Origin of the sequence: Sphingomonas faeni, assembly GCF_023195535.1 — a bacterium.
Classification (GTDB): Bacteria; Pseudomonadota; Alphaproteobacteria; order Sphingomonadales; family Sphingomonadaceae; genus Sphingomonas; species Sphingomonas faeni_B.
In genome coordinates this window covers 1-54,875 of record NZ_JALPNF010000010.1, presented here as the reverse complement: position 1 = coordinate 54,875, position 54,875 = coordinate 1, and the positions used below count along the sequence as shown (strand labels likewise).

Here is a 54,875-nt window from a genome sequence, read left to right as displayed (position 1 = left end):
AATCCTAATTTTGAGGATAGGAGGCGACGATGGGGAAGCCCAATTTCAGCGATGAGTTCAAGCGTGACGCGGTGGGTGCAGATCATGGAGCGGGGTTACCCGGTAGCGGAGGTTTCGCAGCGCCTCGGCGTCAGCCCGCACTCGCTGTATGCGTGGAAGAAGCAGTTTGCGAAGGTGGCGTCGGGCGATGCCAATAAGGACGCCGAGATTCGCCAGTTGAAGCGCGAGTTGGCTCGGGTGACCGAGGAGCGAGACATCTTAAAAAAAGCCACCGCGTATTTCGCCAGGGATGCCAAGTGAGATACGCCTTTGTCGCGGAGCATCAGAACCAGTTTGGCGTCCGCGCGATGTGCCGGTGCCTGGCGATCCAGCCCAGCGGTTTCTATGCCTGGCGCAAAGCGCCGCTGAGCCGGCGAGCGCAAGAAGATGCTCGGCAGATTGCATTGATCCGGCAGGCCTGGAGCGACAGCGGCAAGGTCTATGGGTATCGCAAGTTGCACGACGATCTGCTCGATCAGGGCGAGACCTGTTGTCCCAATCGCGTTGCCCGCCTGACCAACCTTGCAGGCATCAAGGCGCAGATCGGCTACAAGCGGCGTCCAGGCAGCTCAGGCGGAAGGCCTTCGGCCGTTGCTGCGAACACTTTGGATCGCCAGTTCGACGTGCCGCAGGCTAATCGCGCCTGGGTGACGGACATCACTTATATCCGCACGATGGAAGGCTTCGCCTATCTGGCGGTCGTGCTCGACCTCTACTCCCGTCGCGTGGTGGGCTGGTCGCTGCAAAGCCGTCAGACAACCGATGTGGTTTTGCAGGCCCTGCACATGGCGGTCTGGCGGCGTAAGCCGAGAAACCGCGTGCTGATCCATTCGGATCAGGGTTCGCAGTTCACCAGTATGGACTGGTCTGCCTTCACCAGGGCTCACAATCTGGAGCACTCCATGAGCCGGCGGGGAAACTGCCACGATAACGCCGTCGCCGAGAGCTTCTTCAATCTCCTCAAGCGTGAGCGCATCCGGCGACGCACCTATAAAACGCGCGAAGAAGCGCGGCAGGACGTGTTCGATTACATCGAGATGTTCTACAACCCGATCCGCAAGCATGTCAGGAACGGGATGCTCTCGCCCGTCGAGTTCGAACGGCAGCAGGCTTTGATGGCTCAAGGCGTCTAGAAAACTAGGGGCTATTCACCTTCGACGGCAAACGGTTCCTTATCCTTGCAACATTGCCCGTCCGGTTAGGAGCTATTTCAAAACTGTCCGACCTTCATTCTCAAGCCTATTTTCTAGGTGTTTAGTCCCGGCATCTGGTGGATCGGATCGACAATGAACCTGTCCGGCTCTGACGTCCAGATCTTGGCGATGTATTCGTAGGGTGTGAGTCCGCTGAGCGTCTTGAGCCGGCGGGCAAAGTTATAGGCAGCCATGAAGTCGGCGAGGTGCGTCCGTAGGTGTTTGATCCCACGGTTTGATGGTGCGATCCTTTCGTTGGAATGGAAGGAAGCGGTATGGGACAGGTACGTCACGGGAGCGCCACGACCACGCACGCCGTCAGAGCAGCAATACAGCGATCGCAAGCTTCGCTCTCGACGCTGAGCCGGGAGCTTGGGATCAACCCGAAGACGGTGGCGAAGTGGCGTAAGCGGGCGACGGTCGAGGATTTAAAGACCGGGCCGAAGGCCCCTCATTCCACAACCCTTACCGAAGCCGAAGAGGCGGCGGTCGTTGCATTCCGGCGTCTCACATTACTGCCGCTCGACGATTGCCTCTACGCGTTGCAGCCGTCGATCCCGCATCTGACACGGTCGGCGCTGCACCGCTGCCTGCAGCGGCACGGCATATCCCGTCTGCCGGACATCGAGGGGGACAAGCCGAAGCGACAGCGCTTCCAGCGCTACCCGATCGGCTTCTTCCACGTGGATATTGCCGAGGTTCAGACTGCCGAAGGCAAGCTTTACCTGTTCGTCGGCATCGACCGAACCAGCAAGTTTGCGGTCACCCAGCTCGTCGACAAGGCTGACAGGCGGACGGCTTGGGAGTTCCTCGAACTTCTGCTGAAAGCGGTGCCCTACCGCATTCACACGATCCTGACCGACAACGGCATCCAGTTCGCCGAGCAACCGCGCAACCGTAACACCGCCTGGTCGCGTCAGATGCGCTTCGACATGATCTGCGAAGCGAACGATATCGAGCACCGGCTCACCAAGCCGAACCACCCTTGGACCAACGGTCAGGTCGAGCGGATGAACCGCACCATCAAGGAGGCGACCGTCAAGCGCTTCCATTACGAGAGCCATGACCAGCTACGGACGCACCTCGCCGACTTCATGGCTGCCTATAACTTTGCCCGCCGGCTCAAGACGCTCAGCGGACTCACACCCTACGAATACATCGCCAAGATCTGGACGTCAGAGCCGGACAGGTTCATTGTCGATCCGATCCACCAGATGCCGGGACTAAACACCTAGACGATTACACCGCAGCCGGCCATCGATCGAGTGCCATTTCGGCGATGGAGAGAAGTTCGTTGATCGTAGCGCCGTCGCGCGCTTGAACGGACATGCCTTCCATGACCGTATTGATGAATTTGCCTAGGACGGCCGGATCAGTATCGGCCGCAAGCTCGCCCTGCGCGGCGCCCCGATGTAAACGCTCGATCAGGAGGGCCTCCGCCGCGATACGCTTGTCGCGCAGCAGGCATTCGATGGCGGCGGACGCGGGCGACACGGCTGCCGCTGCCGAATACATGAAGCAGCCGGCCGGCGTTTCAGGTTCCGAGAACGATGACGCCGCTCGTTCCAGCAGGCCTTTGACGGCCTCGAAGGTGGACAACGCCGGATCGTTGATGGGTTCATAGAGGTGGACGCTGAACGTCGCGGCGTAGCGCTCGATCACCGCCGCGAACAGCCCCGCCTTGTTGTCAAACGCCGCATAGAGACTGGCGGCGGCGACGCCAGTCTCTGCCACCAGATCGGCCATCGACGTCGCCTCGTAGCCGCGCTGCCAGAACAGCCGTACCGCCTTGTCGAGCGCAGCGTCAGTGTTGAACTCTCGAGGGCGGCCTGCGCCACGACGAGCTTTCGTGTCTGTCATGTCTGATGCCCGATATGGAATGATCGATAAATAATAGCTTGAACCTCGTCGCTGACATCGATACAGAACGATCGTTCAATAATCAAGGAATGGTCCATGAGCCGCATCGTTCGGATCCACGAATATGGCGACGCCAGCGTCCTCAAGATTGAAGATGTGGCAGTGCCCGCGCCCGCGGCCGACGAGGTGCAGATCGCTGTCAAGGCGATAGGCATAAACCGCGCCGAAGTGATGTTCCGCAACCATGCCTACCTTCAGGAAGCCGAGTTCCCGAGCCGCCTCGGCTACGAGGCTGCCGGTATTGTCGGCACGGTCGGCGCGGACGTGACCGGGTTTGCGGAAGGCGAAGCCGTCAGCCTCATCCCCCCGCTCGATATCGCGCGCTGGGGCACCTATGGCGAGGTCGCCAACGTGCCCGCCCGCCTCGTCGTCAAGCATCCGGCGGCGCTTTCGTTCGAGGAAGCGGCGGCCGTGTGGATGCAGTATGTCACCGCTTGGGGTGCGCTGGTGGAGCAGGCCAAGCTCGGCGAGGGCGATTTCGTCATCGTCACCGCTGCTTCCAGCAGCGTCGGTCTTGCTGCCTTCCAAATTGCGCGGATGGTCGGCGCGACGGTGATCGCGACGACGCGTACCGGCGCCAAGCGCCAGGCCCTGCTTGATGCCGGTGCACATCATGTCGTCGCGACCGGGGAAGAGGATCTGGTAGCGAAGGTGATGGAGATAACCGATGGTGCAGGTGCGCGCGTGGTGCTCGACCCGGTCGGAGGCCCGTCGTTCGAGCCGCTGACCGCGAGCATGGCGCGCGGCGGCATCCTGCTTGAATATGGCGCGCTCAGCGGCGAGCCGACGCCGTTCCCGTTGTTCTCCGTGCTGGGCAAGAGCCTCACGCTCAAGGGTTATCTCTACAGCGAGATCGTCTCGGACGACGCCGCCCTCGATCGCGCCAAGGCGTTCATTGTGGCGGGACTGGAATCGGGCGCGCTCAAGCCGCGGATCGCGCGCACCTTCTCGCTCGACGCCATCCAAGACGCACACCGCTTCCTCGAATCGAATGACCAGATCGGCAAGGTCGTCGTTACGGTCTGACCGGCAAACCTGGGGGAGCGAGCGATGGCTCCCCCTCCCGGACACAGGATCGGACCCTCAGCGCCCATGCCGTCGTTGCTGTGGCGCAGGCTTGAAAGCATGACCGCTCCTCCTCCGCGTGCCAGACCTGTCTCAGGGTAACATGGCGGCTATGCCTGCCCGATCGGAGGGGGCGAATTTTGAAAATGGCCGGGCAACCTCGCCTGATTACAGAAGCGCCAGTCTATGGACAGGATTGAAACTCCCCCCCTGTATAGTATGCTTCAGCGATTTCTTGGGAAAGCGCGATGCCACATTCACCAGAGGACAAGAAGCGAGCCATCACACGCTTGCGGCGTATCAAGGGCCAGGCGGACGCTTTGGAACGCGCGATCGAAGCCGGGGCCGATTGCACTCCCCTGCTGCAGCAGATTGTCGCCATGCGAGGCGCGACAAATGGATTGATGGCAGAAGTGATGGAGAGTCACCTTAGGGAAACATTCGGTGCCGGTGCAGATCCGGCCGTCAAAAGCGAGAACGGCGATCACGATGACAAGGTGGAGGGCGTAATGAAGATTCTGCGTACATATCTTAAGTAACGACTTCAGCGATCTTCTTCTTGCCCCTGCTTTTCCGCAGGTAGAGCGAAAGCCTCGTGTCCTGCCACTCAGTGCCGTTCACCAGAGTGCAGCCTTTTGGCGTTCCGGCCCTCGATTTTGTTGTCGGCGTAGCGAGCACGAGCGTCTTCTCTGGCGTTTTTCAGGGCGTCAGGATCGATGGACCCTTCAAGATTGATGGGCGGGTCGCAGGCTGTGGGCGACACAGAGGTGGAGGCCTGCGAAGCGAAGCCACCCCCACATGCCTTCTCTGGTTTGACATCCTCACTCGGACACCTCTTGAATACTGGCAGGGAGTATCGTAAAGATACTCCCTGACAGTATGAGAGCGTCGACGAATTTCCGATGGCGCAACGGCCTCGCACCGGCAATCGGTTTCAATCAACGAGGGTATCCCAACATGAAATCTCGCGCCGCTGTAGCCTTCGAGGCGGGCAAGCCACTCGAAATCGTCGAGATTGATGTCGCCCCACCCCGGAAGGGCGAATTGCTCATCCGGGTGACGCACACCGGCGTGTGCCACACCGATGCGTACACGCTGGCGGGTAACGATCCGGAGGGCGTTTTCCCGGTGGTTCTAGGCCACGAGGGCGCGGGCATCGTTGTCGAGGTCGGTGAGGGCGTCACCAGCGTCAGGCCGGGCGATCACGTGATTCCGCTCTACACCGCCGAGTGCGGCAAGTGCGATTTCTGCGCGTCGGGCAAGACCAACCTGTGCGTCGCTGTCCGCGAAACGCAGGGCAAGGGCTTGATGCCCGACGGGACCACCCGCTTTTCGTACAATGGCCAGCCCCTCTATCATTACATGGGCTGTTCAACATTCAGTGAATATACTGTCGTCGCCGAAGTCTCGCTCGCCAAGATCAATCCCGAGGCAAACCCCGAACATGTCTGCCTGCTCGGCTGCGGCGTCACGACCGGAATCGGCGCAGTCCACAATACCGCCAAGGTCCAGCCCGGAGACTCGGTCGCCGTGTTCGGCCTGGGCGGCATCGGCCTCGCGGCGATTCAGGGTGCGCGCCAGGCGAAGGCGGGTCGCATCATCGCCATCGACACCAATCCGTCCAAGTTCGAGCTGGCACGCCAGTTCGGTGCGACCGAGTGCATCAACCCCAAGGACCATGACAAGCCCATCCAGCAAGTGCTGATCGAGATGACGGGCTGGGGCATCGATCATACCTTCGAGTGCATCGGCAACGTCCACGTCATGCGCGCCGCGCTTGAATCAGCGCACCGTGGCTGGGGTCAGTCGATCGTGATTGGCGTTGCTGGCGCGGGCGAAGAAATCTCCACCCGTCCATTCCAGCTCGTTACGGGCCGAGTCTGGAAGGGGTCCGCTTTCGGCGGCGTCAAGGGACGTACACAGCTCCCCGGCATGGTCGAGGACGCCATGAGAGGCGATATCGATCTGGCCCCGTTCGTTACCCACACCATGGGTTTGGAGGAGATCAACGAGGCGTTCGAACTGATGCACGAAGGCAAGTCGATCCGCACGGTTATCCACTACTGACCCGCCGATCCAAGCCGACCCAGAACGCCTTCGTCGAGAGCTTCAACGGCCGCCTGCGCGACGAATGCCTCAACGATACGCTGTTCACCTCGCTGGCTTACGCCGAGGCCGTGCTGGCTGCCTGGCGGCAGGACTACAACACCGTCAGGCCGGCCTCACAACTCGGCGGGTGTACCCACACCCAGATCGCCGGCCAACTTGGTCCGGCATGCCCCGGACCAAGTTGGCATGTCCTCAACCACCAGCCATGAACCATGTGGACTCTACGTCTGAGCGGTAACAACGGGGAGCACGCCATCAGCAGCAGCATCAAAAGCGGGATAAAACGCAAAAGACAGGCCATCCATTATGGCGGATGGCCTGTCGTGTTCTTCTGATTGAAGTCCAAAGCCGGCCCGTTCATTCCGAATGGCAGACGTATTTCACCGTTCAGCCAAGCCCGACGAAACGGTGTCGAGCACTTTGCTATTTCGCGGCCAGCAGGGTGAACTTATGAATCTGCGGCGGTTCAGAAAACAGTTCGTCCGCCCTCTCCATCAGTGCGGCGGCAACCTTGCCGTCAAGATGGGCCTGCCGATCCTCCTCCGTGTCGAACGTATCGAAGATCGCGTACGCACCGGGACCTTCCTCGATCGCATACCAGGTCAGAGTGCCCGGTTCAGCTTGAACGAGCGGCAATGCCGAGGTGAGGAAATCGGCGACATCGCGCTCTTTTCCGGGCTTGGCCTTCAGGGGTACATACAGGGCAAGTTTGGGCATAGATCGCTCCTCAAGTGAAACGGACAGATATTGTTCGGCAAAATAACGGACGAGCGGGCCGGTACGTTCCCCATGAGGCGGAGCACACGCGGCCCCGCCTCCTCGTCGAAATCAGAACTGCTGTGCGGTCGGCCGGATGACGATCGCGTTGATGTCGACGTCATCAGGCTGTTCGACAGCGAACGCGATAGCACGCGCCACCGACGCCGCAGGGATGGCCTGTTTATAGAAGTCGAGTACCGTCTCGGCAGCCGTGCCCGACGTCGTGAACTTCAAGTCGCTTTCGACGGCTCCGGGCTCGATAGACGTGACACGGACCTTTTCGCCCACCTCCTGGCGAAGGCCCTCGCTGATCGCGCTGACGGCGAACTTGGTGCCGGAGTAGACCGTGCCGCCTGGTGCGAAGACCTTGATGCCCGCAACCGAGCTCAGGTTGATGATGTGGCCGCTGCCCTGCTCGAGAAAGCCGGGAAGAGCCGCCGCGATGCCGTAAAGCGTACCCTTCAGATTGACGTCGATCATCTGGTCCCACTCGTCGGTGTTGACCTCGGCCATCGGACGGATCGGCATCAGCCCGGCGTTGTTGATCAGCACGTCGAGGCGACCGAAGTCGGCGATGATCGCGGCGACGACGGACTGGACCGCCGACTTGTCGGTGACGTCGAGCGCGTAGCTACGTGCCGTGCCGCCGCTTGAGGCGATGTCCGCGACAACCTCGTCGAGCCTGTCCTTGCGACGGGCGGCGATGGCCACCTTGGCGCCGCCTTCAGCGAGAAGCCGCGCGGTTTCCGCGCCGATACCGGTGCTGCCGCCGGTGATGAGAACAACCTTGCCTTCGATACCTTTGGTCATGACTGTGTGTCCTTGATTTCAGATGTTGATTTTCCGCTGGATCGCGGCCCCGCGCCAGCGGTAGCCGCCGCGTGGATAAACGAGGCCAATAAGGCCCAGGCGAAGCGCAAGTGCCAACAGGCCGATCATCCGCAGCTCCTCTACGTAGAACGGTTGTGCCAGCAGCGCCGACCCCACCCATTCTTGAAGCTTGCCCATGGCAGCACCCTCAGGTCGCGGAGACGGGGTTGAGGACGAACGCGCCGCGCTCGGCCAGATCGCCGATCTGAGAGAGGTAGTTCTGGAAGTGGGGCGTCGCGCGGTGGGCGGCAACCGCATCCGAGTCCGCGTACAGCTCGTCGAGGACGAAGCGGTTCGGATCGCTCTGGTCCTGCCAGAGATCGTAGCGCAAATTGCCCGGCTCCGCACGGCTCGGCTTTAACATGGCGTCGAGCAGAGCGTGCAGGCGGTCGACGGTATCCGCACGGGCGGTGAGCACGGCGACGATCTTCACGTTGGCTGTCATGGCACCGTTCCTTGTCATGGTTATATGCGAAGCGGGGCGCATCCTGAGCGCCCCGCCCGTCATCCTGGTACTCACGCAGCGGCGCGATCGAGGGCTTCGATCAAAGCGTCGGCCATGGCCTGGTCCGACGCCGGATTCTGACCCGTGATCAGCTCCCGGTCCACGACGACATTCGAAGCGAAGTTCTTGTCAGTGACCGAGACGTCGCCACCGGCCGAGCGCCGCGCCTTTTCCATGTCGAAGAAGAGCTCGCCCTTCAGCACTTGCTCCTCGGCGATCTTCTCCTCGCTCGCCGAGAAGACAGTCATGCGGTAGCCCGAGTAGATCCAGTCTCGCGCCAGGTCGGCCGCCCCGGCGTCATCGCCTTCCTCCAGCGCCTTGCGGAAGGCCGGAGCATCGTCGAGCGTAGCGACAACGGCTACCGGTCCGTGGCAGAGAAGCGCGGTCGGCTTGGCCGCCGTGTGGAAGTGACGGAGGATCGTGCCCGCGTCGTGGTCCTGCATCAGGTCGACGACGGGAGCGTGGCCGCCCGGCACGAACACTCCGACAAAGCCGTCCAGGCCGCCCTCGACGACAGAGCGCAAGCTGCGGACGTCGTTCATCGCCGGGTGGCTGGCAAAAAAGTCCTTGGCGCGCTGGAATGCCGTCTGATCGCCGCCAAAATGATCAACCGAAACGGAGACGGCGTCGATGTGCGGCTTGGCCCCATTGGGCGTGGCGAGAACAATGTCATAGCCGGCGTCGAGCAGAGCCAGCGCGGGGACCGCCGTCTCGTTGAGATACTGACCGACCGTCGCGGTACCGCCGCCACGAAGACCGATCTGCGTCGCGTTCGATCCAAGAACGAGAACCTGTCCCTTGCTCATCTGAACCTCCATGTTCGCGGCGTCCGTCGCCGATGGATGGGAAATGGGCCTCGTTGACATATTTCAGAAGTTTATCTTTCTGATTTCAGATATAACGCTAACAGGATGACTGCATGCGCTACGATCTGAACCTGCTGCCGATCTTCGTCGCGTTGATGGAGGAGCGCAGCGTCACGCGGGCCGCCGAGCGCATGGGCATGACGCAGCCCGCCCTGTCTAACGCCCTATCGCGTCTACGACTGATGCTTCAGGACCAGCTGTTCGTCCGCGAGCGCTACGGCATCCAGCCGACCCCGATCGCGCTTGAACTCTCACCGCTGATCGCCGAGGCACTCGCGCAGCTCGACAACGCGGTCCTCGGTCAGCAGGCCTTCGACCCCGTACAGGCCAAACGGCTCTTCACCATCGCGCCGAACGGCTATGTCGAGTTCGCCCTCGTCCCCGCTGTCGTGGCGCGCCTGGAGAAGGTCGCTCCCGGCATAAAGCTTCGTCTGACGCCCTACGGCAACGATCTTGTGGAGACAGGCGTCGTATCGGGCACGACGGCGCTCGTACTGGGCCGCATCGTCGATCCGCCCGACAATCTCGTCGTCCAGCACCTGATGGACGAAGGGCTCGCCTGCGCCGTCCGCGCCGACCATCCGGGCGTCGGCGATGCCATGACGCGCGAGCAGTTCGAGGCGATGAAGCACGTTAACATCGTGCCGCCCGGACGGATGCGCGCCGGGCTGTTCCAGGCGCTGGCGCAGCAGCAGCTGAAGCGTGACGTCGCAATCTCCGTGACAAACTTCTTCGCGGTAGCCGAGATGGTGGCGGTGACCGACTATTGCGCCACCTTGCCCTCGCTCATCTGCAGGCGGCTGATGCACGACCCCCGGCTGAAGATCCTGCCGGCTCCGGTCGACCTTGGCAGCTTTCCCGTGGAAATGGCTTGGCACGTCCGCTATCGGCATGATCCCGCACACCGCTGGCTACGGGCGCTGATCGGCGCGGTCATCACCGACCTCACGGGGAAGACGGCAGCGGCAGCCACGCCGTCGCCAGCCTGAGGACGATGCCGAACCGCGACGTCGCTTGTGCGTATCCCGTACACGACAAAGTTCGCTATACAGCCCCTGACAATAGGATTTATCATGCGCGCAATCGGCTACCAGCAGCCCGGAACGATCGATCGCACGGAAGCTCTCGTCGATATCGAACTTCCCGATCCCAACGCTACCGGCCGTGATCTCCTCGTCGAGGTCAAGGCTGTCTCGGTAAACCCGGTTGACACGAAGGTGCGCGCTGGCTCGGGTTCGATCCACGGTGATTGGCGTGTCCTGGGTTGGGATGCCGCCGGTGTCGTTCGCGCTGTTGGCCCTGAAGTGCGCGGCTTCGAACCGGGCGACGAGGTGTTCTACGCCGGCAGCATCGGCCGTGATGGGACCAACGCCGAGTTGCACTTGGTCGACGAGCGCATTGTCGGGAAGAAGCCGGCCAGCCTCGATTGGGCAGAGGCAGCGGCGTTGCCGCTGACGGCGATCACCGCGTGGGAGGCCCTCTTCGAGCGATTGTCCGTGCGTACTCCTGTAGCCGGTGCAGCACATGCGCTGTTGATTGTCGGGGGTGCCGGCGGGGTAGGCTCGATGGCAATCCAGCTTGCTCGCCAAGTACCCGAGCTGATCGTCATTGCGACGGCCTCGCGCCCTGAAACGCAGGCCTGGGTGGGTGAGCTCGGTGCGCACCATGTCATCGATCATCGCCAGCCGCTGGCTCGGCAAGTGGCGAATTTGGGCATTGGTGCGCCGGCTTTCGTCTTCTCGACCACGCACACCGACGAGCATATCGAGCAGATCGCCGAGCTGATCGCCCCGCAGGGACGTTTTGCGCTCATCGACGACCCCAAGACGCTCGATGTCGTACCGTTCAAACGCAAGTCGGTGTCGACCCACTGGGAGTTTATGTTCACCAGGTCCATGTTCGAGACCGCTGATATGGAAACGCAGGGTCAGACCCTGTCGGCCATCGCCAGCCTCGTGGACGCCGGGGAGGTGCGCACCACCCTCACCGAACGGTTCTCCCCCATCAACGCCGCGAACCTCAAGCGCGCGCACCAGGCGCTTGAGAGGACTACCGCACGCGGCAAGATCGTCATCGAGGGTTGGCAGTGATGCGGTTCACGCTCACCCGCAACGTCCGCCGCGCCCGCGGCCCCCGCTGCACCAACTGAAAGGGACCAAGCCTCGGCGTTATCGATGCCAGCCATGTGCGGTTGTGGGCGTCGCTTTCGCTGGGTCACTGATATCTACAATCATAAAAGACCATGATGTTTTGAGATAGCAGACGCGGTCCTCGGGTGAAAACTCGGGACGTCTGCTAGCTCGGCCTCTCACCAATCGGTGCCAAGAGCGGGGAGTGCTTCGGCTAAGAAGTCAATCCACGCCCGCGTCTTGGCGGCGGGGCGCCGCGTCGGGTGTGTGATGGCATATGCCGCTCCCAGCATCATAGGCGGCTCGTCCAGCTCAAGCTCGCTCAATTGGCCGGCGCGAAGCGCCTCTGCCGCAATAAAGCGTGGCCCATAAACCAGCCCTTGGCCCGCGATGGCAGCGCGAACCAAGGCCTCGCCATTGTCGGAACACATCGATCCTGAGATCGGCACTTTGATCGTCCCGTCTTTGCCGAACGCCCACGATGTCGTTCCTGCAAGCGACGCGTTGGTGTGGCCGAGGCAATCGTGATCGCCAAGATCGACCAGGCGGGTGGGCGTTCCGCGCCGCTCCAGGTAGGCGGGGGCGGCACACAGCACGATGCGCATCGCCACGAGCTTGCGGGCAACAAGCGCACTGTCGGCAAGGCGCCCGATCCTCACGGCCACATCCCATCGCTCTTCCAGCAGGTCGACGTAGCGATCGTTGAAGCCCAGTTCGATCGTCACCTCGGGATGACGCGCGGAGAACGTAGGGACGAGCGAGGCAAGGTGCAGGACGCCAAAGGTGGCGGGCGCACTGACGCGCAGCAGTCCCCGCGCGGTGATCGATCGCGACGATGCCTCCGCCTCGGCTTCACCGATCTCCATCAGGATACGTTCGGCCTTTTCGAGATAGTCGGTGCCTGCCTCGGTCAGCGACAGCCGACGCGTCGAGCGCTGGACCAGCGTTGTGCCAAGCCGCGCTTCGAGGGCGTCTAGGTGCTTGGCCGCCATCGCAGGCGACATGTGCAGATCACGGGCGGCAGCAGAGATGCCACCGAGCCTGATCGCCCGCACGAACACGTCCATACCCGTCAACCGATCCGCCATGACTTCCTACCCGTGGTTGAAGCTGATCCTTCTACGCGAGCGATTATCATTGCGCGATAGCGGGCACATATTCTGGCCATCAGATCGATGATCCAGGCCGCCTCCGTGGCGCCTGCACCGGAGTGTATGACCATGAGCGTCCAGCCCACCTACTTCATCCCGCATGGCGGCGGCCCCTGCTTCTTCATGGACGATCCGCGCGGCGTGTGGACCGGTATGGAAGCGTTCCTGCGCAACCTGCCGATCACGCTCGCCGAGAAGCCCAAGGCCATCCTCGTCGTCTCGGGACATTGGGAGACGGACGGCTTCGCCTTCACCGGCGCCGAACGGCCCGAACTGATCTACGACTATTACAACTTCCCGCCCCATACCTATCAGCTGCGCTACGACGTGCCGGGCGCACCCGCGCTCGCCGCTCGTGCCGCGGCCCTGCTCAAGGACGCGGGCATCCCCTCGACTGTCGACGCGAAGCGGGGCCTGGATCACGGCGTGTTCGTCCCCCTCAAAGTGGCTTTTCCGGATGCGGACATTCCGCTGATCGAAATGTCCGTCGAGCGGGGGCTGGATCCGGCCCTCCATGTCGCTGCGGGCCGCGCCCTTGCGCCGCTGCGTGAGGAGGGCGTGCTGATCCTCGGCTCGGGCATGAGCTTTCACAACATGCGCGCCTATGGCGACCCGCGCTCGACGCCCGGCTCGCAAGCGTTCGACCAGTGGCTGGCCGAAAGCATGGAACTCGACGGCCCGCAGCGGGCCGAGCGCCTGGCGCGCTGGGCCGATGCGCCCTCGGCACGGTTCGCCCATCCCCCGGCCAAGGAGGAGCATCTGCTGCCCCTGATGGTCGCGGCCGGCGCGGCCGAAGGCCAAGGCGCCCGGGTCTATGCCGAGGAAGTGCTGTCGACCGCCATCTCCGGCTTCCGTTTCAACTGATCTCACCGCGTCACCGAAGGAGAATTGTCATGACTATCGCCGTCACCGGCGCGACCGGCCAGCTTGGCCGCCTCGTCATCGAAAGCCTGAAGCGCAAATTGACCGGCGAGCCGATCGTGGCGCTGGTGCGCTCGCCCGAAAAGGCCAGCGATCTGGGCGTGGAGGCACGCGCTTTCGATTACGCGCAGCCCGAGACGCTCGCTCCGGCGCTGGCCGGGGTCGACACGCTGCTCCTGATCTCATCGAGCGAGGTCGGGCAGCGCGAGCCGCAGCACCGCAACGTCATCGAGGCCGCCAAGCAGGCAAGCATCAAGCGTATCGTCTATACCAGCCTGCTGCATGCCGACCGCTCGCCGATCAGTCTGGGCGAGGAGCATCGCGCGACCGAAGCGCTGCTGGCGTCCTCCGGTATCCCAACGACCCTCCTGCGCAATGGCTGGTACACCGAGAACTACACCGGCTCGATTCCCGCAGCCCTGGAGAATGGCGCGCTCGTCGGCAGCGCTGGCGAGGGACGCCTGTCGCTTGCGACCCGCGCCGATTATGCCGAGGCCGCAGCCGTCGTGCTGACCAGCGACGCCCATGAGGGTAAGACGTATGAGCTGGCCGGTGACGACGCGGTGACGCTTGCCGACCTTGCCGCCGAGATCTCGCGCCAGACCGGTCGCGACATCCCGTACCGCCATCTATCGCAGGCCGAATACGCTGCAATCCTGAAGCAGGTCGGCCTGCCCGAGGGCTTCGCCGAGGGGCTTGCGGCGTGGGACGTCGATGCCTCAAACGGTGCGCTGTTCGATGACGGTCATCAGCTCGCGAAGCTGATCGGACGTCCGACGATGCCGCTGGCCGATGCCGTGCGGGCGCAACTCGCCGTGCAGGGCTGACGTTACGGACAACCCCGACCGATAACGACCATCCCTGGAGATAGCGCATGAACATCGACCTTTCCGGCAAGACGGCGCTCGTGACCGGCTCGACCGCCGGCATCGGCTTTGCGATCGCGAAGGGGTTGGCGGCAGCCGGGGCGATCGTCTTCCTGAACGGGCGCGACGAGAGCCGCACTCAGGCGGCGGTGGCCAGGCTGAAGCGTGAGGTTGAGCATGCCGATGTGCGCGGTGTGGCCGGAAACGTCGGAACGGAAGCCGGATGCGATGCCATCGTATCCGCGCTTCCGGCGGTCGATATCCTGGTGAACAATGCCGCCATCTTCGGCCCGCAAGACTTTTTCGAAACGCCTGACGAAGAGTGGGAGCGCTTCTTTCGGGTCAACGTGATGTCAGGCGTACGCCTCTCCCGGGCATACCTGCCGGGCATGCGGGACAAGGGCTGGGGCCGCGTGCTGTTCCTGTCCTCGGAATCCGGCCTAAATATCCCGGCGGACATGATCCACTATGGCGTGACCAAGACGGCCGACCTTGCACTGTCGCGTGGGCTGGCCAAGCGCATGGCGGGCGCGGTCGCATCGGGCAAATCGTTGGAAGAGGCCCGGCGCCGATTTCGTCAAGGCGCACCGACCGTCCTCGATTATTCGGCGTGCTGCCACGGTCGGAGAAGTCGCCAACCTGTGTGTCTATATCGCCTCTCCGCAGGCGTCCGCGACCACCGGTGCGGCGCTACGCGTTGACGGCGGTGTGGTGGATACAATCGCCTGACTTTCAATTTGTCCTATCCCGATTGGGAAGGGCGGCCGGCGCTACCAATGCGCGATGGATTTTGCCATAGCGACGCTTCCTCAACATCGGAAAACCCGTTGCGAAAACCACCAGCACATTGCAGGGTGGTGGATATCTTTTCTGGCGGGGTCATGATGCTCAGCGGATTGAGGTGGTCCCGCCTTCTTGGACAGTTTGGCGGCTGAGTTAAGCTAGGTGTTTAGTCCCGGCATATGGTGGATCGGATCGACGATGAACCTGTCCGGCTCTGACGTCCAGATCTTGGCGATGTATTCGTAGGGTGTGAGGCCGCTGAGCGTCTTCAGTCGGCGGGCAAAATTATACGCAGCCATGAAGTCGGCAAGGTGCGTCCAAGGTGCGTCCAAGGTGCGTCCGTAGCTGCTCGTGGCTCTCGTAGTGGAAGCGTTTGACGGTGGCTTCCTTGATGGTGCGGTTCATCCGCTCAACCTGACCATTGGTCCAAGGGTGGTTCGGCTTGGTAAGCCGGTGCTCGATGTCATTGGCTTCGCAGATCATGTCGAAGCGCATCTGCCGCGACCAGGCGGTGTTGCGGTTGCGCGGCTGCTCGGCGAACTGGATGCCGTTGTCGGTCAGGATCGTGTGGATTGGGTACGGCACCGCTTTCAGCAGGTGTTCCAGAAATTCCCAAGCCGTCCGCCTGTCAGCCTTGTCGACCAACTGCGTCACCGCGAACTTACTCGTGCGGTCGACGCCTACGAACAGATAAAGCTTGCCTTCGGCGGTCTGCACCTCGGCAATATCCACGTGGAAGAAGCCGATAGGGTAGCGTTTGAAGCGCTGCCGCTTTGGCTTGTCGCCTTCGATGTCCGGCAGACGGGAGATGCCATGGCGTTGCAGGCAGCGGTGCAGTGCTGACCGGCTCAGGTGCGGGATCGACGGCTGCAATGCGTAGAGGCAGTCGTCCAGCGGCAGCAACGTGTGACGCCGGAATGCGACGACCGCTGCCTCCTCGGCTTCGGTTAGGGTCGTGGAGTGAGGGGCCTTCGGCCCGGTATTCAAATCCTCGACCGTCGTTCGCTTACGCCACTTCGCCACCGTCTTCGGGTTTATCCCAAGCTCCCGGCTCAGCGTCGAGAGCGAAGCTTGCGATCGCTGTATTGCTGCTCTGATGGCGTGCGTGGTCGTGGCGCTCCCGTGACGTACCTGTCCCATATGGCTTCCTTCCATTCCAACGAAAGGATCGCACCATCAAACCGTGGGATCAAACACCTAGTTCAATATGCTCCTTCTTGTTCGGCGGCGCGCGACGACTAGGATCGGGCCATGTCGATTGAAACTCGCCTACGTCAGCCACTAACGCTCGCTGCGCTGTGTTCCATTGCGCTGTTGGTATCACTGGCAGCGTTGGCGACGGCGTTCATCCTAAGCCTTGCGAGTGCGGGACGGAACTTTGACCGCGCCGGAATCGCGCAGGCGCAGCTTGCGGCCGTGTCGCGGATCGAAACGCTGGCAAACACCGGGGACGCTGCGGCGCTGCGCCCGCATCTCCACGCCTATGCACGATTGATCCGCACCGAGACGGCGCTGTTACCTACCGCTTCCGCCGAACACGCAGCGCAGGTGCGTGAGGCGGTGGATGCGGACCATCTCGCTGTGCTGGCCGGCGATCCGAAGCGGCGCGGCGAACTCGCGGACCTGGTCTCCCGCATCGTCGCACGGGAACGCACAGAAGCCGCGCGGATCGGCGCGGACATGATCCGGCTGCGGGCGCGAACGACGATCCTGGCCGTGCTACTCGTGCTGGTGGCAGGCGGATCAGCGTTGCTGGGAGCGTTGGGGTTGATCGCAGCCAATCGCCAGCTCGCCAATGAAGTTTCGGAGAAGACGGCGGAACTTGCCATGATCGATCAATCGCGTCGGCTGTTCTTTGCAAAAGCCAGCCATGAAATGCGGACTCCGATCACCGTGATGCGGGGAGAAGCGGAAGTAGCGCTGGCCGATTTCGCTGCCGAGCCACGTGCACTGCGCGAGGCGCTCGGGCACGTCGTCGCTAATGCCGAGTTTCTCGAACACCGGATCGCTGAATTGCTAGCCTTGGCGCGCGCGGATGACGGTCAGCTTCAACTCGCGCGCGAGCTGATCGATCTGGCGACGCTGGTAGAGGGGGCGGGCGACGCCGCACGTGGTTATGCGCGCTCGGCCGAGGTAGCGCTGGCGGTCGAGACTATGGTGCCGCCGCTGACTGTGCGGGGCGACGCGCGGTGGCTGCAACAGGCGGTGCTTGCAATCGTCGATAACGCGGTAAAGTTTTCGCCATTCGGGGGAACCGTTACCGTACGGCTCACGACCAATGATGATGCGGCGCGGATCGATGTGGTGGATCAGGGATCGGGCGTGGCGGACGAGGCTTTGCCGCGGATCTTCGACGCCTATTACCAGGGGGATGCGGGGCGATCGCGGGGCGGCACCGGGCTCGGCCTGTCACTCGCGCGGTGGGTCGTCGAGCAGCATGACGGATCGATCCATGCCGCCAACGCGCTCGCCAATGGCCTGAGCGTCGGCTGTACCGTGACGATCGACCTTCCCTTGGTACCAGTATGAAGATCCTGTTGGTCGAGGACGATGCCGGCATCGGCCGTTTCGTCAGCCGCGGACTGACCGCGCGCGGGTATGAGGTTGCCTGGGAACGCGCGGCGCGGGAGGTGCCGACGATGCTGCGAACCGGCGGATTTGCCGCCGCACTGCTCGACGTGGGCCTTCCCGACCGTGACGGGATGGACCTTTGCCGGGCCCTGCGTGAAGACGGGATCCGGGTGCCGATCCTGATGTTGACGGCGCGAGGAACGTTACAGGACCGGCTCGACGGGTTCGACAGCGGGGCGGACGATTATCTCCCCAAGCCGTTCGCATTCGAAGAACTCGTCGCGCGACTGGCGGCGATCGTCCGTCGGGGAGCGGACGCCGCACCGCCGCCAATGCGCTACGCCAATCTCGCGCTCGACCCGATTTCGCGGCATGCGCTGGTCGACGACCGCCCGCTCGCGCTAAGCCGGCGTGAGTTCGACCTGCTGCAGCGGCTCGTCGCGGCCAATGGCGGCACTGCGACACGAGTGGCGCTGGCCGCTGCTGTCTGGGGCGCAGATGCCGGGATCAGCGACAACGCGCTCGACGTCTATATCGGCTATCTTCGCCGCCGACTGAGCGAACTTCGCGGAGCGCCGGCGATCGAGACACTGCGCGGTCGTGGCTTCCGGCTAGTGCCATCGACCAAGGTATGACGTAACCTGAGACCGATCTCAGGCAAGTGTCGATCAGCCAAGTTATCGTTTCCTCAGCGACGCAGATCGCAGGCGTTGGGGGGATGCAGCATGAAGACCCGTTTCCGTTGGCTGGCCGGTGTCGCCCTGATTGTCATGCCGGCCGCTGGCCACGCGCAGCCGCAAACGCAGACAGGCCTCTCCCCCGAAATCATCGTGACTGCGACCCCGCTGTCCGACGTCGGCGAAGGGACGCTGCCCTTCCCCGCACAGACCACCAGCGACGAGGAGATCGAGGCCGCGCACGCGACCGACATCACCGACTATTTGAAGCGGATGGCGGGCGGCGTGTTCGTCAACGACATCCAGAACAACCCGTTGCAGCCCGATATAAACTATCGCGGCTTCACCGCATCGCCGCTGCTCGGCACGCCGCAGGGGCTGTCGGTCTATGTCGACGGCGTCCGCGTCAACCAACCGTTCGGCGACGTCGTCAGTTGGGACCTTATCCCCAAATCCGCAATCCGTTCGATGACTCTGGTGCCAGGATCAAACCCGCTGTTCGGGCGTAATTCGCTGGGTGGTGCGATCTCTGTCCGGACCAAGGATGGCAAATCCGACCCCGGTGTCGAGATCGAGGCGAGCTATGGATCATTCGATCGCCGTACCGTCGAGGTGCAGGCCGGCGGCAATGCCGACAGCGGTTTCAACTGGTTCCTGAGTAGCGATTATTTTGCCGAGGACGGCTGGCGCGATGTCTCGCGGTCGGAGGCGGGGCAGGCATTCGGCAAGCTTGGCTGGTCTGATACGAAAACCAACGTCGCGCTGTCGGGAAGCTATGCGAAGACCGACCTCAACGGCAACGGGCTACAGGACCAGCGCCTGCTCGAACGTGATCGGTCCAGCGTCTACACCTATCCCGACACTACCCGGAACACCGCGTACCTGATCAACCTCACGGGCGACCACCGGTTTTCCGACGTTCTCTCCTTTGCCGGCAACGCATTTTTCCGCAGCATCAGGACGCGCACGTTCAACGGCGACATCAACGACGATGCACTCGGCGAGAACCTGTATCAACCCAGCGCCGCCGAGCGCGCCGCACTGACCGTGGCCGGATATAGCGGCTTCCCGGTCGCGGGCGAGACGCAGGCCAACACCCCCTTCCCCAGATGGCGCTGCATCGCCAACGTGCTGCTGAACAGCGAGCCGAACGAGAAGTGCAACGGGCTCGCCAACCGTTCGAACACACGACAGCGCGAGTTCGGCGCGACCGGTGAGCTGACGCTGAAGACGCCAGTCGGGGGCGGTTTCAACGCGCTGACGGTAGGCGCGAGCTACGTCAACGGTCGCTCGGTGTTCGTCCAATCGTCGCAATTCGGCTATCTCACGCCCGACCGCGGCATCGTCCCGGTTATCGGCGCGGGCGCGTTCGCAGATGGGACGCAGGACTCCGAACACGCATTCGATGCGCGCGTCGACCTGACCGGCCGCACGACCACGCTCAGCGCCTATGCGCTCGATGCGTTCGACGTCAGCCGGACGCTGCATGTCGACCTGTCCGCGCGCTATGACCACACCGTCGTCCATAACCGCGATGGGCTTCAACCCGGTGGCGGTACCGGATCGCTCGACGGCGACCACAAGTTCGACCGCGTGAACCCGGCGATCGCGCTGCGCTGGAGTCCGACCGAGACCTTCGCGATCGATGCGGCGCTCGCCCAGACCAGCCGTGCGCCATCGGCGATCGAACTTGGCTGCGCGGACCCCGAGAGCCCCTGCCGCCTGCCCAACGCCTTGGCGGGCGATCCGCCGCTCGACCAGGTCGTTGCGCGCACCGTCGAGACGGGCATCAACGCCGACCTCCACGGTATCGCGCTGCGTCTCGGCGCATTCCGCACTGTCAGTCGGAACGACATCCTGTTCGTTGCCGACGATACCGCGGGCTTCGGCTATTTTCGCAATTTCGGGAAAACTCGCCGCCAGGGTATCGACGTCGATCTCGCCGGCGATGTCGGCCCGGTTCACCTGACCGGCCACTACACGCTGCTCGACGCGACCTATCGCAATGGCGAGACCGTCGACGGCTCGGGCAACAGTTCGAGCGAGCACGTCGCGCCCGGATTCGAAGGCGAGATCGACATCGAGAAGGGTGATCGCGTCCCACTGATCCCGCGACACATCTTGAAGGCCGGCGCACGCTGGAAACCGGTAGAGATGCTATCGCTCAGTGCCGACATGATTGCGATTTCGGGCGTGTATGCGCGCGGCAACGAGAACAACGAGCATGAGCCCGACGGGGTGTACTACCTCGGCGAGGGCAAGACCGACGCGTATGCGGTCGTCAATTTTGGCGCGGAGATCCGCCCGGCCCGCCAGTTGACGATCTTCGCACAGCTCAACAACGCGTTCGACAAGCGCTATGCGACCGCCGCGCAACTGGGCGCGACCGGGTTCGATGCGAGCGGCAACTTCGTCGCGCGACCGTTTGCCGGGCCGGTGATCGACGGCGAACGGCCATTAGCGTCGTCGACCTTCTATGCACCGGGTGCCCCACGCTCGATCCAGGTCGGCGCCAAAGTGCGGTTCTGAGGTCTTGGTCGGCGCTCGTCTTGTGCGAGAAAACAGCATGTCTCCCCGCGAAAGCGAGGCTCCAGACTGGGCTCTCGCCTTCGCGGCACAACAAAGCCGTGCAAGCTGTATCTCGACCGGACGAGGGCAGAACGCTAGGCTCGCTTGCCCACCAGTGGCAGCGATCGTTCCTCAAGACCCGGATAGAAGTGCGACACCGACCGCTGTAGCTCATAGCGCGCGGCCTTCATCGCAGCGAAGCGTGGCGGGATCGCGATCTCGCCGGCTTCGACTGGATCTAATCCAGCCTGGATCGCGTCGGTCAACGCCATATCGATCCAGTCTATCCAGTCGCGGGTCTGGTCGATCGCCGCGTGCGGCGTAGAATCGATCGGCCCATGGCCGGGAATCACCCGGAGCTGTCCCAACCCCTTCAGCGTATCGAGCGACGTACGCCAGTGCGGCAGGTCGGCATGCGGCGTCGATGGCGCACGATCGTGGAACACCAGATCGCCGGCAATCAGCGTCCTCGTCGCTTCGTCATAGATCGCAAGGTCTGCGCCGCTGTGCCCGGCCAACGCCAGGAGCCGGAGCGTGCGGCCGCCGATCGTCTCGCTGGGCGTAGCGATCACATGACCGGGGATGTGCAGCTCGGTCCCGCGCATCCAGTCGCCCAGCAGGCGGTACATGCCATCCGAAAAGCCCGGCCCTTCGCTTTTGAGCTCGGCGATCAGCGCGGGTGTCCCGGCGATCTGCGGAGGCTGGAACGCGGCATCACCGTAGGTGTGATCGGGGTGAAGATGGGTCAGATAGACGCGCGCGACAGGCTTGCCGGTCAGCTTTTTTGCAAGCGCGGTCAGCTCGGTACCATAGCGCAGCGACGGACCCGCATCGACCAGCACTGCGCCGTCCGCGGTATCAAGGATCGTGACGTTGGCGATCGCGCCGCCATTGCCCATCAGGATCGCGTCGTCGGCGCCGCGCACCACCCAGATGCCATCGGCGACGACCTCCGGTTTCAGGCCATATTGAAACGCGGCTGCCACGACCGGCATTGCTGCAACGCTCGCCAGGCAGCCGCCGACGAATGCTCGTCGGTGAATCAGCGACCTGCTCCCTGCACTGCTGCATTCACCGTTGCTGCGGTCAAGGTGCCGGCGTATTCGATGCCGTTGGTGTCACGGCCGTCGAACGAGACCGACTCGCCTGGCTTGATCTTGGGCATGAGCGTCAGGACCGGATCCTCGGCAACCGACGCCTGCATATGAACCGTGCCGATCGCGCTGCCGCCCGAGGACGTGACCTTTATCTGTTCGAGATAATAGGCCGGGATATTGTCGACGAAGCCGGTGTCCATCGGATGCCGGAACGACAGCATGATACGCGCAGCACCGGCACTTTCCCAAAGCCGCCCGCGGGACTCGCCGAGATGCTGCGCCCAGTCGCCCTTGACGCGGCTGACCGGTGGTGCCGAACAGCCGCCGCCCGCCGCGTCGATCCAGCCACCCGAGACGAGCCAGCTGCCGTCCTTCAGCTGTACCGCTCCGCGCACCGGCGTGCGCTGATCGAGCTTGATCCGGGTCGCGATGAACGGCTCGGCATTCGCCAGAGTGAAATCGATCGATTGCTGGATCGGGTTCATATCGGCGAAGATCACGATCCGCATGACGTCGGGTATACCGCGCGCATCGACCTGGACCGGAAAGGAGCGCTGATTTTCCGCGATCTTCGGAAAGTCGACCTTCACTCGCGGATCGAACCGGACGACCGCGTTTTCGCCGAACACCTGCTTGCCGACATAACCGAACATCGGCGAGCCGAGCTGGTCCTTCGGCAGCGCCGCACCGGCGGTGGCAGAAAAGGCCGAAAGGCCGGCGAGCAAGATGCTAAGTGTCTTCATACCTTGGTAGAAAGGTACGCACGAGAGGGATGCGCTACAATCCGACTTTGGGAGGAGAGCCGCGGTGATTCGTATCTTGGTTTTCGCGGTCGCAGTCGCTGCGCAAACGGTCGCTCCTCGCTCCGATATCGACGCCACGACCGGATACCGCACCGCGCATTACCGCGCGATCGTTCCGACCGCCCCCGAGCGCGTACCAAGGATCGATACGACGACCGTGGCGCGGCTGCGCACGAAGAAGCGCGCCATCCTGATCGACGTGATGCCGGCCGAGGGTGGCGTACGCGATGCGGCGACGGGCGTCTGGCGGCTGGCCAAGCCGCGTCCGAGCATCGCTGGGGCGCACTGGTTTCCCGAAGCGGGGCGCGGGGTGGTTGATCCCGGCATCGCGGCATGGTTCGAAACGGGCGTCGCATCGCTTCGCGGCAAGCGCGATCCGCGTCCGCTGATCGTGTTCTGCCTCGCCGACTGCTGGATGAGCTGGAACGCCTCGCGCCGGTTGGCGAAGGCGGGGTACGGGCATGTCTATTGGTATGCGGACGGTACCGATGGTTGGAGCGAAAGCGGGCGACCGCTGGTCGATGCGGTGCCGTTCGGACGTGAATAGCGCATCCTCGAGGGGTGGGATGGGTAGGTATGGGGCAGGCGCAATCCCGTCACGAACCTACCCATCCCGGGCCCCTCCCTTCGCTGGGGAGGGGTAAAGACGTCACCCGGTAAGGCGTTGCGCCGCGGGGCTTATCGTCGTGAAGTTCGGAACATCGCCGAACACCTCTGCTGCTACCGGCGCTGACATCGCCGCATCGCGCACGGCCCCATCGGTGAAGGTCAGTACCGCCACCGCGACGGCAGCCGGCGCATCGTCGTCGGGAAACAACGCCAACGCATCGGTCAGGCCTAGCGGTCCCCATTTCTCCTTCACGAGCGGCATGTGCGTGTCCGTGTAATAGGCGCGATCGAAGCGTGCGCCTTCAGTGACGGGATAGCTGACGAGCAGGATACCGGCCATCTTACTTCGCCTGTGCGAGTGCGGCGGCCATGCGCTTGCCGGCCAATCCAGGGACCTTCACCGCCTTGGCCGCGGCAAGGTTCGCGGAGGGGCCGTTGCCGACCTGGACGACCGCGACCATGCCCATCGCGTAATGGGGCTTGCACTTGATGCCGTAGATGCCCGGCTTGGTGACGGGGAGAACGAACTCCTTGTTCATCAGCCCCGAACTCGGTGCGACCCCGTCAGGCAGCATCGTCGGGATCGTCTCGGCGTTGTGGCTCGGGTTGGTCGGGACGAAGTGGATCACGTCGCCCGGCTGCGCCTTGATGAAAGATGGCTCGAACACCATCATGCCCCCCTGCCCGCTGGTCTTCATATGGACGGTGACGTCCTTGGCGGATGCGGGTGCCGCCGCGAAAACGACGGTTGCCGCCAGTGATGCGATGATAAGCTTCATGCGATACTCTCCTGAAACGCGCGCGGCTCGACCCGCGATTGCCGTCCCCTCACGCACGCTGCGGCACGATCCCGCAATTGCCCTTTGGTGCAATGGCGCGTGCGCCGCAGCAGGTCGATGGTCGCTGCAAGCCACAGATTCGTCCGCCACCACTGACGCGCGGGCGAATTGTACCGAGGAGGGATTATCATGCTGCAGCAGGCACTCGACCAGTTGAAGGGCCAGATCGCGATCCGATCGAAATACGACAATTACATCGGTGGCGAGTGGGTCGCGCCGACCAAGGGGCAGTATTTCGACAACCCTTCCCCCGTCACCGGCAAGACGGTGTGCCAGGTCGCGCGCGGCACCGCCGAGGACATCGAGCTGGCGCTCGACGCCGCGCACGCCGCTAAAGACGCCTGGGGCAAGAGCAGCCCGGCCGAGAGGGCCAACATCCTCAACAAGATCGCCGACCGGATGGAGGAAAAGCTCGATCTGCTCGCAATGGTCGAGACGATCGACAACGGCAAGCCGATCCGCGAGACGACCAACGCCGATATCCCGCTCGCAATCGACCATTTCCGCTATTTTGCCGGCTGCGTCCGCGCGCAGGAAGGCGGCATTTCCGAGATCGACCACGATACGATCGCCTATCATTTTCACGAGCCGCTGGGCGTCGTCGGCCAGATCATCCCGTGGAACTTCCCGATCCTGATGGCGGTGTGGAAGCTCGCACCTGCGCTGGGTGCCGGCAACTGCGTCGTGCTGAAACCCGCCGAGCAGACGCCGATGTCGATCATGGTGCTGATGGACGTGATCGGCGACCTGCTGCCACCGGGCGTGCTGAATGTCGTCAACGGCTTCGGCGTCGAGGCGGGCAAGCCGCTCGCGCAGAACAAGCGCATCGCAAAGATCGCGTTCACCGGCGAGACGACCACCGGCCGCCTGATCATGCAATATGCGACGGAGAACCTGATCCCCGTTACGCTCGAACTCGGCGGCAAGTCGCCCAACATCTTCTTCGCCGACGTGATGGACGCCGACGACGATTATTTCGACAAGTGTCTCGAAGGCTTCGCGATGTTCGCGCTCAATCAGGGCGAGGTCTGCACCTGCCCGAGCCGCGTGCTGATCCAGGAATCGATCTACGAAAAGTTCATCGCGCGCGCGATCGAGCGGGTGAAGGCGATCAAAATGGGCTCGCCGCTCGATCCCTCGACGATGATCGGCGCGCAGGCGTCGAACGACCAGCTCGAGAAGATCCTGTCGTACATCGATATCGGCAAGGCGGAAGGTGCCAAGATTCTGACTGGCGGCGAACGCGCGCAGCACGACGGCGAGTTCTCCGACGGGTATTACATGGAGCCCACGATCATCGAGGGTAACAACAGGATGCGCGTCTTCCAGGAAGAGATCTTCGGACCCGTCGTCGCGGTGACGACCTTCAAGGACGAAGCCGACGCGCTCGCGATCGCCAACGACACGCTCTACGGCCTCGGCGCCGGCGTCTGGTCGCGCAACGGCACGACCGCCTACCGGATGGGCCGCGGTATCCAGGCCGGGCGCGTATGGACCAACTGCTACCACCTCTACCCTGCGCATGCCGCATTCGGTGGCTACAAGCAGTCGGGCATCGGCCGCGAGAACCACAAGATGATGCTCGATCACTATCAGCAGACCAAGTGCCTGCTGGTCAGCTATTCGGCCAAGGCGCTTGGCTTCTTCTGATACAGCTTCTGGTACGCACGCGAGATCGGATCCCCTTTCTCCCATGATCTCGCGACCGCACTGCGGCGGGCCTCAGGGTCCGCCGCATTTTTCCGTTTTCAAGGCTGGCTCCATGACCTTTGCTACGCTCGCCCCGCCCCGGATCCTGTCCACCGCCGCTGCCGATGCGCTGATAGCGAAGCTTGCCGCGCAGCACGGCCCACTGATGTTTCACCAGTCCGGCGGCTGCTGCGATGGGTCGGCGCCGATGTGCTATCCGGCAGAAGAATTCCGCGTCGGAACGCAGGACATCCTGCTCGGGCGGATCGCGCCCGGCACGGCGGAAGGTGGCGTCCCCGTCTGGATCGGCGCCGCGCAATTCGACTATTGGCGGCATACCCAGGTGACGATCGACGTCGTCCCGGGGCGCGGCGCGGGGTTCTCGCTCGAAGGACCCGAGGGACTGCGCTTCATGATCCGCAGCCGCGTCTTTACCGACGCCGAAGTCGATGCGCTCGACGCGGCCGGCCCGCCCGAGCGTGGCGCCTGACCCGGTCGATCGGCGGATGACGGGACTGCCCAAGCATGACATGATCGCGGCGATGTTCGTTCCGCCTCACCCGTCGCGTGCACCGTCCTCACCGATCCGTGTCGCCGCGACCCGCGTGACCGATCCCGAACTGGCGATCCGCGATCTGTTCGGTCGGCTCGATCTGCCCGAACTCGCTGGCATCGTCCTGTTCTGTTCGAGCCGATACCCGCTCGACGCATTGGCCGAAGCGATCGGCAGCCGTGCCGAGGGTCTGACGATCGTCGGTTGTACGTCGTCCGGCGAGATCACGCCGGACGGATTGGACGAGGGCACGATCACCGCGATCGGCTTTCCCGCGAGCGATTTCCGATTGAGCGCGACCTGTTTCGAGAATCTCGACACGTTCGATGCGCGCGTCGCACAGCAGACGGTGCGCTCGATGGTCGCCACCGCGGCGCTGCCAGGACCGCAACTGGGCGACACGCCAAGCCACGCCGCGATCTTCCTGGTCGACGGGCTTTCGCATCGCGAAGAGATGCTGACGCTGACGTTGCAGGATGCGCTGGGCGAGGTGCCGCTGATCGGCGGCTCGTCGGGCGATGGCCTCGATTTCCGCGAGACGTTCGTGTTCTACGAAGGGCAGTTTCGCCGCGACGCCGCGATCGTCGCAATCCTGTCGTCGTCGCGACGCATGAAGGTGTTTCGTGCACAGCATTACGGCCCGGGCGGCGTCAAGATGGTCATCACCGTCGCCGACCCGGTGACGCGCATCGTCCATGAGATCAATGCCGAGCCCGCGGTCGAGGAATATGCGCGGCTGATCGGCACGACCGTGGCGGAACTCAGCCCCAACCACTTCGCGGCACACCCGCCGATGGTCCGCGCAGGCGGCGAATATTTCGTGCGATCGATCCAGACCGCGAACCCCGATGGTAGCCTCACCTTCTACTGCGCGATCGACGAGGGTATCGTCCTGACGTTGGGCGAAGCGACCGACATCATGCAGAATCTCCACGACCTGTTCGAAAATCTCGATCTTTCGGTCGGCGGGATCGACCGTATCCTCGGCTTCGACTGTGTCCTGAATAACGTCGAGGTTGAGCAGCGCCAATTGCGCAGCGCGGTATCGGCGCTGTTCGCAGATCGAGGTGTCGTTGGGTTCAATACGTACGGCGAGCAATATCACGCGCTGCACGTCAACCAGACTTTCAGCGGGCTGGCGATCGGGCGATGATCGCGGATACTGATGGGCATCGCGACGACCGGGTCGCCTCGCTCGAAATCCAGCTGGGGAAACTCGCGCGGATCAACGCGTCGCTGATGGGCCGGGTCGAGCGATCGACCGATCTGCGCGGCAACGCTTTTTCGGTGTTTGAGACCGCGATCTCGCTGGAGGGGAAGGTCCGTGAACGGACGGCGGACCTGGAACGCGCGCTCGGCGAACTCGCCTCGACCAACGCCGAACTCGCTCAGGCGACCGACGCCGCAGACAGTGCACGCCGCCGTTTGGGCGACGCGATCGAAACGATCAACGAGGGATTCGCGATCTTCGACGCGGACGATCGGCTGGTGCTATGCAACCAGACCTATTTGTCGCTTTGGCCCAAGGTCGCCGACCAGATCGTACCAGGTGTGCGCTTCGACGAGATTCTAGGCAAGATCGGCGAAACCAGCGGGATGCTCGGAGCGATGGTCGCACCCGATCGCTGGATATCGGAGCGTGGCGCGGCGCATGAGCTCGCTGAGGGTGGCCAGGTTATCGCGCTTGCCGACGGCCGCTGGATCCAGGTCAACGAGCGGCGCACAACCGAAGGCGGCGTCGTCGGCGTCTATACCGACATCACCGACATCAAGGCCGAGGATGCCCGATTGCGCGCGCGCGAGCTCGCCGAGCGCGCGGTCGTGTTGCAGGCGACGCTCGATGCGATGCCGCAGGGCGTGTGCGTGTTCGATCGTGAACGCGCGCTGCTTGCGTGGAACGATCCGCTGCTCGCGTTTCTCAAGCTGCAGCCGACGCGGGCAAGGCTGGAAATAGCGGAGCACGCCGCATTGATCCAGTGGTGCCGCACCGCGTTACCGCGTGCCGACGCTGCCGACACGCTTGGCTGGCTCGGCGAAGGAGAACCGGAAATCGTAGCAGTTCGCGCGCTGGAGGATGGCCGCAGCGTCGAGGTGCGACGATTGCCGATGCCGGGAGGCGGCATGGTGATGAGCTTCGACGACGTCACCGACCGGCTGCGTGCGGCGGCGGCGTTGCGCGAGACGAACGAGACGCTCGAACGCCGGGTGCAGGAACGCACTGCCGCGGTCGTCGCGGTCAATATGGAGCTTCAGCAGCAGGTCGCTGAACGCGTCGCCGCCGAGGCCGCGATGCGCGAGGCGAAGACCGCCGCGGAACAGGCGAACCTGTCGAAGACACGGTTCCTCGCCGCCGCGAGCCACGATCTCTTGCAGCCGTTGAACGCCGCGCGATTGTTTGTCTCGGCCTTGGCAACACGCCGATTGGCGCCGGCGAATCGGACGTTGGTCGAACAGACCGGCTCGGCGCTAGACTCGATTGAGGACTTGCTCGAAGCACTGCTGGAAATCTCGAAGCTCGACGCAGGCGCGGTAACGCCCGAGATCACTGACGTGCCGCTCGGCGAATTGATGCGCGCGCTGCACGCCGAGTTCGCGCTGGCGGCAAGCACGCGCGGGTTGACGCTGACTGTCGAGCCGACCACCGCCTGGGTCCGCACGGACGCGCGCCTGCTGCGACGAATCCTGCAGAACTTCTTGTCGAACGCGCTGCGCTACACCCGGCAGGGTGGCGTTGTGATGGCCGCACGGCACGAAGGAGCGCATGTCCAGATCGCGGTCACCGATACTGGTGCGGGGATCGATCCCACGCACCATGGTGAGATCTTCGAAGAGTTTCGCCGGCTGAACTCGGGGCATGAGCGTGGCATGGGTCTAGGCCTCGCGATCGTGCAGCGTGCCGGGCGAATGCTAGACCACCCGATCGGCGTGCGATCGGCGATCGGTCAAGGGTCGACCTTCTGCGTGACGGTGCCGCTGACAGTCGAGGGTACGCGTCAGATTTGCGCCGCCACCCCCGCCGCCCGCCGCGGGATCGCCGCGCGCACCGTGCTAGTAATCGACAACGAGGAAATAATCCTCGAAGGCATGCGGGCCGTACTGGAGGGCTGGGGTTGCGACGTCTTGACCGCGGTCGGTGGGTCCGAGGCGAGGGAAGCGATCGCCGCGTCTAGCGCACCGGTAGAGGTGATCCTGGCGGACTATCATCTGGGTAACGGCATGACCGGGGAAGTCGTCGTGGCCCAGTTGCGTACGTTGCTCGACCGGCCGACACCGGCGGTGATCATCACCGCGGACCGCGAACCGGACCTGCGCGACCGGTTGCTGGGTGCCGGTCTGCATGTATTGCAGAAGCCGGTGAAGCCGGCGCAGTTGCGGGCGTTGCTGGCGCGGCTGACAGGGTAGAACACGCAAAAGGCGATTGTCATCCCCCGGGGGGGGGCGCCCGAAGGAGGGGGTGGCAAACGACCATCTCCGTTCCGTAACCTCCCCCTCAGTCGCGTTCGCGACACCCCCTCCTGGCAAGGGAAGGTTAAAAGCTCGAATGTCGGTAAACTTTAATCGGTCTCCTCAGTGCCGGGCCGCCAACGGTGCCGGCACGAAATTGATCTTGTTTGCCAGGATCACGGCTTGGGTCCTGCTATAAACGTTCAGTTTCGCCAGGATCGCCGAGACGTGCGCCTTCACCGTCGTCATCGAGACATCAAGTTCAAACGCGATCTGCTTGTTGAGCTTGCCGCCGACGACCAGCCCCAACACGACGCGCTGTTGCGGCGTCAACGTTTCGACGCGGCGGCGGATGTCGTCGAGTGCGACATTGTCCGCGCCGATAGTCCGGAATTCTTCCGGCATGAAGACGTCGCCCGCCAGGATTGACTGGATCGCCTCGACGATCGCGCTGCGCTTGAGCGACTTCGGGATGAACCCGGCCGCGCCGTTGGCAATCGACGCGCTGATCAAACCGCCCTCGCACGCACCCGATACGATCACGACGGGTACCGACGGGAACCGGTCGCGCATCTGGGCAAGTCCCGAAAACCCTTCGGCATCGGGCATGTTGAGATCGAGCAGGACGAGGTCGAAATCGCCTTCACGCTCGACGATTGCGATGGCCTCGGCGATCGACGACGCCTCGAACAATTCGCACTGATCGAACGCGACCGAGATGACGGTGCGGAGTCCGTCCCGTACGAGCGGATGATCGTCCGCGATTAGCACCCGTTCCACGTCATGCCCCCCTGCCCGCGGCTGGTGTACCGGCTCAGCGCGCGACAAGGAATGGGATGCCGCCTGCGACATCCCATTCTCGATCATCACGATTTTGGCAGCTTGAACACCCAGAGCGCACCGCCCTGGTTGATATGCTGCACCGCCTTGGCGACCTCACCACCCCATAGCGGCACCGCGCCACCCCAGCCCGACATGACCGCGACGAACTGCTCGCCGTCCTGGGTCCAAGTGACCGGCGAACCGACCACGCCCGATCCGGTGTTGAACTTCCAGAGTTCCTTGCCGGTCTTCGCGTCGAATGCCTTCAGATAGCCCTCGGGCGTGCCGGTGAAGACCAAATTCCCCGCGGTCGCGAGCACCCCGCCCCACAGTGGCGCCTTGTTGTTGTATTCCCACGCGATCTTGCCGGTGGCGGGATCGATCGCGCGCAGCACGCCGATATGATCGGGGTACAGCGGCTTGATCGTGAAGCCCGCGCCCAGATAGGCCGCGCCCTTCTTGTACGCGATCGGCTCGTTCCAGATATCCATGCCCCATTCGTTGGAAGGCACGTAGAACATCCCCGTCTGGCCGCTATACGCCATCGGCATCCAGTTCTTGGCGCCGAGGAACGCAGGCGCGGAGAACACCGTCGTACCCTTTTCGGTCGAAGGCGGACCCGGACGGTTGGTATCGTCGAAGATGGGCCGGCCGGCCTTGGTATAGCCCTTTGCCCAGGTCGTCTTGGACACGAACGGATTGGCCGAGATGAACTTGCCGGTCGTCCGGTCTAGCACGAAGAAATAGCCGTTGCGATTAGCTTGCGCGCCAAGCTTCATCATCTTGCCGCCGATCTTGGCATCGAACGGGATGAACTCGTTCACGCCGTCGAAATCCCAGCCGTCGTGCGGCGTATACTGGTAATGCCATTTGATTTCGCCGGTGTCGGCATCGATCGCCAGCGTCGACGAGGTGTAGAGATTGTCGCCCGGCCGCAGATGGCTGTTCCAAGGTGCCGGGTTGCCGGTACCGAAAAAGAGCAGATTGGTGTCGGGATCGTAGGTGCCGCCCAGCCATGGCGCGCCGCCGCCAGTCTTGTACTGATCGCCCTGCCAACTCGCGTTGGTCTTGCCGGTGATCGTTGAGTCCTTGCCGTTGAGCGAGCCCATATTGCCTTCGATCGTCGGCCGCGACCAGACCAGCTCGCCGGTGTTGACGTCGCGCGCCTCGACTTTGCCGATGACGCCGAACTCACCGCCCGAATTGCCATAGATCACCTTGCCCTTGACGATGATCGGTGCCGCGGTGTTCGAGTAACCCGCCGCGTAATCCTGCAGCGTCTTGTTCCAGATCACCTTGCCGGTGTTGCGGTTGAGCGCGACCATGTGCGCGTCGAGCGTCGCGAAGATGATCTTGTCGCCGTAGATCGCCGCACCGCGGTTGACCACGTCGCAGCAGGGCATAATGCCGTCGGGCAGACGCGCGTCGTATTGCCACTTCTCTTCGCCGGTCTTCGCATCGAACGCGAACAGTCGCGAATAGGAGCCGGTCACGTAGATCGTGCCGTCATAGACGATCGGCTGCGATTCCTGGCCGCGCTGCTTTTCACCACCGAGCGAGGCGGAGAAGGCCGGGACCAGCTTGGCGACATTGGTATCGTTGATCTGGGTGATCGTGCTGTAGCGCTGAGCCTTGGGCCCCATGCCGTAGGTCAGAATGTCGCCAGGGGTGTTCGCGTCGCTCATCAGGTCGGCGTCGGTCGGGCCGGCCCCGGCCATCGGCGGCGCGGCAGGTGCCGCCGGCGTCGCAGCCGGGGCGGCAGCATCCTTGACCGCCGCTGCGAGCGGCGTCGTCGCCATCATGGCGGCCCCCGCCAGCAGTGCGGCCGCGCGCGTCATGCGAAACGTCATCGTCTTCTCCCCTCCTGTTCGTCCATTCATTGGATCGACCCGTTCTTTGAACCGTCTTGGAATTTTCTCAGGATAATCTCAGACTCGCCACCGCCACATAGGACCTTCGGTCGCTGCGACCACGCTAGATCGAGATTGGCGTTTTCGGCGAGACACCGTACCGTGCGAAAATGGCGTCCAGCGTTCCGTCGGTGCGAAATCCGGCGATCATCGTATCGAGTGCGTCCGCCAGATCGCGGCTGTCGTCCTTGACCGCCATGCCGATGTCCCAACCCGGACTCGGCAGTGCTGGCAGGGGGCCTTTGCGGACCTTCACCGTCTTACTGCCGCCATGAAGCGCATGTTCGATCTGCGCGCGGCTCGCCATCGCGACGTCGGCGTCGCCGGTCTTGACTGCGTCGATCGCCGCCTGACCGCTGGTGAGATGCTTGACGTCGGGGCGCAGCACGCCGCCGAACGAGCCAGACAGATAGAAGTCAGGGATGCTGTCGAGCTCGGCAACCAGGCGCATGCCCTTGAACGCCGCGGGCGCGACCTCGCAGTCGGTGTCGAGGCCGCAGGCCATCTGGAAACCTTCGCGGTAGTAAGGCGCGCCGATCACCGCACGGTCGTTGGCGAGCGCGAACGCCCGATCGACCGGCACGTGCATCATCACGTCGCAGACCGTCCCGCCGACCAGCGAGCCGCGCCACACCATGTTTCGGAGATCGTCCGACACCCCCTCGTCCGCGAGGAAGTCGATCGGTTCGGCACGGACCCCGAGTTTCTTCGCGATGGCTTCGGCGATCTCGACGTCGATCCCGACGATCTTGCCGTCCCGCTTCCACGACCATGGCTCGAAATCGCGGTATACCGCGACGCGCAGCACGCCGTTCGCCTTGATCTTGTCGATCGGTGCCGCTGCCGCCGTTCCGAACGGCACCAGCGCGGCGCTGGCCAATGCGCCGCCGAGAAACGCCCGCCGCGATGGTCTCACGATCACTCCTCCGAATGCTTCGTGTCGAGCCAGGAACGGATCGCCCAGCCGGCCTTCTGCCCCAGCACGTCGCCCATCGGCGGCATGTACACCTTGCCATCGCGGACCGAGCCATGCTGGAATCGCTGGATGTACCATTCGTCACCCGCCTCGCCGACGTCGAGATAGCGCAGGTCCGGCGCGATCCCGCCGGAGATGGCCTCCAAGCCGTGGCAGCGCGCGCAATTCTGGCCATACGCGCTCTCGCCGATCTTGATCGCGGTCGCGTCGCTGCGATACGGGTTCACCTTCAGCCATGTAGTGCCAATGTCCTTCAGCGCGGTCGTGTCGACGGCTTGGGGCGTTACATTGCCATGCGCATACACATTGATGCCGATCGATCCGGCCGCGACCATTGCCGAAGCCGCGAAGACGAACCGCGATACTCTTCCAGCCATTCCAAACACCTCACCATTGCCGTCGGCCGATCTGACGCGGCATGGCAGAACCCTATGGACGGCCCACGCGCTAGTCCTATTGCACTTTGGTATCAGGGTGTTGCGCGCTCATCGGAGTTAGTGTCGGCAAATGCGAACCCTGACCCTGCTTCCCCTGCTGGCGTTGACCGCCGCCGCTCCTGCACTTGCGGAGACGATCTACGTTTCCAACGAGAAGGGAAACTCGATCACCGTCATAGACGGCGCGACGCTGAAACCGATCGCGACGTGGCCAGTTGGCCGTCGCCCGCGCGGCATCATCCTGTCGCGTGACGGTACTCAGCTCTACGTCTGCGCCAGCGACGAGAATGCCGTGCAGGTGATTGACAGCAAGACCGGCAAGCTCATCGCCGACCTGCCTTCGGGCGAGGATCCGGAGACGTTCGCGCTCTCCCCCGACGGCACGCTGCTGTTCGCCTCCAACGAGCGGGACGCCGCGGTCACCGCGATCGACGTGCCGGGGCGGAAAGTCGCGTTCCAAGTCGTGGTCGGCGTCGAGCCCGAGGGGATGGCGGTCAGTCCCGACGGCAAGACCGCGGTATCGACCGCGGAGACCGACAATTCGCTCCACTGGATCGATATCGCCAGCCACCAGCCGACCGGCGTCACCGCGGTCGAGCAACGTCCGCGTCATGCCGAATATACGCGCGACGGCAAACAGTTATGGGTTTCGGCCGAGATCGGCGGGACGGTTCAGATCGTCGACACCGCAGCTCGGACGGTAACCGACACGATCCGCTTCGCAATCCCCGGCACCAACCCCGAGAAGATCATGCCGGTCGGCATCCGGTTTACCCCCGATCACAAGACCGCGTTGGTTGCCTTGGGCCGCGGCAACGCCGTCGCGTTCATCGACGTTGCCAGCCACAAGGTGACGCGGATCGTTCCCGTCGGCCTCCGCGTCTGGCACCTCGCGATCAGCCCCGACGGCAGGCGCGCCTTCGCCGCCAATGGCCTCAGCGACACCGTGTCGGTGATCGACATCGCGACCGCCAAGGTGACCGCGACGATCCCCGCCGGCCGCGCACCCTGGGGAGTCGCGATCGCACCCTGACGTCATTCGCACGCCGGACCCAAAGTCTAATTTTCGCGACCGCCTGTATCCGCCAGCCTTTGCAACAAGGCGCAGATCACATCGCGTCGCAAAGGGAGGTTTCGATGATCGGACTAGGCAATCTGCTGGCAACGGCGGCAGGCGGGACTTTACTGTGCTGTGCGGCAACGCCCGCTTTCGCACAGGCCGATGACACGACCAGTCAGTTGCTCTTGCGCTTGAAGGAAAAGGGCATCCTCACCAATGACGAATACAACGCGCTCGTTGCCCGCAAGACCGCCGAAGTCGCACCGTCTCAGCCTACCGCCGTCGCCACCAGTGCGCCCCAGGCGCCGCAACAGGCCGCGCAGGCTCAGCTTGACGACAAGCGCTCCGTCCGCATGACCGAAGCCGGCGTCGGCATGGAGTTCGGCGGCGTGACCGTGAAATTCTCCGGATCGGTCAACGGCTTCTACGTCCACGACAATGGCGACCGCGCGATTGCCAGCAATACCGTCGTCGGCGGCCTCGCCGCCGTTGGCAGAAGCAGCTCGTCGATCCGCAACGGCCTGTTGCCCGGCATCTTCGGCATCGACGTATCGACCAACCAGGGCGGTTGGGACGTCGCCGCGCATATTGGCCTGTATCCCGGCATCAACAGCGTCTCCAACGTGGGCGGGGCCAATTCAGCCGGTACGCCGCAAGCGCTCGCCACATCGGGCATCGACGCCCGCCAGACCTACCTTACCTTCGGAAAGCCCAATTTCGGCACGATCAAGGTCGGTCGCGACATCGGCCTGTTCGGCTCGGACGCGATCCTCAACGATATTACACTGCTCGGCGTCGGCTCGACCGGCGGCAACGTCGCGCCGTCGAACACCTCGCTCGGGCGGATCGGCATCGGCTATATCTACACCGACTTCCAGCCCCAGATCACCTATTCCAGCCCCAAATTCGGTGGGCTCCAGGTAAGCGCCGGCATCTTCCAGCCGCTCCAGACGATCGGCAATTCGGAGGTCAATGGTTCGCCCGGCTTCCAAGCTAAAGTCACCTATGACTTCAAGTCGGATCAGCTCGGTGGACACTTTTGGGCTGGCGGCATCACCCAGAAGCATGACGGGGTCGATGGATCTCCCAGCTACACCGGCAGCGGCTTCGATGTCGGCGCGAAGCTGACCTATGCCGGCTTTGGTTTGCTTGGTTACTATTACAATGGCTCGGGCATCGGTACGACCGGCTTGTTCATCCTCTCCACAGACGCCGCCGGGCGCAAGCGCGACAGTAGCGGCTATTATGCCCAGGGCACGTACACGATCGGCAAGCTCACGCTCGGCGGAAGCTACGGCGCGAGCTTCCTCGATCTTGCCCGCAACGAGGTCAACCCGACGCTGCTTGACAAGAACAGCAGTTGGGTCGGTCAGGCGCGCTACGGCCTGACCAGCTGGGTCACGCTGATCGGCGAATACACGCGGACCAAGGCCGAGGCCCATAACGGCAACGATGCCAAGTCCGATACTTTGGCAGCGGGTGCGATCCTGTTCTTCTGATCCGACGCCCGGCCGCGGGACATCATCGCCCCGCGGCCTCTTCTTTCCGGGACACCTATGACCGAACAGACCATCTTCCCCGTAACCAGTGGCTGGGCCGACCACGCCCGCATCGACGGGGACGGCTACGACACGCTGTATGAAGCGGCGTCGAGCAATCCGGGCGCGTTCTGGCTGGAACAGGCGAAGCGGCTGGACTGGACGAAGGTACCCGAGATCGCAGGCGACTGGTCGTTCGCGAAAGATGATTTCCACATCAAATGGTTCGAGGACGGCGAACTGAACGTCGCCGCGAACTGTCTAGACCGGCATCTCGATACACGCGGCGATCAGGTCGCGATCATCTGGGAGCCGGACTGCCCCACCGATGCGCCTCGTCACATCACCTACCGCGAACTCCATGCCGGAGTGTGCCGCTTCGCCAACGTGCTGACCGCGCAGGGCGTTGCGAAGGGCGATCGCGTCACGATCTACCTGCCGATGATCCCCGAAGCGGCATTCGCGGTACTCGCCTGCGCGCGGCTCGGTGCGGTGCATTCGGTGGTGTTCGGCGGCTTCTCCCCCGAGGCGATTGCCGGGCGGATCGAGGATTGTGGATCGACGATCGTCGTCACCGCCGACGAAGGCTGTCGTGGCGGCAAGCGCATTCCATTGAAGGCCAATGTCGATGCCGCCGCCGAAAAGGCTCCAGGCCTCAAGCGCGTCATCGTCGTCAAGGCGACCGGCGGCGACGTGACGATGCACACCCGCGACGTCTGGTATCACGAAGCAGCCGAGGGAGTCGGCACCGACTGCCCCGCGGTGCCGGTCGCCGCCGAAGATCCGCTGTTCGTGCTCTACACCAGCGGATCGACCGGCAAGCCCAAGGGCGTGCTGCACACTAGTGGCGGCTATCTGCTCTGGGCGGCCTACACCCATGAGATGGCGTTCGATTACCAGCCCGGCGACATCTACTGGTGTGCCGCCGATATCGGTTGGGTCACCGGCCACACGTACATCCTCTACGGCCCGCTAGCCAATGGTGCGACGACCTTGATGTACGAGGGGCTTCCGAACTGGCCGAACGCCAGCCGGATCTGGGAGATCGTCGATCGCCACAAGGTCCACACACTGTTTACCGCACCGACCGTGCTGCGCGCGCTGATGAAAGAAGGCGACGATTTCGTCACGCGCACCGATCGCTCGTCGCTCAAGCTGCTCGGCAGTGTCGGCGAACCGATCAATCCCGAGGCATGGCGCTGGTATCACGATGTCGTCGGCGGCGGACGAGCGCCGATCATCGACGCGTGGTGGCAGACCGAGACCGGCGGTATCATGATCTGCCCACTGCCCGGCGCGACCGCATTGAAGCCGGGTTCGGCAACCAAGCCCCTGCCCGGCGTGACGCTGGAACTGGTCGACGAGAAGGGCAACGTGCTGGTCGGTCCGGCGGAAGGCAACCTCGTCATCACGCAGAGCTGGCCAGGCCAGATGCGGACCGTCTGGGGCGATCACGAACGCTTCTTTCAGACCTATTTCTCGACCTACCAGGGCAAGTATTTCACCGGCGATGGATGTCGCCGCGATGAGGACGGTTATTACTGGATCACCGGCCGCGTCGACGACGTGATCAACGTTAGCGGGCACCGGATGGGCACGGCCGAAGTCGAAAGCGCGCTGGTGCTGCACAAACACGTCGCCGAGGCGGCAGTGGTCGGCATGCCGCACGACGTGAAGGGCCAGGGCATCTACGCCTATGTCACACTCAACGACGGCATCGACCATAGCCACGACCTGCGCGACGAGCTGTGCCGCTGGGTACGCACCGAGATCGGCCCGATCGCAACCCCCGACAAACTCCAATTCGCTCCGGCTTTGCCCAAGACGCGCTCGGGAAAGATCATGCGCCGCATCCTGCGCAAGATCGCGGAAGGCGACACCTCGAGCCTCGGCGACACCAGCACGCTGGGCGATCCAAGCGTCGTCGATCACCTGATCGCCAACCGGGTCGGATGATCAAGCAGCTAGTCCGGCGCGATTTGGCCAAGTCGTACTTAAGGCCAATTCCCTCGCATCGACCGATCGCTAGGGTCCAGCAGGCGCATATCCGCGCACAGGAGACAGTGAATGGCCTGGAAGAAGCCCCGGATCGTCGAGATCGCCCTCGGTGCCGAAATCAACTGCTATGCGTGCGCCGAACTCGTCTGATAGCAGATGGACGTCATCGTCCTGGGGGCGGCGGCCGGCGGCGGCTTCCCCCAATGGAACTGCCATTCGCCCGCCTCCCGCCGCGCCCGCGCCGGTGACACTGCAGCACGTCCGCGGACGCAAGCCAGCATCGTGGTCAGCGGCGATGGTCAGCGCTGGCACCTTTTCAACGCCTCGCCCGACCTACGTCGCCAGCTTGAACTCACGTCGGCGCTGCATCCCACCCATGGCCGACGCTCGACCCCGATTGCTAGCGTCGTGCTCACCGGCGGCGACGTCGACGTGATTGCCGGACTGTTGACCTTGCGCGAACGCGAGCCCTTCGCACTGCATGCGACCACAGCCGTGCACGCCATCCTCACCGCCAATCCGATCTTCGACGTGCTGGCGGATGGCATCGTCGACCGTCACACGGTCATGCTCGGCCAGCCCATAGCGCTGGACGACACGCTAACCGCGACGCTCTTCGCGGTGCCGGGCAAGGTCCCGCTTTACATGGAGGATGGCGACCGCATGCAGCCGATCCTGGTCGACGACACCACGGTCGGCGCAGAGATTTCCGACGGCACGCACCGCGTCCTCTTCATTCCCGGCTGCGCGGCGATGACGGACGACCTGCGTGCGCGGATCGACGGCGCCGACCTGCTCTTCTTCGATGCGACTTTGTGGGACGACGACGAGATGATCCATGCCGGGCTCGGCGCCAAGACGGGCCGCCGTATGGGCCATATGAGCATGGCCGGTGCAGGAGGCTCGATAGCATCGCTTGCCGACCTGACGATCGGACGACGCATCGCGCTCCACATCAACAATTCCAACCCCGTGCTGCTAGACGACAGCCCCGAGCGCACCGAGGCCGAAGCCGCGAAGTGGATCATCGCCGAGGACGGTTTGCGGTTCACATTATGACCGAATTGATGGACGACGATGGCTTGGAAACAGCGCTTCGCGCGATCGGCGCCGAGCGTTATCATATCCTCCATCCGTTCCACCGCCTCCTCCACGACGGTAAGCTCACCCGCGGCCAGGTTCAGGCCTGGGCACTGAACCGTTATTACTACCAGAATCAGATCCCGGTGAAGGACGCGCATCTGCTCGCGCGCCTGCCGACTTCGGAGCTGCGCCGCGAGTGGCGCCGAAGGATCGAGGATCACGACGGCGATGGCAGCAAGCCCGGCGGTATCGAACGCTGGATCAAGCTGGCCGAGGGCGTCGGCCTGGACCGTGCGCTGGTCAAGAGTACCGACGCGATCCTGCCGACCACCCGTTTCGCGGTCGACGCCTACGTCCATTTCGTCCGCGACCGCACGTTGCTGGAGGCGGTGGCATCGTCGCTGACCGAACTCTTCTCGCCGACCATCATCGCCGAGCGCGTGTCCGGCATGCTCGCGCATTACGACTTCATAACGCCCGATACGCTGTCCTACTTCACCCCGCGCCTCACCCAGGCGCCGCAGGACAGCGACTTCGCGCTCGCCTATGTGAAGGCGCATGCCGATACGGCGGAGAAGCAGCAGGCGGTGCTGTCGGCGTTGCGCTTCAAGTGCGACGTGCTCTGGTCGCAGCTCGATGGGCTGTACCTCGCCTATGTCGCGCCCGGACTGATCCCGCCCGGCGCGTTCGTGCCGCAGGACGTACGATGACTGCAGTGCCTCGTTTCAAGCGCGGCGTGAAGTTCCGCTTCGACACCGTCCGCAACGTCTGGATCATCCTCGCGCCCGAAAAGCTGTTCATGCCCGACGACATTGCGGTGGAAATCCTGAGGCTCGTCGACGGAGCGCGCACGACCGACCATATCGTCGACGACCTTGCCCGCCGGTTCGATGCCCCGCGCGAGACGATCGCGGACGACGTCGTGGCGGCCCTCGACGACCTTTCCCTCCGCGGAGCGATACAGCTATGACCCCACCCCCGATGGGACTCATCATTGAACTCACCCACCGCTGCCCCCTCCAATGCGCCTATTGCTCGAATCCGCTGAAGCTCGATCCGCCGTCCAGCGAACTGGCGACCGACGAATGGCTCCGCGTGCTCGACGAGGCGGCCGCGCTCGGCGTGCTGCAGGTTCATTTCTCGGGTGGCGAACCGATGGCGCGGCGCGATCTGGAACAGCTCGTAGCCCATGCGAACGCCGCTGGGCTTTATACCAACATCATCACCTCCGGGGTGCTGCTCGACGCCGAGCGGATGCGCGCGCTGATCACGGCGGGGGTGGATCATGTACAGCTGAGCTTCCAGGACAGCGAGGCGCTGCGCGCGGACGTCGCGGGCGGTTATCGTGGCGGCCATGCGAAGAAACTGCTCGCCGCTGCGCTGATCCGCAACTCTGGCCTGCCTCTGACGAGCAACTTCGTCGTTCACCGCCAGAATATCGATCGGGTCGAGGAGATGATCGCGCTTGGCGAAGCGCTCGGTTCCGAACGCATGGAGATCGCTCACGTCCAGTATTACGGGTGGGCGCTGCGCAATCGCAACGCGCTGCTGCCGACGATCGACCAGCTTGAGAGCACCACCGCGATCGTCGAGGCTGCGCGCGCTCGACTGCACGGCCGGATCGCGATCGATTACGTCGTCCCCGATTATTATGCGGCGCGGCCCAAGGCCTGTATGGGCGGCTGGGGCCAGCGTTTCATCAACATCTCGCCCTCCGGCAAGGCACTGCCCTGCCATGCCGCCGAGACGATCCCCGACATGGAATTCCCCTCGGTCCGCGAATGGTCGCTCTTCGATCTTTGGCATGACGCCGAAGCATTTGCGCGGTTCCGCGGCACCGACTGGATGCCGGCACCATGCCAAGGCTGCGACCGCCGCGAGATCGATTGGGGCGGATGTCGCTGCCAGGCGCTAGCACTTGCCGGCAACGCCGCCGCGACCGATCCCGCCTGCACGCGCGCGCCGATGCACCACGTGATGGCAACCGCGATCTCAGAGGCTGGCGAAACCGACTTCACCATTCCTCGCCGACTGGCCCGCGCGCCCGCCTAATCGGCGGCGTAGCGGTCCGTCGCGCGGATCAATTGGTTGAGGATACCCGGCTCGTTCCAGGCATGACCGGCGCCCTCCACCAGATGAAAGTCCGCTTCGGGCCAGGCGTGATGCAGATCGTACGCGGTGCGTGCCGGGCAGACCATGTCGTAACGGCCCTGGACGATCGTGCCGGGAATGCCCGCGAGCATGCCCGCATTGCGGATCAACTGTCCCTCGTCGAGCCAGCCGTTATTGACGAAATAATGGTTCTCGATCCGTGCGAACGCCAGCGCGAAATGCGCGTCCTCGAACCCCGCGCTGGTCGCCGGATCGGGCAGCAAGGTGATCGTCTCGCCCTCCCACAACGCCCAGGCCTTGGCCGCCTCGATCTGTGCCGCGGGATCGTAGCCGGTCAGACGCTTGCGGTACGCGCCGCGCATGTCGTCACGCTCAGTAATCGGGATCGGCGCCTCGAATGCTGCCCATTTGTCGGGGAACACCTCCGACGCGCCAAACTGATAATACCAGTCGAGCTCCGACGTCCGCAAGGTGAAGATGCCGCGCAGGACCAGCTCGCTGACTCGTTCGGGATGCGTCTGTGCATAAGCTAGCGCCAGCGTCGATCCCCAGGATCCACCGAACACTAGCCAGCGTTCGACACCGATCATCGTGCGCAGTTGCTCCATGTCAGCGACCAGATCCCAGGTGGTGTTCGCGTCGAGCCCGGCATGCGGCGTCGACCGCCCACATCCTCGCTGATCGAACAGCAGCACATCGTATCTCGCAGGATCGAACAGCTGGCGATGTTTTGCCGAGATGCCCCCGCCTGGCCCGCCATGGAGGAACACTGCGGGCTTGCCCCCAGGCGTGCCGCAGCGCTCGAAATACACCGAATGCCCGTCACCGACGTCGAGCATGCCGGAATGATAGGGCTCGATCGTTTCGTATAGCGTGTGCAAATCCAAGTCCTCTTACAGTTCACCGACGCTATCAGCCTGGGTCTAGGTTTGCCTGCTCGGTATCTTAAGGCGTACTCATGGTTATCACTACCCACGGGGATTTAACGCCCTTGTCCCGCTGCATCAACGATAGTCAGGTTACGGCACATCGTCACCCGTAACAGGCCGAGCTGCTAAACGGGCGACCAGCGGCTTACCCCGTGACAGATCAAGTGAACTAACGAATGCTTGATGCAACTGCACGCCGAAAGCGGCCCGTCCGGTCTACCAGAACCCGGCCAATTAGGCTCCTGCCCTATCAAATGAACGAACGGCTGCTTACAGCGACCGCTGCCCGAAAGCGGCCGGGCCGCTTTCCACCAAATGCGGACAGTCCGCATGCACTATATTATGCCGTATACCGTGAAAGCAGTGCGTTCCTGCCGCTTCAGGATCCGCTGCCAGAACGTGGTGCGGTCCTCCATTAGAGAAGCTTCTTTCGCCTGTGAGTAGCGGGCGTCTTTGCCAAATAACCTCGACCAACCAGCCGCTAATGCCCCTGCCTCCGCCACGACGTTTATGATAGAAGGCCACATGCTCAAGACAAGAATGAAGCGGGTCGCCGATCGCGGCGATCACGCGGTGCGGCGCCTTGCCGAGATCGAAGCCTCGATCGCGGACCTCTCCAACGAGGATCTGCTCGATTTGGCTGACATCTTTAAAGCCGAGCCCCGCCCGCTAATCGGGGATATGGCGTTCGCGGAAATGGCGCGGCGGAATATCAGTCTCTGAGGGCCCGTCGGGGACGGAGTAGCAGAATCCTGTGCCCCACCGAGGCACCTCGGTTACGCGTAGGATCTCCCGCAACTTTATATGATTATAATAAGGCGACGACGCAGCGATGGTAGCGATTGGCACCCGGATCAATGAGATAGGCACTCTGGTCCGTGATGGCGGGGCCTTCTATCTGCGCCGCGATGTCGGTGGGCGCTACGAGATGGAACTGCATCGCACCCCCGTAGATCTGGTAGAAAAACGCGTACGGCTCATCGGCACATTGGTTGGCCCAGATCTGGTAAACGCTGACGGCGTTGGGCCAGCTTAGTGAGCCGGACATTTGTCCCGTTCAGTCGTCAGCCACCTGCCGCAATTCCGATTCATCCTGACTCATTGCCGTTGCGCACAAACCACGAACAGCCATCATCCCAGCCATGGAACAGCAGATCATTCACGCCTGCGGTCATGAGCAGGGTCATTATCTCACAGGCTACCACAGCCAGCAGGAACGCAAAGCCAAGTGGCTGAAGACGACGAACTGTCGAGACTGCTTCGTTGCGGAAAAGCGAGCAGCGGAAGCGGCTGCGGCAGCGTCGAGCAGCGCTGCTGTCTCCCACCTCAGTCTTCCCCTGCTAACCGGCAGCGATCGTCAAATCAGCTGGGCGTCGACGATCAGGACCAAGCGCCTCGCAGCGCTAACCAATTTCAACAGCGACTCCGACTATCAAGCGTGCCTTCAGGTCACTGACACCAAATGGTGGATCGATCACCGCGATCTGACGGATGTCGATCTGATGGCGGCAGCGACGCTGGCGTGGGACATCCAAAGCGCCCCGGCGATCAGAGCGAATGCGGATATGCCTCGGACGGCGTGATCTAATTGTAGACGCCATTGCGACGACAAACCTTACCAAGACGGTGTCATTGATAGTGCGAGCTGCAACGCGATATCGCGCGACTGCCGACTTCTCGAAGGCCTAGCTAGGGCAAAACGTACCTCTGGCAGTCAGTGCTCTTAGGGTATACCCTCAACGCACCTTTGTAGGCTGGTCTGCTTTAGATCGGCAAATGATGTAACGAGTTTTGGCCGTATTATTCCTGCGGTCCGGCTGAAGTCTTAGCCGAGGAGGACCATACGGTACCCAATCAAACGGCATCGCCGAGGCTTCGGGTAGGGGTAAGGAGCAGGGTTTCTGTCGCAGACTCATAGCGTCCGGCAGGGCACCGTCGGGGGCCCTGCAAAATACTCTCGAAGTGTGTGCAATTCCTTGGCGACCTCCCACAAAGTAAGCGTGGTCTGAAGGTCGCCTTGTAGGCGGGGCGTTCAACGGGTTGATGGCGGCTCTTTGAACGGGGCCGTGATGTCAGACGAGACTATCGAACCTGCTGCAGATGTAGCGAGTAGTCATACGACCGGTCGTATTGAGATTGTCGGTCGGGTGTCGGGTCGACGCCGCTGGACGGTCGAGCAGAAGCTGGCGATCCTACGCGATGCGTTTGGCCCGGATGGGTCGGTCAGGACGGCGGTCGAGCGTCACGAGGTCGGCAGCGGCGCGATCTACACCTGGCGGCGCCAAGCTATGTCGGGTGCACTGAGCGGAGTGCCGGCCCGGCCTCAGGCCACATTTGCCGAAGTCCAGATCAGCGAGCCGCCCGTGATGCTGCCGGCGCCGCCCGTCGAGGCGCCAGCGGACGCCCGGACCGCGGGGCAGATCGGCATCGAGCTGCCTTCGGGTATACGACTGACCGTCGACGGCGCTGTCGACGCCGAGGCGCTATCACGCGTGATCGGCGTGCTGACGCGATGATCCCGCAGCCGACATCGACGCGGATATTCCTGGCGTGCGGCGTCACCGACATGCGCAAGGGCTTCGATGGCCTGGCGGTATTGGTGCAGCAGGTGCTTCAGGAGAAACCACATTCCGGTGCGCTGTTCGCGTTCCGCGGCAAGCGCGGCGACCTGATTAAATTGCTGTGGTTCGATGGTCAGGGACTATGCCTGTTTTCGAAGCGGATGGACCGGGGGCGTTTCGTCTGGCCGGTGACGGCGACGGGCACAGTGGCGCTGACATCGGCGCAGGTGTCGATGCTTCTAGAGGGCATCGACTGGCGCCGCCCAGAGCGGACTTGGTCACCAACATTAGCAGGCTGAAAACATAGCTTTTTCGCCATTTTTGCTCGTGTGAGAGTGCGCGAACTGCTATGAAAACGAGGTGTCGCAAGCCCCTCTTGCCCCATCTGATGCCGAGGTCCGGATTGCCGTGCTGGAAGCGTCGCTCGCCCGGGCCAATGCAGCACTTGCCGCTCGCGACCTGCTCATCGAGACACTGCGTGGTTAGATCGCCCGGCTGCGGCGGATGCAGTTCGGCGCATCCTCCGAGAAGCTGACGCGCGAGATTGCGCAGCTTGAACTCGCGCTCGAGGAACTGGAAACCGAGAGCGCAGTCCCGGAGACCGGCGCGGCCTTGTCAGACACGCCCGGGCGACCGGCACCAGTCCGTGCGTTGCCCGACCACCTGCCACGCAAGGAGCTCGTTCACGAACCCGCCTCCGGCACCTGCACATGCCCGGGCTGCGGCGGTGCGCTACGCCGCCTCGGGCAAGACGCCGATGAGATGCTCGACGTCCTGCCGGTGCACTGGCGCGTGGTGCGGAACGTCCGACCGAAATACAGCTGCCGGACCTGTGAGAAGATCGTCCAGGCGGCTGCCCCGGTGAAGGCGGTCGCCCGCGGAAAGGCGACATTTGCAACGCTGGCCCATGTCGTCGTCTCGAAGTTCGACCATCATCTGCCGCTTTATCGGCAGTCCGAGATGATGGTGGCCCAAGGCCTGGACATCGACCGCTCGACGCTGGCTGGCTGGGTCGGTCAGGCAGCCGCGCTGCTCGACCCCATCGTCAGCCGCATCCGCGAGGAAGTGCTGAAAGGCGACAAGATCCACGCGGACGACACGCCCGTTCCCGTGCTCGACCCCGGCCGCGGACGCACCGCGACCGGGCGGCTGTGGGTCTATGCGGTCGACGACCGAGCCTCGGGCAACACGACCCCGCCGGCGACATGGTATCGCTTCACGGCCGACCGCACCGGTGCACACCCGCAAGCCCATCTTGCCGGATTTCGAGGCTTCCTCCAGGCCGACGCCTATGCAGGTTACGACGGTCTCTATCGAAGCGGCGCCACCGAAGTCGAATGCTGGGCTCATTTCAGGCGCAAGGTGTTCGACCTGCACGAGCGGGTTGCCACGCCGCTGACCACCGACATTCTGGAACGCATCGGCGCCTTGTACGGCATAGAAGCGGAGGTCCGCGGCAGGCCGCCCGACGTGCGGCTGGCGGCGCGGCAGACCCGGACGAAGCCGCTGGTCGATGCGCTACGCGAGGCATTGGACGCGGCACTGCGTCGGCTGTCGCCAAAGTCAGACATGGCCAAGGCTATCGCCTATGGCACGAAGCGATGGCCCGCGCTGTGCCGCTTCCTTGATGACGGGCGCCTGGAGATCGATAACAACATCGCCGAACGCGCGTTGCGCGGCGTTGCCGTCGGACGACGCAACTGGCTGTTCGCCGGTTCGAAAACGGGCGGCGAGCGTGCCGCAGCGATCTACACCGTCATCCAGACCTGCAAGGCCAATGGCGTCGACCCGCAGGCCTACATCGCCGACGTCACTGGAAAGATCGCAGCGGATTGGCCAGCTGCGCGATGGGACGAGCTCATGCCTTGGAACTGGGTCCAGCAACCCGTAGAGCCAGTGGCGCAAGCCGCATAGTCTGCGGTGCCGATGATGTGGAAGCGCTTACCGATGCACAGAAAATTGGCACCATTTTGAACAACTAGTCGCGGCGTTCTAGAAGTTAAATTGCGGTAGATGAAGGTAACGCGGATTGTATTCCCCAGCGTCCATTAGAGCCGCCATATTTGGCACGCTTAGAAAACGACCCAGCTGCTTGATCAGTTTTTCTGATTGTAGGGCTTTTAGCATGCGATTGACATGAACAGCGGTCATTCCCGTCGCATCGGCAATTTGCTCCTGAGTTAGCCGTAATTCGTATTTTTCGTCGGCCGAATGCCGCCGCAAACTCATGCGATCTAAATACTCACAAAGGAAGTGTGCAAGTCTCGTTCGAGCACTTCGTCGTCCCATGTTGAGCATCCATTCGCGCGCTGTCGAGGCTTCGGTGAAAGCCCCTATCAATAACGAACGGGCAACTGCCGGTCGTTCAGCCGCCAGGACCCTAATTGCCGAGGCATCGACAAAAGAGACTACGCAATCCTCGATTGAGAGAATATCATAATCAGGAAACTCTAGAAACGCGTTCTGAAGATTTATGGCGTCGCCGGGGCCGTGCAGCGATACGATTTGGCGGTCACCTAAACGTGTAAATTTTTGCCGGACTGCGAAGCCCCTAATGAGTATCGCGCATGTTGAAACTGACTTTCCCTCCCTGCCGATATAGTCGCCGGGGGTGAAGGATCGTAAGGTCATGGAAATTGACGAAATTGCACGCTGATCCTCCAGTGAGAGTTCACCTTGTGCGCTCAGCTGCCGGATTAAAGCTTCGTGGCTGTTTATCAATTTAGGAGCACCTGAAGATTAGTCTCCGGTCAACGTGCCGGCATACTAATCTACATCAATATGGCGACAAGAAGCGAACTGTTTGTAACGCTTGTTTTCGCATTTGGCAGATCCGTCGCTGTTCAGGCTGCTCCGCCAACAAGGCGGGCTTCAGGCCGCGCTTACCCCACAAAGGATGCTGTTTCGAGAATCCGCAAGACGTCCGTCGTTGGATGGCTGATGGCCTAATCTTCGACGTGATGATGGAGGGCAAGTCCAAGGATCTGAGCCTACTGAGGCTCCGTCCGGACCTGCTGCGCTTCGCACCTGATGTCGCTGCCCGGTTCGGCATCACGGATCAACAACGATCTTGCCGACTATGTCGTGCCTGTGAATGCCGACATCGGGTCGATAGACGTCGGCTTTATCGATCGACCGGATCCTCTCATCAATGCCCTTGGCGCAAAGGGGCTTGGCGAAGTTGCCATGACGGGCTGTGCCGGCGCCATTGCCAATGCCATTCACCATGCGACGGGCAAGCGGCTGCGCGAGATGCCGTTCAGGATCGAAGATCTTCTGTAATCGAACCGAGGCGAAAGACCGCGACTGGGACGGGAAATCACATGCCTCCGACGTGCCGAGCTATATCAAAAGGCCTCTTGAAGCATCGGACCTTGTTGGATGTACGTACTTCCTCTCGCTGCGGCAGCAGCCATGATGCAATCGCCGGTTCCCACCACCGCGGTTAGGCCCGGCACGATAGCGATCGTGGCTGCTGATAGTTCGACTACGTCTTCCGCTATCACGAGAACGTTCACAGACGCCGTTCAGCGAACCCTTCTTCGAACACCATTCCTGCCCCTGCCCGACCCGAACCACAGCCTTTACGTCGCCAAGGTTGAGGTATCGCAGACACAGCGCGGCGTCGTCAGGTCCGGCAACGATCGATCGGATCGGCCGGGCATGGCGGCGGGGCTTGGCGGCCTGTCGCTGACTTTGCCTTCGGGGAAGGATCAATTGCGTGGACTGATCGTAACCCGTCTCCAGGTGACGGTATCGCTGCGCCGCGACAATCACGTCGTGTGGACGGGGCAGGCGACCACGGTGCGCGCTAGTGGCACCCGAACAGGCGATCCCTCAGTTGTCGCTACGGCGCTGTCGGACGCTCTCCTGACGTGGTTCCCTCGGCAGCTGCCGGGACCGCTGTCTGTCCCGTAAGACTCACCGGGTAACGCGATTATCAGGCTCTGATCTTCGACAACACGCGCGCCGCAACATTGCTCCTGGCGGCAAGCTTCCGCCCATAGCGCAGTGCCGTCGATGGCGACGACCAACGCAGCGCCTGGGCAATGCCAACGCCGTCCTCCCCGGCTGCGAACAGATCCTGCGTCAGCCCTACCCGCAGCGAGTGGCTTGATAGCGCCCTAGCAGCCTCCTCGACCTTCGCGATCGGCATCTCGACCAGCCCCTGATCGAATGCACTCAGCGCCACACGCCGATAGATCCCGTTGACACCCTGCCGGCTAAGCGGGGCCGTCCCGACGGTGTAGACGGTCCTCGCGGGTTCAGCCTTCTTGCCCTTCAGCTTCTCCTGCCAGTGTCGCGTGTGTCCCGGGATCGCTTCGTACGCCATCGGCGGGACCGCGGCGCGCAAACGGCGCCGATCAACCCCCACGCGGCGGAAGACCGGCCCCTCGGTGATGTCGCTCGCGACCAGCCAGGCGCCGACCCGGCGCATCGTGTCCGCGGACAGCCAGCCCCAGGCCCCCTGCCCTTCCTGATCGGTCTTGGATGATGGAATGAACAGGAGCGCCGAGCCATCACTGTGCGGATCGATGTGCGCGACGGTGACCGCGACGAGTTCACTGACGCGCAGTCCCGCATCATAGCCGAGCGACAGTAGTGCAGCATCGCGCAAGCCCTGCAAATCGCCGCCACAGGCACCGAGCAGCGCGGTCAGCGTGAACCCCTTGGTATGGGGGTCTAGCGAGGCCCCGAAGCGCAACGGGGCCGCTTGGCGTTGGGCAGCGCCACGACGCCGGCGCAGGCCTTTGAGCGCCGCACGGACCATGACGTGGCTGGTGGGCGCATGCCCCTTCTCCTGCAGGCCTGACAGGCCGTGTGCGGTGGCGAGACTGGCAACCCGCCGGGCGACCGTGGCGGGCTTGGCGCCCCGCGCCTCGAGCATGGCAATGTAGCGGACCAGGTTTTCGGGCTCGGCGGGCAGCGGGGCGACACGGATGTCCTCACACCAACGCAGATAGCAGGCCAGGTCCGACGCCAGCGCCGCCTTGCTCGCCACTGCCATAGCGCCGAGCTGCGCGACGAAGCCGATCTCGCTGACGGGGCCGGCATCAGCGGGCAGCGCAAGGCCCAGCAACCGGGTAACGCGGACATCGATTGGCTCGACGATCCCATGCCGTGCCCGGACCGGAAGCCCCTCCCCATCGGTGCGATGGACGATGATTTCGCTCATAAGGGCCGCGCCCGCTGGTTCGATTTACCCTGCATTCCGCCTTCTTAGCACATCGCTGTAATTACCATAATGTCCGATTATGGAATGTGCTTCGGCGCGCTGTGAAAGGCGAGCAAACAGAGTAGGTGCCGCCTGCATTGAGCATCGAGATCATTACGAAATCCAAATCTGAGGCGGAGCGTTAGTGAAGCCGCCCCGCCCGTCTCTCGTCGCCTATTGACCGTCTCGTGCTTTGCGACAGGCTCGAACCACATCAGCTGCGGCTCGCTCAAGCCCAGCCGCACGATCGGTCCACCGGTCGAACGGTGCGATGAGCGACACCCAGATCCCATCGGGGCCGACCGTGAGGAACAGGTCCTGGTGCTGTGGCACGAGGTGGAGCTGCCCGTCCAGGTCGCGGAAGAGACTGAGGTCAGGCAGGAGGATCGGCCCGGTGGTCGACCTGAGGGCGACGTCGACCCGCACCGGGTCGAGCGTCTCGGGGTAGAAGCCGTGACGCACGAGGAGCGTATCGCGATACTCAGCCGATCGCAGCAGCGCCTCGTCGAAAACGCGGACGCTTACCGGGGTGGCGGCCAGCACGACATTGTGGTCGAGACTCTCGAGGGCGCCGGCGGGCAAGCCGGTGTTGCCGCCGAGCGGGTAGTAGGTTTCGCCGCCGAGCGCGGCGAGGAAATAGTCGAGCAACGCGTTCGACGTGGACGGCAGCGGTTCGTGGAGCATGCGGTGCATGACGGTAGACCTTCTTTTTGGCGTGATCCCCGAACCGACTGGTTCGGATCAGGCCCGTTCGCTTTTCATCGCGCTTCCCGGGCTTCTCCTGCCTGTCCTTCCGATCCCTTCCCCTTTCCGCGGTCGCGGCAGCGTGCAGCGATCCCTGCCGTTCCATCCAATTAGATCGCCGAGAAGGGCGTAGCCCCAGCGGTCGAGCAAACGGGCGCTGTCCGCCACGGTGAGCGGGCCAGCTCCGCCACCTACGTCAGGACAATAGGAGTGCATCATGGTCACTAAAGCATGGCCATCGGCGCCCAGCGGCTGCCGCTGCCACCACTGACCGAGCACGGCAGAACTGAGCAGCAGCATGGCGGCGAAGCGGAACACCATGGGTGGATTGCGCGCGATCATCATCTTTTCTCCATCGGGCTTGTTTCCCCGTCGAGATCATCCTGCGTCTGGCCACCGGGATCCGGATGCCGGTGGTCCCGATTGCCGGAGGCGCTCGGAACCCTCACCTTCACGCCTCCGGCCTGCGACGCCATGCTTCGCAGAAGTCGAGCCATCGCTCGGCCCAGGCGCCATGCTCGCTTTCGGCGAGGTCCGGATGCAGCTGAGCCCATCCGCACGCATTATGGATACGGCTGAACACGACGATGTGAGCGTGCGGCGCTTCCGCGGCGAGTTGATCACCGGGCGCGTGCAGCACGGCAAGGCTGGTGAGCTGCCTCGCCCGTGCCAGATGCAGCATGGCCCAGGTGGTCACCTTGTCGAACTGATCGTGCAGCGGTTCACCGCGAACGAACGGCAGCGTCAGGACGGCAGCGAGCAACCGCTGATGCTCGGGCACCGCCTCGTCATAATCGGCGAACAGGCGTTCGAGCGACACCGGGTCTGCGACACCCGGCGCGAGCAGCAGTCGGTGATCCCGAGCAGTGGTCGGCATGCCGCAGCGGGTTTGCGGGCTGGTCGGTCCGGGCTCGATTGGGTTCATCTTGGCGAATGCGAGCCGCGACAGGCTGCGCTCCTTCCCCTTGGAGCGGGGACGTAACAGCGCATAGCCAAGACCCGTCACGCCCGGCTGGCGCACATCGAACATCATGTCCGACGCTTCGCTGGGGCTGGCCCAAACCTGGAGACGGCTCATATCAGCGCCCCGCCATCAAGGCCGCAAGCGCGTCGGCGCCGAGCGCGAACCCATCTTCGCGCTCCTCGTCGCTGCTCCATGGTGGCACCTCGCAACCGCGCAGGCCTACGCTGAAGAGCGCAAAGACGGTGTCGTCTGGGTGATTGGGGACGAAATGCGCCGGTGCCCCTGCTCCGAGCCACAGCCTGGCAGGCGCCGACCAGAACAAGCGATGTCCATGCAAACCGATCGTGAAGCGGACACTCGCTGCATCGGCGCCATCTGCTCGCGCCACCAGCGCGTCGCAGCCGAACGCCGCCATCACCTCGCCTACGGCGGCGGCATCGCTGCCGTCCGACAGGGTTGAGGGCACAAGTAGCAGCCGCGCAGTGCGCGCGTAAAGGTAGTTGCGAACCTTCGACATCGGCACTTCGAGGTCAGGTTCGAAGCGCAATGCTGCCAGGCGTGCAACCATGAGCGCCGCCGCCATGGCGGCAGCCTCGTTCGAATAATGGGTCATTGTGTTCGTCTCTCAAGAGAGCAGGCGCGCGGGCTGTTCGCGTCACCTGTCAGGGATCGTTTCACCTTCCGGTTCAGCCGAAAGGCTTCTCTCCCCCCTCTCGCTCTTCCTTATCTTGCCGCCGGCAGCGGCGCGGGCTCATCCTCGTATTCTGAGGGGCTTTACCCGCTCGGAATCCTCGGCGCTGAGGCGACAATGGCGACGCTCATCGCGCGGCTTATGATCGCCGGCATCGCCCTAACCGCCCATTGTTCAGCAGGCGTTGAAGGTGCAGGTCGCTACCAGATAAGGTCGCCTGACGGTTGACGTCCCCAAAGCGGGGTCAGGGTGGGACGCTAGATATGAATGCAGGAATATGACCTTCAGCAGGGGACCGATCATCGTCGTCGACACCTCATCCTGCCTCGACGTCATGGCCAGGCGCGACAGCCTGGCACAGAACGCCGACAAGGCCGCAGTTGACGCGGATGCGGCCCGTCAGACACCGGCAAAATCGAAATTAGCATTCTGATGCGGCGGGCGATCCCAACAGCTGAGTAGATCGACCATGCCGTTTCTGCGGGGGTCCTTGTCGGACGCACGTTCGCGCTGTTACTCGGGCGTGTCATCCTGTCGCATGCGATGCTGATTTCGTTCTTGTCGCTTGCGGTGGCTGTGAGAGCGTTCTGGCTGACCCATCGAAACGTTGGTCCCGCCGCCGGTCCTTACGCCTGCGTGCCGGTGCCGGCAGCCCTGCTTGGCTGGACGCTGTGGCGGCCGGCCGACAACAGAATCGAGTTGCGGATGTGTGACGGGCTGTATGTCTGGACCCGGCTGGGGATCGCCTACGCCATGCAGATACTGGACGTCACTTTGCTCGCAGACGAGGGCCGGAGCAAGTTATGGCTCAGCCGAGCTTAGCCATGGGCGCTGCTCGCGATCACCTGCTGGCTGCTACAGCTTAGAATGGTGCGCTGGCTGCGATGGTCCCATGGCCTTGCCGGCGCCAATAGCATCGCTGTCTAGCGGCTCCGCCACGCGGAACCCCTCAGCGATCATGGTTTCCACCCAGGCACGAGCGACATGAGCCGCATTATCACGATCTGGTCGATCGCCTTGCAGCCGAGCAACGGTTCCAGGTCGGCCATGCCGAGATGACGAAGCTCGGGTCGGGCGAACGGCGGGGTTCGCATCGTCGAGAGGCATTCGATGATCTCGACCGTCGACCACCCGCGGACATCGACTTCGATGACGCGCCGCTGTTCGAAGGTGAGAATCGTCTCGCTTTGGGTCAGCACGTTGCCGTGCAGGCCGGACTGCCACAGCCAAAGCCCCCGCGTCGTCGTCCAGTCATGCGGCAGGGTGAGGCGGCGACCGCCCTTCACAGCGCCGCCCGCGCAATTTGACAGCGTTTGCACGCAGCGTCGATCATGCCGAGCCGGGCGTGCCATTCGACATCGGCGGTCATACGCCTTTCGATCAGCGCAGCGTCGTGCGCGGCTTCCACGATCCAGCGCTCGGTGAGTATCCAGATGTGTCCTTCGGGCAGTGCGACGATGCCGCTCAGATCTGCTCCGCTGTTGTGCACTTCGCGCACGACGTAGAGTTCGCCCATATGTCCTCCGCGTCGCACGGGACTTAAGGCGGACTGCCTTTTCTCCTCCCCATCACGACACCGAGGTCCGACGTTCCTGTCCGAATCTACCAGCCTTGTCCTGAAGCGCCCCGGCCTGCGTTTGCGCCCTCTGAAGATGATCGTCTTTTTGGACGGCACAGCCGTTCTGAACCGCCCCGGGTCTGCCGGAGGCCTTGGGTTGTGAGTCACGCCGCCATATCGATGTTGTCTGCGGCAGCATAATATTGGTGTTCGGCTTCGGCAGGCGGGATGTTGCCGATAGGCTCGAGCAG

The 54,875-nt window shown here is 63.3% G+C and carries 57 protein-coding genes and 6 pseudogenes; 36 read left to right on the top strand and 27 right to left on the bottom strand.

What is annotated here, in order from left to right; all coding sequences use genetic code 11:
* The first annotated feature begins 29 nt into the window (after window positions 1-29).
* Window positions 30-1,172, top strand: a pseudogene (locus tag SPHN_RS15875) (IS3 family transposase).
* A gap of 113 nt (window positions 1,173-1,285) precedes the next feature.
* On the opposite strand, the pseudogene SPHN_RS15870 reads toward SPHN_RS15875, so the two are convergent.
* Window positions 1,286-1,450: pseudogene (locus SPHN_RS15870) on the bottom strand (IS481 family transposase); the annotation flags it as partial.
* Between the two features lie 57 nt (window positions 1,451-1,507).
* Between SPHN_RS15870 and SPHN_RS15865 the strand changes: the two are divergent.
* Window positions 1,508-2,467: an IS481 family transposase gene (locus SPHN_RS15865; RefSeq protein WP_248524705.1), complete on the top strand. Its 960-nt coding sequence runs from the start codon at window positions 1,508-1,510 to the stop codon at window positions 2,465-2,467.
* Between the two features lie 4 nt (window positions 2,468-2,471).
* Here the strand turns inward: SPHN_RS15865 and SPHN_RS15860 are convergent, their stop codons facing one another.
* Window positions 2,472-3,092, bottom strand: a complete 621-nt coding sequence (locus SPHN_RS15860) for a TetR/AcrR family transcriptional regulator (RefSeq protein WP_248524703.1) — start codon at window positions 3,090-3,092, stop codon at window positions 2,472-2,474.
* Window positions 3,093-3,188: 96 nt separating this feature from the next.
* Between SPHN_RS15860 and SPHN_RS15855 the strand changes: the two genes are divergently transcribed.
* The 4 genes and pseudogenes from SPHN_RS15855 to SPHN_RS15840 all read left to right on the top strand — a co-directional run.
* Window positions 3,189-4,178 carry a zinc-dependent alcohol dehydrogenase family protein gene (locus tag SPHN_RS15855; protein WP_248524701.1) on the top strand — a complete coding sequence of 330 codons (990 nt, stop codon included), beginning with the start codon at window positions 3,189-3,191 and terminating at the stop codon, window positions 4,176-4,178.
* A 287-nt stretch (window positions 4,179-4,465) separates the two neighbouring features.
* The gene (locus SPHN_RS15850; RefSeq protein WP_248524699.1) at window positions 4,466-4,756 is read left to right on the top strand and encodes a metal/formaldehyde-sensitive transcriptional repressor; all 291 of its coding nucleotides are present in this window, start codon (window positions 4,466-4,468) and stop codon (window positions 4,754-4,756) included.
* Window positions 4,757-5,174: 418 nt separating this feature from the next.
* Window positions 5,175-6,284, top strand: coding sequence for an S-(hydroxymethyl)glutathione dehydrogenase/class III alcohol dehydrogenase (locus SPHN_RS15845; RefSeq protein WP_248524698.1), 1,110 nt, complete (start codon window positions 5,175-5,177; stop codon window positions 6,282-6,284).
* Between the two features lie 11 nt (window positions 6,285-6,295).
* Window positions 6,296-6,535 (top strand): annotated as a pseudogene (locus SPHN_RS15840) (integrase core domain-containing protein); the annotation flags it as partial.
* A gap of 214 nt (window positions 6,536-6,749) precedes the next feature.
* Here SPHN_RS15840 and SPHN_RS15835 read toward each other — a convergent pair.
* The 5 genes from SPHN_RS15835 to SPHN_RS15815 all read right to left on the bottom strand — a co-directional run bounded on the left by SPHN_RS15835 (window position 6,750) and on the right by SPHN_RS15815 (window position 9,266).
* A complete protein-coding gene (locus SPHN_RS15835; protein ID WP_248524696.1) occupies window positions 6,750-7,043 on the bottom strand; it encodes a putative quinol monooxygenase in 294 nt (97 codons plus the stop codon).
* 111 nt (window positions 7,044-7,154) lie between these two features.
* Window positions 7,155-7,895: an SDR family oxidoreductase gene (locus SPHN_RS15830; protein WP_248524694.1), complete on the bottom strand. Its 741-nt coding sequence runs from the start codon at window positions 7,893-7,895 to the stop codon at window positions 7,155-7,157.
* Window positions 7,896-7,913: 18 nt separating this feature from the next.
* Complete coding sequence (locus tag SPHN_RS15825; RefSeq protein WP_248524693.1) at window positions 7,914-8,093, bottom strand: hypothetical protein; 180 nt, start codon at window positions 8,091-8,093, stop codon at window positions 7,914-7,916.
* Window positions 8,094-8,103: 10 nt separating this feature from the next.
* Window positions 8,104-8,400, bottom strand: a complete 297-nt coding sequence (locus tag SPHN_RS15820) for a putative quinol monooxygenase (RefSeq protein ID WP_132884492.1) — start codon at window positions 8,398-8,400, stop codon at window positions 8,104-8,106.
* Between the two features lie 71 nt (window positions 8,401-8,471).
* Window positions 8,472-9,266 (bottom strand): type 1 glutamine amidotransferase domain-containing protein, encoded by a 795-nt coding sequence (locus tag SPHN_RS15815; RefSeq protein WP_248524691.1) that lies wholly within the window; start codon window positions 9,264-9,266, stop codon window positions 8,472-8,474.
* Between the two features lie 113 nt (window positions 9,267-9,379).
* Between SPHN_RS15815 and SPHN_RS15810 the strand changes: the two genes are divergently transcribed.
* Complete coding sequence (locus SPHN_RS15810) at window positions 9,380-10,315, top strand: LysR substrate-binding domain-containing protein (RefSeq protein ID WP_248524690.1); 936 nt, start codon at window positions 9,380-9,382, stop codon at window positions 10,313-10,315.
* A gap of 84 nt (window positions 10,316-10,399) precedes the next feature.
* Window positions 10,400-11,416, top strand: a complete 1,017-nt coding sequence (locus SPHN_RS15805; RefSeq protein ID WP_248524689.1) for a zinc-binding alcohol dehydrogenase family protein — start codon at window positions 10,400-10,402, stop codon at window positions 11,414-11,416.
* A gap of 218 nt (window positions 11,417-11,634) precedes the next feature.
* Here SPHN_RS15805 and SPHN_RS15800 read toward each other — a convergent pair whose 3' ends face one another.
* Window positions 11,635-12,543, bottom strand: coding sequence for a LysR family transcriptional regulator (locus SPHN_RS15800; RefSeq protein ID WP_248524688.1), 909 nt, complete (start codon window positions 12,541-12,543; stop codon window positions 11,635-11,637).
* Between the two features lie 87 nt (window positions 12,544-12,630).
* Here SPHN_RS15800 and SPHN_RS15795 point away from each other — a divergent pair, with 87 nt between their 5' ends.
* The 4 genes and pseudogenes from SPHN_RS15795 to SPHN_RS18525 all read left to right on the top strand — a co-directional run bounded on the left by SPHN_RS15795 (window position 12,631) and on the right by SPHN_RS18525 (window position 15,122).
* Window positions 12,631-13,470: a DODA-type extradiol aromatic ring-opening family dioxygenase gene (locus tag SPHN_RS15795; protein ID WP_248524687.1), complete on the top strand. Its 840-nt coding sequence runs from the start codon at window positions 12,631-12,633 to the stop codon at window positions 13,468-13,470.
* Window positions 13,471-13,499: 29 nt separating this feature from the next.
* Window positions 13,500-14,354, top strand: a complete 855-nt coding sequence (locus SPHN_RS15790) for an SDR family oxidoreductase (RefSeq protein WP_248524686.1) — start codon at window positions 13,500-13,502, stop codon at window positions 14,352-14,354.
* Between the two features lie 47 nt (window positions 14,355-14,401).
* A pseudogene (locus tag SPHN_RS18530) lies at window positions 14,402-14,860 on the top strand (SDR family NAD(P)-dependent oxidoreductase); the annotation flags it as partial.
* A 37-nt stretch (window positions 14,861-14,897) separates the two neighbouring features.
* A complete protein-coding gene (locus SPHN_RS18525) occupies window positions 14,898-15,122 on the top strand; it encodes an SDR family oxidoreductase (RefSeq protein WP_349238511.1) in 225 nt (74 codons plus the stop codon).
* A 212-nt stretch (window positions 15,123-15,334) separates the two neighbouring features.
* Here SPHN_RS18525 and SPHN_RS15780 read toward each other — a convergent pair.
* Window positions 15,335-16,316, bottom strand: a pseudogene (locus tag SPHN_RS15780) (IS481 family transposase).
* 111 nt (window positions 16,317-16,427) lie between these two features.
* Here SPHN_RS15780 and SPHN_RS15775 point away from each other — a divergent pair.
* The 3 genes from SPHN_RS15775 to SPHN_RS15765 all read left to right on the top strand — a co-directional run bounded on the left by SPHN_RS15775 (window position 16,428) and on the right by SPHN_RS15765 (window position 20,953).
* Window positions 16,428-17,705 carry a sensor histidine kinase gene (locus tag SPHN_RS15775; RefSeq protein ID WP_081874322.1) on the top strand — a complete coding sequence of 426 codons (1,278 nt, stop codon included), beginning with the start codon at window positions 16,428-16,430 and terminating at the stop codon, window positions 17,703-17,705.
* The gene (locus SPHN_RS15770; RefSeq protein ID WP_031441036.1) at window positions 17,702-18,382 is read left to right on the top strand and encodes a response regulator transcription factor; all 681 of its coding nucleotides are present in this window, start codon (window positions 17,702-17,704) and stop codon (window positions 18,380-18,382) included. The genes SPHN_RS15775 and SPHN_RS15770 overlap by 4 nt, the downstream gene beginning before the upstream one ends.
* Before the next feature lie 90 nt (window positions 18,383-18,472).
* A complete protein-coding gene (locus tag SPHN_RS15765; RefSeq protein ID WP_031441035.1) occupies window positions 18,473-20,953 on the top strand; it encodes a TonB-dependent receptor in 2,481 nt (826 codons plus the stop codon).
* 134 nt (window positions 20,954-21,087) lie between these two features.
* Here SPHN_RS15765 and SPHN_RS15760 read toward each other — a convergent pair whose 3' ends face one another.
* Window positions 21,088-21,987 (bottom strand): quinoprotein relay system zinc metallohydrolase 1, encoded by a 900-nt coding sequence (locus SPHN_RS15760; protein ID WP_248524685.1) that lies wholly within the window; start codon window positions 21,985-21,987, stop codon window positions 21,088-21,090.
* Window positions 21,988-22,034: 47 nt separating this feature from the next.
* Window positions 22,035-22,832 carry a quinoprotein dehydrogenase-associated SoxYZ-like carrier gene (locus SPHN_RS15755; protein ID WP_042467285.1) on the bottom strand — a complete coding sequence of 266 codons (798 nt, stop codon included), beginning with the start codon at window positions 22,830-22,832 and terminating at the stop codon, window positions 22,035-22,037.
* 64 nt (window positions 22,833-22,896) lie between these two features.
* Here SPHN_RS15755 and SPHN_RS15750 point away from each other — a divergent pair, with 64 nt between their 5' ends.
* Window positions 22,897-23,439 (top strand): hypothetical protein, encoded by a 543-nt coding sequence (locus tag SPHN_RS15750; RefSeq protein ID WP_082446289.1) that lies wholly within the window; start codon window positions 22,897-22,899, stop codon window positions 23,437-23,439.
* 102 nt (window positions 23,440-23,541) lie between these two features.
* On the opposite strand, the gene SPHN_RS15745 is transcribed toward SPHN_RS15750, so the two are convergent.
* Complete coding sequence (locus SPHN_RS15745; protein WP_031441032.1) at window positions 23,542-23,841, bottom strand: EthD family reductase; 300 nt, start codon at window positions 23,839-23,841, stop codon at window positions 23,542-23,544.
* A gap of 1 nt (window position 23,842) precedes the next feature.
* Entirely contained in the window at window positions 23,843-24,280 is a 438-nt protein-coding gene (locus tag SPHN_RS15740; protein ID WP_031441031.1) for a pseudoazurin, read from the bottom strand.
* 189 nt (window positions 24,281-24,469) lie between these two features.
* Here SPHN_RS15740 and adh point away from each other — a divergent pair, with 189 nt between their 5' ends.
* The 4 genes from adh (at window position 24,470) to SPHN_RS15720 (ending at window position 29,984) form a co-directional block, all read left to right on the top strand.
* Entirely contained in the window at window positions 24,470-25,990 is a 1,521-nt protein-coding gene (gene adh / locus SPHN_RS15735) for an aldehyde dehydrogenase (protein WP_056025322.1), read from the top strand.
* Between the two features lie 112 nt (window positions 25,991-26,102).
* Window positions 26,103-26,519, top strand: coding sequence for a DUF779 domain-containing protein (locus tag SPHN_RS15730; protein ID WP_031441028.1), 417 nt, complete (start codon window positions 26,103-26,105; stop codon window positions 26,517-26,519).
* A gap of 40 nt (window positions 26,520-26,559) precedes the next feature.
* Window positions 26,560-27,735, top strand: a complete 1,176-nt coding sequence (locus tag SPHN_RS15725; RefSeq protein ID WP_151992476.1) for an FIST N-terminal domain-containing protein — start codon at window positions 26,560-26,562, stop codon at window positions 27,733-27,735.
* Window positions 27,732-29,984 carry a hybrid sensor histidine kinase/response regulator gene (locus SPHN_RS15720; protein ID WP_031441026.1) on the top strand — a complete coding sequence of 751 codons (2,253 nt, stop codon included), beginning with the start codon at window positions 27,732-27,734 and terminating at the stop codon, window positions 29,982-29,984. The genes SPHN_RS15725 and SPHN_RS15720 overlap by 4 nt, the downstream gene beginning before the upstream one ends.
* A 165-nt stretch (window positions 29,985-30,149) precedes the next feature.
* Here SPHN_RS15720 and SPHN_RS15715 read toward each other — a convergent pair whose 3' ends face one another.
* The 4 genes from SPHN_RS15715 to pedF form a co-directional block, all read right to left on the bottom strand.
* Window positions 30,150-30,806, bottom strand: a complete 657-nt coding sequence (locus tag SPHN_RS15715) for a response regulator (RefSeq protein ID WP_042467292.1) — start codon at window positions 30,804-30,806, stop codon at window positions 30,150-30,152.
* A gap of 86 nt (window positions 30,807-30,892) precedes the next feature.
* Entirely contained in the window at window positions 30,893-32,566 is a 1,674-nt protein-coding gene (locus SPHN_RS15710; protein WP_234422911.1) for a methanol/ethanol family PQQ-dependent dehydrogenase, read from the bottom strand.
* A 256-nt stretch (window positions 32,567-32,822) separates the two neighbouring features.
* Window positions 32,823-33,674: a substrate-binding periplasmic protein gene (locus SPHN_RS15705; RefSeq protein WP_056025361.1), complete on the bottom strand. Its 852-nt coding sequence runs from the start codon at window positions 33,672-33,674 to the stop codon at window positions 32,823-32,825.
* Window positions 33,675-33,676: 2 nt separating this feature from the next.
* Window positions 33,677-34,069: a cytochrome c-550 PedF gene (gene pedF / locus SPHN_RS15700; RefSeq protein WP_407818298.1), complete on the bottom strand. Its 393-nt coding sequence runs from the start codon at window positions 34,067-34,069 to the stop codon at window positions 33,677-33,679.
* A 172-nt stretch (window positions 34,070-34,241) separates the two neighbouring features.
* Here pedF and SPHN_RS15695 point away from each other — a divergent pair, with 172 nt between their 5' ends.
* From SPHN_RS15695 to pqqE, 8 genes are all read left to right on the top strand, one after another.
* On the top strand, window positions 34,242-35,204 hold the full coding sequence (locus SPHN_RS15695; protein ID WP_031439389.1) for a PQQ-dependent catabolism-associated beta-propeller protein: 963 nt from the start codon (window positions 34,242-34,244) through the stop codon (window positions 35,202-35,204).
* 104 nt (window positions 35,205-35,308) lie between these two features.
* Window positions 35,309-36,730 carry a porin gene (locus SPHN_RS15690; RefSeq protein WP_248524684.1) on the top strand — a complete coding sequence of 474 codons (1,422 nt, stop codon included), beginning with the start codon at window positions 35,309-35,311 and terminating at the stop codon, window positions 36,728-36,730.
* A gap of 57 nt (window positions 36,731-36,787) precedes the next feature.
* On the top strand, window positions 36,788-38,725 hold the full coding sequence (gene acs, locus SPHN_RS15685; protein ID WP_031439391.1) for an acetate--CoA ligase: 1,938 nt from the start codon (window positions 36,788-36,790) through the stop codon (window positions 38,723-38,725).
* A 111-nt stretch (window positions 38,726-38,836) separates the two neighbouring features.
* Window positions 38,837-38,917, top strand: coding sequence for a pyrroloquinoline quinone precursor peptide PqqA (gene pqqA / locus SPHN_RS15680; protein WP_042466497.1), 81 nt, complete (start codon window positions 38,837-38,839; stop codon window positions 38,915-38,917).
* A 6-nt stretch (window positions 38,918-38,923) separates the two neighbouring features.
* Complete coding sequence (gene pqqB / locus SPHN_RS15675; protein WP_031439392.1) at window positions 38,924-39,826, top strand: pyrroloquinoline quinone biosynthesis protein PqqB; 903 nt, start codon at window positions 38,924-38,926, stop codon at window positions 39,824-39,826.
* On the top strand, window positions 39,823-40,560 hold the full coding sequence (pqqC, locus tag SPHN_RS15670; protein WP_031439393.1) for a pyrroloquinoline-quinone synthase PqqC: 738 nt from the start codon (window positions 39,823-39,825) through the stop codon (window positions 40,558-40,560). The genes pqqB and pqqC overlap by 4 nt, the downstream gene beginning before the upstream one ends.
* Window positions 40,557-40,820 (top strand): pyrroloquinoline quinone biosynthesis peptide chaperone PqqD, encoded by a 264-nt coding sequence (gene pqqD / locus SPHN_RS15665; protein WP_031439394.1) that lies wholly within the window; start codon window positions 40,557-40,559, stop codon window positions 40,818-40,820. Before pqqC ends, pqqD begins: the two co-directional genes overlap by 4 nt.
* A complete protein-coding gene (gene pqqE, locus SPHN_RS15660; RefSeq protein ID WP_081874103.1) occupies window positions 40,817-41,902 on the top strand; it encodes a pyrroloquinoline quinone biosynthesis protein PqqE in 1,086 nt (361 codons plus the stop codon). The genes pqqD and pqqE overlap by 4 nt, the downstream gene beginning before the upstream one ends.
* On the opposite strand, the gene pip is transcribed toward pqqE, so the two are convergent.
* A complete protein-coding gene (gene pip, locus SPHN_RS15655; RefSeq protein ID WP_197975369.1) occupies window positions 41,899-42,843 on the bottom strand; it encodes a prolyl aminopeptidase in 945 nt (314 codons plus the stop codon). The two genes, pqqE and pip, sit on opposite strands and share 4 nt — an antisense overlap.
* A 588-nt stretch (window positions 42,844-43,431) precedes the next feature.
* Here pip and SPHN_RS15650 point away from each other — a divergent pair.
* A complete protein-coding gene (locus tag SPHN_RS15650) occupies window positions 43,432-43,614 on the top strand; it encodes a hypothetical protein (RefSeq protein WP_248524682.1) in 183 nt (60 codons plus the stop codon).
* Window positions 43,615-43,699: 85 nt separating this feature from the next.
* Here SPHN_RS15650 and SPHN_RS18605 read toward each other — a convergent pair whose 3' ends face one another.
* Window positions 43,700-43,939 carry a hypothetical protein gene (locus SPHN_RS18605; protein WP_432715107.1) on the bottom strand — a complete coding sequence of 80 codons (240 nt, stop codon included), beginning with the start codon at window positions 43,937-43,939 and terminating at the stop codon, window positions 43,700-43,702.
* A 94-nt stretch (window positions 43,940-44,033) separates the two neighbouring features.
* On the opposite strand from SPHN_RS18605, the gene SPHN_RS15640 reads away from it, so the two are divergent.
* The 4 genes and pseudogenes from SPHN_RS15640 (at window position 44,034) to tnpC (ending at window position 47,366) form a co-directional block, all read left to right on the top strand.
* Window positions 44,034-44,474 (top strand): hypothetical protein, encoded by a 441-nt coding sequence (locus SPHN_RS15640; RefSeq protein WP_248524678.1) that lies wholly within the window; start codon window positions 44,034-44,036, stop codon window positions 44,472-44,474.
* A gap of 564 nt (window positions 44,475-45,038) precedes the next feature.
* The gene (gene tnpA / locus SPHN_RS15635; protein WP_248524676.1) at window positions 45,039-45,407 is read left to right on the top strand and encodes an IS66-like element accessory protein TnpA; all 369 of its coding nucleotides are present in this window, start codon (window positions 45,039-45,041) and stop codon (window positions 45,405-45,407) included.
* Window positions 45,404-45,751 (top strand): IS66 family insertion sequence element accessory protein TnpB, encoded by a 348-nt coding sequence (tnpB, locus tag SPHN_RS15630; protein ID WP_132898488.1) that lies wholly within the window; start codon window positions 45,404-45,406, stop codon window positions 45,749-45,751. Before tnpA ends, tnpB begins: the two co-directional genes overlap by 4 nt.
* 61 nt (window positions 45,752-45,812) lie before the next feature.
* Window positions 45,813-47,366: pseudogene (gene tnpC, locus SPHN_RS15625) on the top strand (IS66 family transposase).
* A gap of 78 nt (window positions 47,367-47,444) precedes the next feature.
* Here tnpC and SPHN_RS15620 read toward each other — a convergent pair.
* Window positions 47,445-48,173 carry a Crp/Fnr family transcriptional regulator gene (locus SPHN_RS15620; protein ID WP_248524674.1) on the bottom strand — a complete coding sequence of 243 codons (729 nt, stop codon included), beginning with the start codon at window positions 48,171-48,173 and terminating at the stop codon, window positions 47,445-47,447.
* Between the two features lie 309 nt (window positions 48,174-48,482).
* Here SPHN_RS15620 and SPHN_RS15615 point away from each other — a divergent pair, with 309 nt between their 5' ends.
* Window positions 48,483-48,734, top strand: a complete 252-nt coding sequence (locus tag SPHN_RS15615; RefSeq protein WP_248524673.1) for a hypothetical protein — start codon at window positions 48,483-48,485, stop codon at window positions 48,732-48,734.
* Window positions 48,735-49,392: 658 nt separating this feature from the next.
* On the opposite strand, the gene SPHN_RS15610 is transcribed toward SPHN_RS15615, so the two are convergent.
* From SPHN_RS15610 to SPHN_RS15590, 5 genes are all read right to left on the bottom strand, one after another.
* Window positions 49,393-50,628: an integrase gene (locus tag SPHN_RS15610; protein WP_248524672.1), complete on the bottom strand. Its 1,236-nt coding sequence runs from the start codon at window positions 50,626-50,628 to the stop codon at window positions 49,393-49,395.
* 213 nt (window positions 50,629-50,841) lie between these two features.
* The gene (locus SPHN_RS15605) at window positions 50,842-51,360 is read right to left on the bottom strand and encodes a hypothetical protein (protein WP_248524671.1); all 519 of its coding nucleotides are present in this window, start codon (window positions 51,358-51,360) and stop codon (window positions 50,842-50,844) included.
* Window positions 51,361-51,408: 48 nt separating this feature from the next.
* Window positions 51,409-51,756 carry a hypothetical protein gene (locus tag SPHN_RS15600; protein WP_248524670.1) on the bottom strand — a complete coding sequence of 116 codons (348 nt, stop codon included), beginning with the start codon at window positions 51,754-51,756 and terminating at the stop codon, window positions 51,409-51,411.
* Window positions 51,757-51,862: 106 nt separating this feature from the next.
* Window positions 51,863-52,489 (bottom strand): hypothetical protein, encoded by a 627-nt coding sequence (locus tag SPHN_RS15595; RefSeq protein WP_248524669.1) that lies wholly within the window; start codon window positions 52,487-52,489, stop codon window positions 51,863-51,865.
* Between the two features lies 1 nt (window position 52,490).
* Window positions 52,491-52,988 carry a hypothetical protein gene (locus tag SPHN_RS15590; RefSeq protein ID WP_248524668.1) on the bottom strand — a complete coding sequence of 166 codons (498 nt, stop codon included), beginning with the start codon at window positions 52,986-52,988 and terminating at the stop codon, window positions 52,491-52,493.
* Window positions 52,989-53,343: 355 nt separating this feature from the next.
* On the opposite strand from SPHN_RS15590, the gene SPHN_RS15585 reads away from it, so the two are divergent.
* Both SPHN_RS15585 and SPHN_RS15580 read left to right on the top strand, forming a co-directional pair.
* Entirely contained in the window at window positions 53,344-53,499 is a 156-nt protein-coding gene (locus SPHN_RS15585) for a hypothetical protein (protein ID WP_248524667.1), read from the top strand.
* Between the two features lie 110 nt (window positions 53,500-53,609).
* The gene (locus SPHN_RS15580) at window positions 53,610-53,888 is read left to right on the top strand and encodes a hypothetical protein (protein ID WP_248524665.1); all 279 of its coding nucleotides are present in this window, start codon (window positions 53,610-53,612) and stop codon (window positions 53,886-53,888) included.
* A gap of 134 nt (window positions 53,889-54,022) precedes the next feature.
* Here the strand turns inward: SPHN_RS15580 and SPHN_RS15575 are convergent, their stop codons facing one another.
* On the bottom strand, window positions 54,023-54,385 hold the full coding sequence (locus tag SPHN_RS15575) for a hypothetical protein (protein WP_248524664.1): 363 nt from the start codon (window positions 54,383-54,385) through the stop codon (window positions 54,023-54,025).
* Window positions 54,349-54,582 (bottom strand): hypothetical protein, encoded by a 234-nt coding sequence (locus SPHN_RS15570; RefSeq protein WP_248524663.1) that lies wholly within the window; start codon window positions 54,580-54,582, stop codon window positions 54,349-54,351. The genes SPHN_RS15575 and SPHN_RS15570 overlap by 37 nt, the downstream gene beginning before the upstream one ends.
* Window positions 54,583-54,875: the final 293 nt, after the last annotated feature.

Coding starts and splice junctions, on each gene's coding strand:
- SPHN_RS15860 (WP_248524703.1), bottom strand. CDS start 3,092: ATGACAGACACGAAAGCTCGTCGTGGCGCAGGCCGCCCTCGAGAGTTC.
- SPHN_RS15850 (WP_248524699.1), top strand. CDS start 4,466: ATGCCACATTCACCAGAGGACAAGAAGCGAGCCATCACACGCTTGCGG.
- SPHN_RS15790 (WP_248524686.1), top strand. CDS start 13,500: ATGACTATCGCCGTCACCGGCGCGACCGGCCAGCTTGGCCGCCTCGTC.
- SPHN_RS18605 (WP_432715107.1), bottom strand. CDS start 43,939: ATGTCCGGCTCACTAAGCTGGCCCAACGCCGTCAGCGTTTACCAGATC.
- SPHN_RS15600 (WP_248524670.1), bottom strand. CDS start 51,756: ATGATGATCGCGCGCAATCCACCCATGGTGTTCCGCTTCGCCGCCATG.
- SPHN_RS15820 (WP_132884492.1), bottom strand. CDS start 8,400: ATGACAGCCAACGTGAAGATCGTCGCCGTGCTCACCGCCCGTGCGGAT.
- acs (WP_031439391.1), top strand. CDS start 36,788: ATGACCGAACAGACCATCTTCCCCGTAACCAGTGGCTGGGCCGACCAC.
- pqqC (WP_031439393.1), top strand. CDS start 39,823: ATGACCGAATTGATGGACGACGATGGCTTGGAAACAGCGCTTCGCGCG.
- SPHN_RS15610 (WP_248524672.1), bottom strand. CDS start 50,628: ATGAGCGAAATCATCGTCCATCGCACCGATGGGGAGGGGCTTCCGGTC.
- SPHN_RS15730 (WP_031441028.1), top strand. CDS start 26,103: ATGACCTTTGCTACGCTCGCCCCGCCCCGGATCCTGTCCACCGCCGCT.
- SPHN_RS15740 (WP_031441031.1), bottom strand. CDS start 24,280: ATGAAGCTTATCATCGCATCACTGGCGGCAACCGTCGTTTTCGCGGCG.
- SPHN_RS15855 (WP_248524701.1), top strand. CDS start 3,189: ATGAGCCGCATCGTTCGGATCCACGAATATGGCGACGCCAGCGTCCTC.
- SPHN_RS15805 (WP_248524689.1), top strand. CDS start 10,400: ATGCGCGCAATCGGCTACCAGCAGCCCGGAACGATCGATCGCACGGAA.
- SPHN_RS15580 (WP_248524665.1), top strand. CDS start 53,610: ATGCTGATTTCGTTCTTGTCGCTTGCGGTGGCTGTGAGAGCGTTCTGG.
- SPHN_RS15595 (WP_248524669.1), bottom strand. CDS start 52,489: ATGAGCCGTCTCCAGGTTTGGGCCAGCCCCAGCGAAGCGTCGGACATG.
- SPHN_RS15690 (WP_248524684.1), top strand. CDS start 35,309: ATGATCGGACTAGGCAATCTGCTGGCAACGGCGGCAGGCGGGACTTTA.
- SPHN_RS15710 (WP_234422911.1), bottom strand. CDS start 32,566: ATGGCCGGGGCCGGCCCGACCGACGCCGACCTGATGAGCGACGCGAAC.
- SPHN_RS15570 (WP_248524663.1), bottom strand. CDS start 54,582: ATGGGCGAACTCTACGTCGTGCGCGAAGTGCACAACAGCGGAGCAGAT.
- SPHN_RS15830 (WP_248524694.1), bottom strand. CDS start 7,895: ATGACCAAAGGTATCGAAGGCAAGGTTGTTCTCATCACCGGCGGCAGC.
- SPHN_RS15605 (WP_248524671.1), bottom strand. CDS start 51,360: ATGCACCGCATGCTCCACGAACCGCTGCCGTCCACGTCGAACGCGTTG.
- SPHN_RS15615 (WP_248524673.1), top strand. CDS start 48,483: ATGTCGCTGCCCGGTTCGGCATCACGGATCAACAACGATCTTGCCGAC.
- pedF (WP_407818298.1), bottom strand. CDS start 34,069: ATGGTCGCGGCCGGATCGATCGGCATCAATGTGTATGCGCATGGCAAT.
- SPHN_RS15775 (WP_081874322.1), top strand. CDS start 16,428: ATGTCGATTGAAACTCGCCTACGTCAGCCACTAACGCTCGCTGCGCTG.
- SPHN_RS15590 (WP_248524668.1), bottom strand. CDS start 52,988: ATGACCCATTATTCGAACGAGGCTGCCGCCATGGCGGCGGCGCTCATG.
- pqqE (WP_081874103.1), top strand. CDS start 40,817: ATGACCCCACCCCCGATGGGACTCATCATTGAACTCACCCACCGCTGC.
- tnpB (WP_132898488.1), top strand. CDS start 45,404: ATGATCCCGCAGCCGACATCGACGCGGATATTCCTGGCGTGCGGCGTC.
- pqqA (WP_042466497.1), top strand. CDS start 38,837: ATGGCCTGGAAGAAGCCCCGGATCGTCGAGATCGCCCTCGGTGCCGAA.
- SPHN_RS15640 (WP_248524678.1), top strand. CDS start 44,034: ATGGAACAGCAGATCATTCACGCCTGCGGTCATGAGCAGGGTCATTAT.
- SPHN_RS15770 (WP_031441036.1), top strand. CDS start 17,702: ATGAAGATCCTGTTGGTCGAGGACGATGCCGGCATCGGCCGTTTCGTC.
- SPHN_RS15745 (WP_031441032.1), bottom strand. CDS start 23,841: ATGGCCGGTATCCTGCTCGTCAGCTATCCCGTCACTGAAGGCGCACGC.
- SPHN_RS15695 (WP_031439389.1), top strand. CDS start 34,242: ATGCGAACCCTGACCCTGCTTCCCCTGCTGGCGTTGACCGCCGCCGCT.
- adh (WP_056025322.1), top strand. CDS start 24,470: ATGCTGCAGCAGGCACTCGACCAGTTGAAGGGCCAGATCGCGATCCGA.
- SPHN_RS15845 (WP_248524698.1), top strand. CDS start 5,175: ATGAAATCTCGCGCCGCTGTAGCCTTCGAGGCGGGCAAGCCACTCGAA.
- SPHN_RS15825 (WP_248524693.1), bottom strand. CDS start 8,093: ATGGGCAAGCTTCAAGAATGGGTGGGGTCGGCGCTGCTGGCACAACCG.
- SPHN_RS15815 (WP_248524691.1), bottom strand. CDS start 9,266: ATGAGCAAGGGACAGGTTCTCGTTCTTGGATCGAACGCGACGCAGATC.
- SPHN_RS15810 (WP_248524690.1), top strand. CDS start 9,380: ATGCGCTACGATCTGAACCTGCTGCCGATCTTCGTCGCGTTGATGGAG.
- SPHN_RS15800 (WP_248524688.1), bottom strand. CDS start 12,543: ATGGCGGATCGGTTGACGGGTATGGACGTGTTCGTGCGGGCGATCAGG.
- SPHN_RS15765 (WP_031441035.1), top strand. CDS start 18,473: ATGAAGACCCGTTTCCGTTGGCTGGCCGGTGTCGCCCTGATTGTCATG.
- SPHN_RS15760 (WP_248524685.1), bottom strand. CDS start 21,987: ATGCCGGTCGTGGCAGCCGCGTTTCAATATGGCCTGAAACCGGAGGTC.
- SPHN_RS15795 (WP_248524687.1), top strand. CDS start 12,631: ATGATCCAGGCCGCCTCCGTGGCGCCTGCACCGGAGTGTATGACCATG.
- SPHN_RS15585 (WP_248524667.1), top strand. CDS start 53,344: ATGACCTTCAGCAGGGGACCGATCATCGTCGTCGACACCTCATCCTGC.
- SPHN_RS15725 (WP_151992476.1), top strand. CDS start 26,560: ATGATCGCGGCGATGTTCGTTCCGCCTCACCCGTCGCGTGCACCGTCC.
- pqqD (WP_031439394.1), top strand. CDS start 40,557: ATGACTGCAGTGCCTCGTTTCAAGCGCGGCGTGAAGTTCCGCTTCGAC.
- SPHN_RS15755 (WP_042467285.1), bottom strand. CDS start 22,832: ATGAAGACACTTAGCATCTTGCTCGCCGGCCTTTCGGCCTTTTCTGCC.
- SPHN_RS15835 (WP_248524696.1), bottom strand. CDS start 7,043: ATGCCCAAACTTGCCCTGTATGTACCCCTGAAGGCCAAGCCCGGAAAA.
- SPHN_RS15720 (WP_031441026.1), top strand. CDS start 27,732: ATGATCGCGGATACTGATGGGCATCGCGACGACCGGGTCGCCTCGCTC.
- pqqB (WP_031439392.1), top strand. CDS start 38,924: ATGGACGTCATCGTCCTGGGGGCGGCGGCCGGCGGCGGCTTCCCCCAA.
- SPHN_RS15865 (WP_248524705.1), top strand. CDS start 1,508: ATGGGACAGGTACGTCACGGGAGCGCCACGACCACGCACGCCGTCAGA.
- SPHN_RS15650 (WP_248524682.1), top strand. CDS start 43,432: ATGAAGCGGGTCGCCGATCGCGGCGATCACGCGGTGCGGCGCCTTGCC.